This window comes from Streptomyces sp. NBC_00996 (assembly GCF_045162675.1).
Taxonomy (GTDB): Bacteria; Actinomycetota; Actinomycetes; order Streptomycetales; family Streptomycetaceae; genus Streptomyces.
The window spans coordinates 7,902,085-7,959,755 of the sequence record NZ_CP108723.1 but is presented as its reverse complement, the minus strand read 5'-3'; the positions used below and the strand labels follow the sequence as shown (position 1 = coordinate 7,959,755).

The following is a 57,671-nucleotide window of genomic DNA, read 5'->3' as shown; positions in this document are numbered from 1 at the left end:
ACCGACTGGCCTTACGGGCAGCCGAAGGTTGCCAACGCCTCTTCCTTCACGGACATCGAGTCGGCGCAGAAGTTGACGCAGTACAACATCGACCAGAATTCTGACCAAATCACCACGTGGATAGCAAGTAAGCCAAAAGACGGCGATCGAATGGACATCAAAGTTTCCGAGACGCCCTACGGCGATAGCGGGCGGAGCATCGACAAGGCTGCGATCCAGAATGATCCATTCCCGGCGGAAGCGTCGGAGGACGTGAAGGGAGTCGAGACACGCCTCCTGTACAGAGAGGACCTCGACCCGCCTTTCACGGTCATGACCTCGATGCCAAAGGACGTTCCGACGGGAGGCAACTAGGATGGCCCGCATGACGCACCAGGAATCCGTCGACTACTCGCACCTCGCAGGCGCCCGTATGCTCCTGCAGTCTTACGACGGCTGGAGCCTGAGGATTCCCGACGATCCCGGGCAGTGGCAGAAGCAGCTCTTTCCCCTCCTGCGAGGGATCCGGAACGCGGAGGCGGAGGGGGGCGCAACCTTCACGAGATCGCAGCGGAACTACGTTTGGCGGCAGACCTCTTCGAGCGGTCTCCCGATGGTTCCCACAAGGCGCTGAACAGGATTCCGCGGGCGGCGACCGAGGAGCGTACGCCCGAGACACTGCGGCAGATCGCCCGCCATCTCGAGGAGTGGAACGTCGATTGGCGGACGTACAGCGAAACGCCCATGGACGTCAGGGAATTAAGCCTACGCTTCCCCCGCTTCAGCCAGATCCTGCCCATCTACTTCGGCCAGGACGGCGTGGCGATCAGCGACGACATGCACGATGCCACGTCGGAAGAAGGTATCCGTATGTACATCGACGAGACGCACCCGCGCTGCCCGTGGCACCTGCCGAGCGTGGTCGCCGAGTGCTATCAGGCGATGGCACTGTTCCATACCGAGAACCAGATGGACCGCTTCTTCAGCGCGGCGGCGATGAGCGGAGGATCGGGGACGGAGGACTTTCTCGACTTCTTCCCCCTCTTCGCCCGCCTCTGCATCGAGCACCTGAAGGAATCCCACTCACCGTTGTGGGAGCCGAAGCGGAAGTAGAGCACGAGAGAATCGGCCCACCATGCGCACCCGCACCGCCACCTACCCCGACCGCGAAACCGCCCAGTGGGCCACCCAGCAGGTCGTCACCGCCAACGAGCAGCTCATCCACCGCTGGCTCGCCCAATCCGCTCGCCCCCGGCTGGCCATCGAGGCGTCCTGGCCGTCCCGCCCCGATCCCGTGGGTCGGGTCCTGCTCCAGGCGATGATGCTGGCCGGACGCGAGCCCGTCGACGTGCGGGCGGCTCGTGTGATCCTCAAGCGGGACGCCTCCCGTCCGCACGGCTTCGTCGTCCAGGCCACGTTCCCCGTCTACCTGTAGAGGCCGATCATCATGCCCCTGAGCCCTCTCGAACACGACCGCCATTACGGCGAGTTGGACCAGGTGATCCGTGCCTACGTCGGGCAGTCGGCGGACGACACCCCGGAGAAGCCCAGCCGGGCTCTGATCGCCTACCTTCGCCACACCTGGCACACCCGTCCCTGGGCCCTGGCCGCCGCCGAGACTCAACTGCGCGAGTACGCCCGCAACCCGCCCGGCCGACTCCGGCTGCGCCTGGGCGAGTTCTATGCGATCCCCGATGTGGGCCTGCCGGAGGCCGACATCCAGGAGTGGCTGTCCTGCCTGGCCGAGCACATCAAGCACAGCATCGAGACGGGCGAGGCCCCGCCCCCGGCCGCCCCGGCGACCCACTGGGAATGGCACGCCCGCTTCCCGGAACTCGCCCAGTTCCTCGGCGGCTGGTTCTCCCAGGACATGCCGGACGAGTTCGACGACCACGAGGCAGCCGTGGACGACTACGTCACTGGCTCCCATCCGCAGCTCGTCGCCCGCCTCGTCGGCGAGGTGCGCGAACTACTTGCCCTGGACCTGGACGAGTCCGACTACGCCCTCGCCCTCGCCGAGTTGGGCATGGAGGTCGACCCTCCGGCTCCGTACACGCCCAGCGGCTGGCTCGCGTTGACCGCCGATCGGCTCGAAGGGCCCCGCCCGGATTACGGACCTCCGCCGCAGACGGACACGAAGTGATCCTCCCGGAGATCCTGGTGGTGGCGGGCATGCCAATGCACCGTGCCGCAGGGCAATACCGGTGCCCGAAAGTCACTGCCCGGTGCTCACTCGGCGGCCGCGGCGTCGAGCATCCCGCACCGCCACAGCCGCCCCGCCCAGCCCCGCCACCAACACCGCCGCCCCCACAGCCACATACGTAGCCAGTCGGGCGTTCCGCTCGTCCGCCGTTTCGCCCAGCTGGAGCTTTGCAGGAGTCGGAGCCTCCGCCTTGGTGAGGCCCTCCTGGGGGTTGGGCGATTCGATGGGGTGGTCGTCGTCCGTCAGCGCGCGGACCGGGTCCACCACGCCCCAGCCGACCAGGCGGTCGTGGCCGGCGATTGAGCGTTCCGCCGTCTGCTCGATCTGGGCGACGATCTCGCGGGCGGTCCAGGTGGGGTGCTTCGCCTTGATCAGGGCGGCGACTCCGGCCACGTACGGGGCCGAGAAACTGGTGCCGTTGTCCGAGCAGTTGCCGCCCTTCGGGACGGTGGAGATCATGTCGACGCCGGGGGCGGCCACGTCGACGAACTCGCCGGACTGGGAGAAGGAGGCGCGTTCGTTGTTGCGGTCCGAGGCGGCAACGGCGAGGACACCGTCGTACGACGCGGGGTAGGTCTTCTTGACGTTGCCGCCGAGGCCGTCGTTGCCCGCCGAGGCCACCACCACGATGTTGTGGGCCAACGCCGTGTCGACCGCCTGCTTCAGGACCGGGTCGGGCTCCACCGCGTTCGACGTGTCCTGGGAGATGTTGATGACGCCCGCGCCCACGTCGACTGCGTGGAGGATGGCGGTGGCGAGTGTTGCCGCCGTGCCGTGGCCCTCCGCGTCGTTCTGTTTGATGGGGATGATCGTCGCCCTGGGGGCCAGGCCCACGAAACCGGTCCCCTTGGCGGGGCGGGCCGCGATGATGCCCGCCACGCGCGTGCCGTGGCCGACCGTGTCCGTCGTGCCGTCGGACTTACCGCGCTCAATCGGGTCGCCGTTGTCGTCCTTGAGATTCTTGGGGAGGTAGTTGGCGCCCCTCGACATGTCCACCGCGTGGGTGAGTTGGGAGTTCTTCACGTCTACGCCCGTGTCGATCACCGCCACCCGCACGCCCTTGCCCTTGGACTGGCTCCACAGTTCGTCCAGCTGGACGCGCTGAAGGGCCCAAGGGCGGCCCGTGTACTTCTTGTTGGGGAACGTGCACTGGTCGGTCGACGAGTCCGCGGCTGCGGGCGTGGCGACGGCGAGAGTGGAGACGATCAGCGTTGCGGCGGTCGCGGCCATCACGCGCAGAGGGGCGGGGGAAGGTGCGTGCGTCATGAACACCCCCTCCTACGAGCCCTGCGGCTGGCGTGCCGCCGACGTCGAAAGCCGCGGGCCCGTGGACAGGAACGACGACCACTCGGCGGGGACAGGAGCCGGATCCACGTCGGAATAACCCAGGCGGATCTGAGCCAGTTTCGCCTCGTTCTGGAGCTCCTTGCGTTCCTTGGCCGTGGTGCCGATGCCCGCGTCGTCGGTGGCGCTGTCGGCGTTGGACTGCATCGCGTACCGCAGGCCGGTGTCGGTGACCAGGAAGACGTTGCCCGCGCTGGTCTCCTCGCCGGTGAACTGGCGGTACAGCTGGCCCGAGCCGGGAGTGACGTACGCGCTGGAGGAGCCGGTGGGGAGGACGGCCGGGAAGTCGGTGCCCGCCCAGGTGCTCAGCGTGGTCGTGCCCCTGCCGTCCGTGTCGACGTCGCGCAGGACGTTGCAGATGGTGTTGCGGCTGCCGGAGGAGGCGTCCGCGTCGTTGACGGCCTTGGGCGCGTGGCTCGGCCAGTTCTTGTCCGCGGCGAACTCGGCCGTGGCCGGGACGAAGTTTCCCGCGCTGACGTCGAGGGCTTGCCCGGCCTGACCCAGTCTCGCCAAGTCCCTGCTGCTGAGGAGGAGTTGAGCCGTGAAGTCCGAGACGGGGGCCACCTTGCCCTGCTCGACGACGTAGTACTGCTCGCCTGTGCCGTTGCGAGCCTTGAGGACCATGCCGACCTTGTTCGCCTTCGTAGGCAGGCTGCCCGCGACGTCGGCGTTCGCACCGACCTGGCCCTCGGCCTTCGGGAAGTCGATGGCGTCACCCTTGTGAAGGGTCCCCACCCACTCCTGGGACACCTTCTCGGGTTGGCGTCCGGCACCGACGATGGTGCGCAGCAGCAGTTCGTCGCTGCTGTCGACCTGGTACGCGGTGCCGTGTGCGTCCACGATGTAGCGGTTCTTGTCCGGGGCCACGACGTACATCAGCTCGCCGCCGGTCAGCCGCTCGGTGCCCTCCGTCTTGCTCATGTCATGGGACGCGAGGACGAAGGCCGCTTTCTGGATGGACCCGCCACCCGCGGTGGGACGCTCGCAGACGGCCCAGCGCTTCTTCGAGCCCGCTTCGGAGGCGGACGGCAGGCGGTCGGGGGCATAGGGGATTCCGATGGTGACGCCGTGCGGGATGTTCCCCTTGTCGAGGATGGACTCGTCGACCGTCACGACTTCGCCCTTGCCCGATTTGAGGAGGAGTTTCGCGGACGCCATGTTGAGGACCGGGTGCAGCTGGACCTTGCCGTCGGTCTTGAGGACGACGTAGCGGGTGGTGGACTTGCTGGCGATGATCACCTTCTCGCCGGGGGTGTTCCAGCCCTGCGGCGCAGTCGGTTTGAACATCCCCCACGCCCCGAAGGCGGCCATGATGATCACCCCGACGATGGTGCCGGGCAGCACAGCGCGCAGCGGTCGCGGCGCCCCCTCCTCCGAGCCGTCGGGAGACGATTGGACGAAGGACGCGAGCATGCGGCGCTTCGCGAAGGTGTAGGCGTTGAGCTGGTCCCGCCGAGATGCCATGTGTGCCTGCTTCTCCCCGTGTCTCGCCTGGTCGGCGCTCAGGGGTCCACCGTCCCCCGCCCTCCGATGTCAGACCGGCCCCCTACTATGCCTGGTGATGGAAGGGCCGCGTGGAGCGGGTAGGGTGCCTGGACCTTCAAGGGCCCTATGCGGTGCTGGAATTCCAGCGAGTTGCGAGCAAAACGGGGGGATGGAGTGATGGCTTCCGGAACGCGGGCCCGGTCGCGCGACCGGTCGCAGGTGCGCGGCTCTTCGGCGCCCCGGCCGCAGTCTGCGCTGCAGCTGTCCGCGCCGGGCGCGAGGCCTCAGGGGGCGGACCCGCTTCACCTCAAGGGGCGTCCCGGACAGTCCGGTTCGTTTCGGCTGCAACGGATCGTTCTGCTGGAAATCGCGGTCGCCGTGCTGCTCACGGGATGGGTCATCGGCCCGTTGGCGCTGGTGCCGGCGGTTGTCGTCGCAGCCGTGCTCGTGCTCCTCGCGTTCGTACGCCGCCGGGGGCGCTCCCTGCCCGAATGGCTAGGCACCGCACGGGCGTTGCGGGCGCGGCAGCGGCGGGCCGCGAGTACGCCGATAGAGCCGGGCACGGAGCCCGGCCTTGCGCCTGCCGTGGAGTGCGACCCGAGCTTGCGGACGTATGTGTACGGCAGCCTGGACCGTAGACCCGTGGGACTGATCGGGGACGGCACGTTCGTCACCGCCGTCCTTCAGGTGGAGGCCGACGCGACCGCTCTGCGCGCTGAGCGGAGTCGGCAGCCGCTGCCGCTCGGGCTGGTGCGGGACGCGCTCGAAGTGGACGGAATCCGGCTGGAGTCGGCGCAGATCGTGCTGCACACGCAGCCCGCTCCCGCGCTGCACCTGCCGCAGCAGTCCGTGGCGGTCAGCAACTACGCACCTTTGCAGGCGCAGACAGGAGCACCGGCGGTGCGTATCACCTGGATCGCGCTGAAGCTCGATCCGGAGCTGTGCCCAGAGGCGGTTGCCGCGCGCGGGGGCGGACTTGTGGGAGCGCAGAAATGCGCGGTGCGCATCGCGGACCACCTCGCGAGTCGGCTCACCGGGGCGGGGTTCCGTACGACCGTGCTGAGCGAGGAGGAGTTGACCGCCGCTGTCGCGACGTCGGCGTGCGCCAATCCTCTGGTGACGGCGGAGGCCGGGCGGACCGATACGCCGGCGCGGCGGACCGAGGAGTCCAGCCGCAGCTGGCGCTGCGACAATCGCAGGCATACGACGTACTGGGTGCGGCGCTGGCCCCAGTTGGGCGGCAGGGGACCGTCGCTGCCGCAGCTCGTGGCCCTGCTCACCGCCGTTCCCGCGCTGGCCACCACCTTCAGTCTCACTCTGGGGCGCGGGGAGCGGCAGGAGGTCTCGCTGTCCGGGCATCTGCGGGTGACCGGGCGCAGCGACGACGAACTGGTCGCGGCCCGGCGGGCCCTGGAGCACGCCGCGCGGCAGGCCGGAGCGGGCCTTGCCCGGCTCGACCGTGAACAGTTGCCCGGCATGCTCGCCACGCTGCCCCTCGGAGGTGTTCGGTGACGGCCATGACCACACACACGGCCACCGCTTCGGGGGGGCACGGATCTCCCGACGGTGCGCAGCCCTCGGCCGCGGAGCGAGTTCGCGGTCGGCTGCGGAGCGGCTTCGGTCTGATCGGCCCCCGGCACGGACGGCATGCGCTGTCCATGGAGCAGGTGGACTCGCTCGCGCTGCCCATCGGGGACGACGGAGTCGTCATCGGCGTGGATGCCGAGGGGCAGCCCGCGGTGCTCGGGCTCAACCGGCCGACGCCGTACGACGTCGTCCTGATCGGTGGGCTGTGGACCGCGCACGTGCTGGCCCTGCGGGCGGCCGCGACCGGTGCGCGCGTCGCCGTGGAGACCGGGCGGGCAGAGGCCTGGATGCAGATGGTGCATGCCATGGGCGGCGGGCAGAACGGCATGGCCGTGTACGACGTGGGGCGCGTGCCGCCCCAGGGCGCGTCGGCGGGGAATCCAGTGCTGGTGGTGCGCGACTGTGGCATGCGGCCGCCCCGCGGGCGGGTCGTCTCTGGACCCTGGCAGGCGGTGCTGACGCTCTTGCCGTACGTCAGCCCGGTGGCCCCCCGACTGGTACGGCAGGCACGGCTCGTCGGCGTCCAGCGGGTCTCGCCGGACGAGGCCGCGGAACTGGGCCGCACGATGGCGCTGCCCCGGGGAGATGTGGACTCGCTGCCCGCGCTCGCCGATGGCGTCACTCTCTGGTGCGCCGATCGCGACCGGCAGTATGTGATGACGCAGCCCACGGACGCCGAGATCGGATTGTTGGGTACGCCACGAAGGATGGACTGACCGGGCAAACCCCCGGATCGACATGGGATGTTTGAGACCGATTCACCCCGCCTCACGTTCGGCTCGTGCATCGCTATTGCCCGGTTTGTTCACCGCGATGGTGCGTGCGTACGTCATTCACGGGCAGGGTGTGACGTGTTGGGCCCACGCGGAGGGGTGGACAGGCCTGCCGTGTCGGCGCTTGTGGTGATTAGGCTGGGACCGGGCGCCGTATCGGACTCCTTGGATGGGCCGTCGGCGTCCCAGGGGGGAGCCGGGCGGATCCGACGCTTCGGACGACCGACCGATTTCGAACGACCGGCCCTGCACAACGAGAACGGTCGCCCCAGCATGGCTTGAGGGTGCTCGACCACATCAGGAGGAATTGTGAACAGCGATCGGGACGGGATCCGCGGGGGCTGGGCCACACCCGGCGATGACCAGTCCGACGCGGAGTCCGCCGTCGAGACGACGGGCGAGTTCACCATCGACTACGCGCCGCCCGCCTGGTACACGCAGAACGCGTCGGGGAGTTCGGGCGAGGCGGACTCGGATTCCGAGGCGGCTTCGGGGACTTCGCGGACCTCGACGACTTCGGAGCCGTCCGAAGCCTCCGAGCCTTCGGGAGCTTCGGCTTCGGAGCCGTCTCCTGCGCCTCCGGCGGGGAGTCCTGTTGCGGTGCCCAAACTGCCGGTCGGCAGCGGGTTCGAGCCGGAGGTCGCGAAGCCGGAGGCTCCGGACGCGCCTGTCGCGGACGCCGGAAGCCCGACGGCTGTGCCGAACTTTCCCGTGGGTGGGTTTCAGGCCCAGTGGACTCCTCCCGCTCCTCCGCCCGCGCCGGTCACTCCGGCCGCGCCCGTCGCGCCCGTCGCCGCCGCTGACGAGGCGGAGCCGGGGAACGGGGACTTGGAGAGCGGCGCGACCATGCGGATCTCCTCTGTCGCGCTGAAGCGTGAGATCGCGGAGCGGGCGGCTGCGTCCTCGGAGGAGGCGAAGGCGGTCGCGGAGACATCAGCGGAGGTCGAAACCGAAGCCGAGTCCGCGCGCGGGGCCGAAGCCAAGGCGGAACCCGGAACCCCGGTCGAGCCCCAGGCCGTGGCCGCGCCTGATCCCGTGGTCGCGCCTGATCCCGTGGCCCTGTACCAGTCCCTGGAGGCTTCTTCGCAGGGCGACGACGTGGACGTCGAGGAAGAAACGGCTGTGGCCGAGGCCGAAGTGGCCTCCCCCGGTGCGGATTTTGCTGATGAGCCGAGTGATGCCTCCGACGAGGAACGCGTCGCCGATGTCGTGGAGTTGCGGCGCGCGGACGACGGCGGTGCTGCGGATGCGGCGGATGCCGTGGATGCGACGGATGCCGTGGATGCGACGGATGCCGTGGATGCGGCGGATGCCGTGGATGCGGCGGATGCCGTGGATGCGGCGGATGCGGCGGATGCGGCGGATGCGGGCGACGAGCTCGGCGAGGTCGGCGACTCCGAGCCGCAGGGCGAGTACGTCAGCGATGCCGTGCCGCCGCAGGCCGAATCCAGCCATGCGGTGGCTTCGCCGACCGCCGAGCCGGAGGATGCCGAACTCGGGGGCAGCGAGCCTCAGGACGCGGTGCCCCAGGAGGGCGAGCCCCAGGACGCCGTGCCCGTGGCCGGTCCGGACGCACCGGAGGCCATACAGGACACGCCCCCGGCCTGGGCTCCGCCGCCGCTGCCGCAGGGTGGACTGCCGCCGTTGCCGCCCGCGTATCAGCCCGCGGCGCCCGCTCCCGCGGCCCAGTGGCCCGCGTCCACGGAGCCGGTGGCGGCCGAGCCCGCACAGGCGCAGGTGCCGGCGCAGGCTCAGCCGCCCGCACCGGCACCGTTCCAGCCGGCGGCACCGCAGCCCGGCCAGCCGTTCCAGCCGCCCGCACCCCAGCCCGGCCGGCCCTTCCAACCGCCCGCACCCCAGCCCGGCCGGCCCTTCCAACCGGCCGCACCCCCGCCGGCGGCTCAGCCTCCCGCTCCGGCGTGGCCCGCCTCTCCCAGCGCGCCCGTCTCCGCGGGTCCGGCTCAGGGGCCCGTGCCGGTCCCGCCCGCCGCCGAGAACCCCGTTCCGGCCCCGCCGCAGGCTCCGCACGCGGCACCTCCGGCGCCTGCGCAGCAGGGGAGTTACGGGTTCCCGCAATCAGGCACCCCGACGCCCAACCCCGCCCCGCAAGGCAGCTACGGCTTCCCCCAGCCCAGCACCCCTGCCCCCGCTCCGACGCCCGCCCCCGCCCCGGCCGCCCCGGCTCCGGCCCCCGCACCACAAGGCAGCTACGGCTTCCCCCAGCCCAGCACCCCGACGTCCAACCCCACGCCGCAAGGCAGTCACGGCTTCCCCCAGACCGGCGCCCCGGCTCCGGCCAACCCGCCCGCCCAGGGCCCGGGTTACGGATTCCCCCAGCCGACGACGCCCCCGGCGAACCCCATGGCTCCGCAGGCTCCCTCCCCGCAGCAGGGGTACGGGTTCCCGTCTCCGGCGCCGCAGGCGCCCAACGCCCCCGTGCCACAGCCTGGTTACGACCTCCCCCAGCCGCCCCCGGCTCCCACGCAGTCGGCCGCGCCCACCCCGACGCAGCCGCCGCCTCCCTCGGCGCAGGTGGCCCCGCCGTACCCGCAGCAGCCGCAGCCCGGGCAGCAGCCGCCCGCGCCCGTCGACCCCCGCGCGGGCGCCGCCTGGCCGCAGCCCGTGCAGCACGACCAGCGGCAGCCCACCAACCCCGGTGCCGCCCCGCTCGGCTACACCGCCGCGGTGGAGCTCTCCTCCGACCGGCTGCTCAACAACAAGAGGCAGAAGGCCAAGAGCGGTCGCCCGGCAGCCGCGTCGTCGCGGTTCAAGCTCGGCGGGAAGAAGGAGGAGGCCGAGCGGCAGCGGAAGCTGGAGCTGATCCGGACGCCGGTGCTGTCGTGCTACCGGATCGCCGTGATCAGCCTCAAGGGCGGCGTGGGCAAGACGACCACGACCACCGCGCTCGGCGCGACGCTCGCCAGTGAGCGGCAGGACAAGATCCTCGCGATCGACGCCAACCCGGACGCGGGCACGCTCGGTCGCCGGGTGCGCCGCGAGACCGGGGCCACCATCCGTGACCTCGTCCAGGCGATCCCGTACCTCAACTCGTACATGGACATCAGGCGGTTCACCTCCCAGGCCCCGTCCGGGCTGGAGATCATCGCCAACGACGTCGACCCGGCGGTGTCCACGACCTTCAACGACGAGGACTACCGGCGCGCGATCGACGTCCTGGGCAACCAGTACCCGATCATCCTGACCGACTCGGGTACGGGTCTGCTGTACAGCGCGATGCGCGGAGTGCTCGACCTCGCCGACCAGCTCATCATCATCTCGACACCGTCGGTCGACGGTGCGAGCAGCGCCAGTACGACGCTGGACTGGCTGTCGGCGCACGGGTACGCGGATCTGGTCTCGCGCTCCATCACCGTCATCTCCGGGGTGCGCGAGACCGGCAAGATGATCAAGGTGGAGGACATCGTCAGCCACTTCGAGACGCGCTGCCGCGGCGTTGTGGTCGTGCCGTTCGACGAGCATCTGGCGGCCGGCGCCGAGGTCGACCTCGACATGATGCGGCCCAAGGTGCGGGAGGCATACTTCAACCTCTCCGCGATGGTGGCCGAGGACATCGCACGGCACCAGCAGTCGCACGGGCTCTGGACGAACGACGGCAACCCGCCGCCGGTGGCCGCCCCGCCGATGCCGGGTCAGTACGTTCCCGGACAGCCGGTCCCCGGGCAGCCCGTTCCGGGGCAGGCCCCGCAGCAGCCGCAGCCCGGGCAGCCGTACGCCCAGCCCGGACAGCCCTACCCCCAGCCGGGCCGGCCCCACCCGCAGCCCGGGCAGGCATACCCCCAGCAGCCGCAGGCGCAGCCCCAGCCCGGACAGCCGTTCCAGCCGGCACCGGGGCAGCCCTATCAGCCGAACCACGGCCAGACCCCGCCCCCGCCGGCGCCCCCTCAGCAGTAACCCGATCGGCCCCTTCCGGAGGGCCGATTACCGCCCGGGCCCGCACCGTCTCCGTACGGTGCGGGCCCTTGGCGTATCCATGGGCGTTTCGAGCCGTCAGGCCATTACCTGGGGGGCTTCACCGGTCTGAACCAATGAGCGAAAAATCCGCGTCAACTCGTTATTTCCGCAGGCCACATGGGGTTCACGCGCCGTTGACGCGTGCAGACCGCCGCTGATAGACACACAGATCAATCCCGCCGGCGTCACCAGTCACCCGATCAAGTAGTTCAACAAGCCATCCCCGTGCGAGCGATGACGCGAGGTCACCGACCATGAACACACAAGATCAACACGCCAGAAGGCGCCCGCGCCCCCGTCTCAGGACCGGGACCCGGCTCCCCCGGCTGATTGCCGCCGCCGGCGCCGCCGCGCTCACCCTCACCGCCGGTCTCGCGACCCCGCTCAACCCGGCGCCGCAGCAGGCGCAGGCCAAGGAGGGCAAGAAGGTCCTCACCGTCGCGGTCGCGCAGAGTGTCGACTCGCTGAGTCCGTTCCTGGCGTCACGGCTGGTCAGTACGAGCATTCACCGGCTCATGTACGAGTACCTGACCAACTACGACCCGGCGGACAACCACGCGATCCCGGGCCTCGCCACCAAGTGGGAGCCCTCCGCCGACAAGCTGACCTGGACCTACACGATCCGCTCCAACTCCAAGTGGTCGGACGGCCGGCAGGCCACCGCCGAGGACGCGGCGTGGACGTTCAACAAGATGATGACCGACGAGGGTGCCGCCACCGCCAACGGCAGCTTCGTCACCAACTTCAAGAAGGTCACGGCCCCCAGCGCCACCAAGCTCGTCATCGAGCTGAAGAAGCCGCAGGCCACCATGGCCGCGCTCGACGTGCCGATCGTGCCCAAGCACGTCTGGGAGAAGGTCGGGGACTTCTCGAAGTTCAACAACGACAAGAACTTCCCCATCGTCGGCAACGGTCCGTTCATCCTGACCGACTACAAGGCCGACAGCTACGTACGCCTGAAGCCCAACAAGAGCTTCTGGCGGGGTGCTCCCAAGTTCGACGAGCTGGTCTTCAAGTACTACAAGGACGGTGACGCGGCGGTCGCGGCCCTGCAGAAGGGCGAAGTGTCCTTCGTCTCCGGCCTGACGCCCGCTCAGTCGGCCGCTCTCAAGAGCCAGCAGAACATCAAGGTCAACGACGCCCCCGGCCGCCGCTTCTACGCTCTGGCCACCAACCCCGGTGCCCAGGCCAAGGACGGCAAGCACTTCGGGGACGGAGCCGAGTCGCTGCTCGACCAGAAGGTGCGCCAGGCACTCTTCATGGCGATCGACCGCGGGACCCTGATCGACAAGGTCTTCCAGGGGCACGCCGTCGAGGGCGAGGGCTACATCCCGCCGCGCTTCTCGACGTACTTCTGGAAGCCGTCGGCGAGCCAGCAGCTGTCGTACGACCCTGCCAAGGCCGCTCAACTCCTCGACCAGGCGGGCTACAAGAAGAACGGCGACGGCAAGCGCGTCGAGAAGAACGGCAAGCCGATCAACTACCGGATCCTGTGCCACGCCACCGACCCGAACGACAAGGCGGTCGGACAGTACCTGAAGGAGTGGTTCGGCAAGCTCGGTATCGGTGTCACCCTCAACTGCCTGGACAACGTGACCGACCCGTGGCTGGCGGGCAAGTACGACCTCGCGTTCGACGGCTGGTCCGTCAACCCGGACCCCGACTTCGTCCTGTCCATCCACACCTGCGCGGCGCTGCCCGCCACCGCCGAGGACACCGGGGCGACCGACAACTTCATCTGCGACAAGAAGTACGACGAGCTGTACGACCAGCAGCTGGCCGAGTACGACACCGCCAAGCGTGCGGACATCGTCAAGCAGATGGAGTCGCGGCTGTACGACAGCGGGTACATGAACGTCATGGCGTACCCGAACGCGGTCGAGGCCTATCGCACCGACCAGATCAAGTCGATCGAGACGATGCCGAAGGCCGCGGGCAACATCTACGGCCAGGACGGGTACTGGAGCTGGTGGTCGGCGGTTCCGGCGGGGTCCTCCGGTGAGTCCTCCGACAGTTCGAGCTCGACGGGCGTCATCATCGGCATCGTCGCGGGCGTCGTCGTCCTCGCGGGCGTCGGGGTGTTCTTCGCGATGCGCCGCCGCTCGACGGCCGAGGACCGTGAGTAGCGCACGCATCGGCCCCGAGCCCGAAGACCAGGGGCACCCCATGGACGTACGAGCGAATGAGTAGTTCATGACCGCTGAGGCAACACCCTCGCTGGTCGAGGCGACCGGCGGTCCGGCTCAGGCCGGGCCGTCGGTCCGCGGGCCACGGGCGCGCACCCGGACCGCGTATCTGCGGTACGTGGCGGGCAAGCTGGGCGGCGCTGCCGTCTCCCTGCTCGCCGTCCTCGTCACCAGCTTCTTCCTCTTCCGTCTCATCCCCGGCGACCCGGTCAAGTACATGACGGGCGGCCGTCAGGTGTCTGCCGAACAACTCGCCAACTACCGCAAGGAGTTCGGGCTGGACCTGCCGATGTGGGAGCAGTTCACGGACTACTGCGGCAAGGCGCTCACCGGCGACCTCGGCACCTCGTACCAGTTCCGCGCCCCGGTCATCGACAAGATCACCGAGGCCCTGCCGAACACGCTTCTCCTCACCGGCACGGCGTTCGTCCTCTACACCGCGCTCGGCATCTTCATCGGCACACGCTCCGCGTGGCGCAACGGCGGGCTGAGCGACCGGCTCAACACCGGTCTGGCGCTGACCCTTTACTCGATTCCGTCGTTCTGGCTCGGGCTGCTGCTCATCATCGTCTTCTCGGTGGGCATGGGGCCGATCCCCGGGCTCTTCCCGACCGGCGGCATGGAGTCGGGGGGCAAGGAGGGCTTCGCCTACGTCGTCGATGTCGCCCACCATCTCGTCCTGCCGGTGGTCACACTGGTCGCGGTCGAGTACGGGCAGACACTGCTCGTCACGCGCTCGGCGCTGCTCGACGAGATGGGCAGCGACTATCTGACGACGGCCCGGGCGAAGGGCCTGCGGGACGATCTCGTACGCCGTCGGCATGCCGTGCCGAACGCGCTGCTGCCGACGGTCACGCTGATCTTCATCAACCTCGGCCGGACGGTCGCCGGGGTGATCCTCGTCGAGACCGTCTTCTCCTGGCCGGGCCTCGGCGGGCTCTTCTACCAGGCGCTGAGCGTGCCCGATCTGCCGCTGGTGCAGGGGCTGTTCTTCGTCTTCGCGGCGGCGGTGATCGTGATGAACACGCTGGCCGATCTGATCTATCCGCTGCTGGACCCCCGGGTGGGCCGATGACCACGACCGAGTCGGACGGGCCGATGACAACCGAATCCACGGCGGCCGAGCAGGCCGCACCGGCGACGGCGAAGAGCCCCCGCGCTCTCGCCCGGCAGCGCCGCCGCCACTCCGCCGCCCGCTTCTGGAAGCAGTACCGCACCCACCGGGCCGGCGTCTTCGGGCTCGCCGCCCTCGGCCTCTTCGCGCTCATCGCGCTGACCGCGCCACTGACCGTCGGCTCCGACGTACAGAGCGTGACCAATGCGCCGGGTGATCCCATGGAGAGCCCGAGTACCGCATTCCCGTTGGGCACCGACCAGTTCGGGCGCAATCTGCTCGGACTCGTGGTGTGGGGTGCTCGGGTCTCGCTGCTGGTCGGACTGCTGGCGGCCGTGCTCTCCGTCGCGATCGGCGCGCTCATCGGGATCACCGCCGGTCACTTCCGCGGCTGGTACGCGACCGTGATGATGCGGATCACGGACTGGTTCCTGGTCATGCCGACCCTGGTCCTCGCGATCGCGCTGGCGACCGTGATGACCCGCTCGCTCGGCACGATCATCCTGGCGATCGGCGTCACGACCTGGCCGACGACGGCCCGGCTGGTGCGGGCGCAGACCCTCGCGGTCGAGTCGCGGCCCTACATCGAGCGGGCCAAGGCGCTCGGCGGCGGGCACTGGCACATCATGTCCCGCCACGTCCTGCCCAACGTCATGCCGCTGGTGCTGGCCCAGACGACCCTGATCATCTCCTCCGCGATCCTCGCCGAGGCGACGCTCGCGTTCCTCGGGCTCGGCGACCCGACGGTGGTGTCATGGGGCGGGCTGCTCCAGGACGCGCGGGAGGCGGGCGCGGTCAGCGCGGGCAAGTGGTGGTATCTGGTGCCGCCCGGAGTCGCGATCGCGGTGGTCGCGCTGGCGTTCACACTGTGCGGGCGCGCGGTCGAGTCGGTTCTCAACCCGAAGCTGGGGGTGGAACGTTGACGCTCCTGGAGGTCAGGAACCTCGAAGTGACATACGCGGGCGGGGCGGCCGCCGTTCGCGGTGTGGACCTCTCGCTGGACGCGGGCCAGAAGCTCGGCATCGCCGGCGAGTCCGGCTGCGGCAAGTCCACGCTGGCGCTCGCGCTGCTGCGACTGCTGCCCTCGGGCGCGCGCACGAGCGGGGAGATCCTGCTCGACGGCGAGGACGTGCTCACGATGAAGTGGGGACGCGTCCGGGCGGTGCGCTGGGCCGGCGCCTCGATCGTCTTCCAGGGCGCGATGCACTCACTGAACGCCGTACACCGTATCGGCGACCAGATCGCCGAGCCGATCCTGCTGCACCGGAAGGCGACCCCGGCGGGCGCCAAGAAGAAGACCGGCGAGCTCCTCGAACACGTCGGCCTGCCCGCCGCCCGCGCGAACGCCTACCCGCACGAGCTCTCCGGCGGGCAGCGTCAACGCGTCATGATCGCCATGGCGCTGGCGTGCGACCCGCGGCTGGTCATCGCCGACGAGCCGACCACGGCGCTCGACGTGATGATCCAGGCGCAGATCCTCCGGCTGATCGAACAGCTCGTCACCGAGCAGGAGCTGGGCCTGGTCATGATCAGCCACGATCTCGCGGTGCTGGCCGACACCTGCGACCGGCTCGCCGTGATGTACGCGGGCCGCGTCGTCGAGGAGGGTCCCGCCCAGCAGGTGTACGAGGATGCCCAACACCCGTACGGCAAGGCCCTGTCGGCCGCCTTCCCGCGCATCGGCGACACGGCGTCGCGGTTCGCGCCGCGCGGGCTGCCGGGCGACCCGCCGGATCCGTCGGCGCTGCCGTCCGGCTGTACGTTCCACCCCCGGTGTGCGGTGGCGCTGGAGTCGTGTGTGACCGAGGACCAGTCGCTGCGGGACGCGGGAGCGCAGCGGTGGGCGGCCTGTGTGCACGTAGGGGCCCCGGTCCCGGACGCGAGGAGCACCGTATGACGACACCACCGCTCCTCGGCGCCGAGGGGACACCGCCGCTCCTGAGCGCCGAGGGACTGCACATCACCTTCCCCGGACGCCACGGCGCCGCCCGGGCCCGTGCCGTCGACGGTGTCGACCTCGACATCCGGCCCGGCGAGATCGTCGCGCTGGTCGGCGAGTCGGGCTGCGGCAAGACGACGCTCGCCCGCTCCCTCCTCGGACTCGTCCCGCCGACCGGCGGCCGTGTCACCTTCGACGGCAAGCCGCTCGACTACTCCTCACGCGCACTGAAGGCGTACCGCAAGCGCGTCCAGCTGGTCCTGCAGGACCCCAGTGGCTCGCTCAACCCCCGGCACACGGTGTACGACGCGGTCGCCGAGGGCCTGCGCATCCACCGGTACGGCGGCGACGAGCGGGCGGCGGTGGCGGAGGCCTTGTCCCGGGCCGGCCTGCGCCCTCCGGAGCGTTTCTTCCTCCGTTATCCGCATGAGCTGTCCGGAGGCCAGCGCCAGCGCGTCGTCATCGCGGGCGCCCTGGTCCTGGAGCCCGAACTCATCGTCGCCGACGAGCCGGTGGCCTCCCTCGACGCCTCGGTACGCGGCGAGATCCTCGCCCTGCTCCTGAGGCTGCGCACCGAACTCGGCCTGTCCGCCTTGGTGGTGACCCACGACCTGGGGCTGGCCTGGAACATCGCCGACCGTGTCGCGGTGATGTACCTCGGCCGGATCGTGGAGACGGGCGAGGTGGAACAGGTCCTGACGGCGCCCCGACACCCGTACACCCAGGCCCTGTTGTCCGTCCTCCCCGAGGCCCCGGGCGATCCCGTCGTCCTGACCGGCGAGCCCCCGGACCCGTCCCGCATCCCGGCCGGTTGCCGCTTCCATGCCCGCTGCCAGATCCTCACGAGCGGGGAGGCGGAGCGAGCGGGCGTCGCGGACGCGTGCCGGAGCCAGGACCTGGAGGTGCTCGGCGGGGGCGGCGGGACGCAGGTGGCGTGCCACTGGGCGCGGGCGCGGGTCACGATGTGAGAGAGGCGCCCGATGCTGTCACCAGCACCGGGCGCCCCCGTCCGCGTACCGAGGACTACTCCCCGTCGTACGCCTCGATCAGCTCGCGCGACCGCTTCACGTCGTCCGCGATGGCCTCCAGCAGCGCCTCGATGGACTCGAACTTGGCCATGCCCCGGACGTAGGCGAGGAAGTCGACAGCGACGTGCAGGCCGTACAGGTCGAGGCCGACACGGTCGATGGCGTACGCCTCGACGGTGCGCTCGGTGCCGTCGAACTGCGGGTTCGTGCCGACGGAGATCGCGGCGGGCATGGCCTCGCCCTCGACGTGCAGCCAGCCGGCGTAGACGCCGTCCGCGGGGATGGCAGTGTGCGGGAGGGTCTCGACGTTCGCCGTCGGGAAGCCGAGTTCGCGGCCGCGCTGGGCGCCGCGCACCACGATGCCCTCGACGCGGTGGGGGCGCCCGAGGATCTCGCGCGCGCCCTCGACGTCGCCCTCGGCGACGAGCCGCCGGGTGAGGGTCGAGGAGAAGGGCTCGCCGCCACCCGCCGCACCCGTCACATACAGATCGACGACCTCGACCTCGAAGTCGTACGTCTCGCCCTGCTCGCGCAGGAAGTCGACATTGCCCGCGGCCTTGTGACCGAAGCGGAAGTTGGGGCCCTCGACCACGGCCTTGGCGTGCAGCTTGTCGACGAGGACCTTGACCACGAAGTCGGCGGGCGACAGCTTCGAGAACTCGGTGGTGAAGGGGAGGATGAGCAGCGCGTCCACGCCCAGTTCGGCCATCAGTTCGGCGCGGCGGTGGTGCGGGGCGAGCAGCGGGGGGTGACTGCCGGGGCGCACGACCTCGCTGGGGTGCGGGTCGAAGGTGACGACCACGGAGGGCACGCCCAGCTCGCGGGCGCGATCCACGGCATGCCGGATGATCAGCTGGTGCCCGCGGTGCACCCCGTCGTAGGAACCGATGGTGACGACGCTGCGCCCCCAGTCCTCGGGGATGTCCTCCAAGCCACGCCAGCGCTGCACTGTGACCGCTCCTTGTCGAACCCGTGTCCGTGATTGCCTCATTCGCAGCTCTAAGGGTGCCATGCCGCGTGCGCTCGGCTTGCATCGGCATCGAGCTGTGACGCATCCCGCAGAGGCCGAGGGCCGGAGTCAGGCGGGCACCCGCACCCCGGCCAGGTTCTCGATCATGCGCCGGGTGCTCGGACCCACCATTGAGGCCCACTCCTCGGGAGCGCCGGTCAGCCAGCGGGCCACCAGGGTGGCGAAGCCGGGGACATGGCGGGCCAGCTCGACGAGACCGCGGTCGAAGCCGCTGGCCCCGGCCGGGGTGCGGACGAGCAGGAGGCCCGTGCGGTGCACCAGCTCGCGGGTCGGCTCCTCACCCCTGCGAACCGCGCCGTCCGCGGCGGCCCTGAGGAGTGAGTCCAGGACGGCCGGGTCCCGCTCGTGCGCGAGCAGCAGATCCAGCAGCTCGCGCCGCGGCGGACGTGACGCGCGGCTGCCCGGCGCCGCCAGGACGGCCGCGAGCGCCGCCCGCACCGGTGCGGGGCAGCCCTCCAGCAGTCCGCTGACCAACGGAAAGAGCACCGCGCGTGCGGTGGGGCCATATTCGAGGCGGCGATCCACATACGCGGCCACGTGCGCGGCGGCCTCGGGGCGTAGCTCCACGACTTCTCTCACCATCGCGGCGACGTGGCGGGCGAGAGCGGGCGTGGTGACATCCGCGAGGGTGCGCAGCACCTGGCTCGTGTCGGGGCCGGGCTGCCGCAGCCGGGTCCGGAAGGCGGCCAGCACCGGGTCCGGGTGAGTGGTGAGCGCGGCGACGAGAGCGCTCGGAGGCAGCTGCGGGTCACCGGACGTGAAGCGTTCCAGAGCCTGCGGCAGGTAGCGGTCTCGCGTCCACGGATCCCGTACGAGCAGACCGAGCGCTCCGCCGTGCAGCGTGCAGTCGGCGGGGCGGGCCAGCAGGGCGAGCGCCGCGTAACGCAGCAGCTCGCGGTCGGCCCCGGTCCGCACGAACGGTGCCGCCCGCAACCCGTACGCCACCGCCGCCACCCGCCGCGCGGGCCGCTCGTCGTGCGCCCATCGGTCGACCGCCCGGCACACGGCCGACGGCTCCTCCTCGGCGAGTACGGCGAGCAGCTCGTCGCCGCGCCGATGCGCACTGCCGACCAGCGCCTCGGCCAGGTCGTCGAGCGCCCGGCGCCGATGCGCGTACAGCAACGCCTGCGCGGCCGTCGCCACGGTCGCGTGCGGGGTCGCGGGGAGGGGACGCTCATCGTCGAACCAGCGGGTGAGGTGGAGCTGTACGGCCGCGGGGTCGGCGATGAGAAGACGGGCCACGGCGGGCGTCCGGCAGCGCGGCCCGCACCTCGCAGAGCAGCCGCAGGGTCAGGGGGTGCCGCGCGTCGGCCGCCACCAGCACGTCCTCGGGGATCCCGGCGCGCGACCGCGCCCGCCGCGCATCCTCCTCGGTGAGGTCCCCGAGCCACACGCAGGGCGGAGTCAGCGGGTCCCGGTCGGCCGCGGCCCGGTGCAGCATGTCCCCCGGAAACCCGGCGCCCGCCTGCTCCCAGTACTCGGCCCGGCACCCGACGACGAGCCGCGCCCCGGTCTCTCGCAGCCATGCGGCCGTCCCGGCGGTCCACTCGGGCAGCCGGTGGGCAAGGGCCGGCGGCATCTCCTCGGGTCCGTCGAGGAGCAGCAGCAACGGCCGTCCCGCGTCGCGTGCCGACCGGGCCAGGCGCTCAGGCCCGATATCGCCCAGTTCACCGTCGTACCTGCCCGGCGGCAGCACATCGCAGGGCACGGCCCCTGCGGCCCGTCCCTCCCGCACGGCGGCGCCCGAATCCCGTGAGGCCGCCACGATCCGTCCCGCCCGCTCCAGCGCCCGCGTCGCCGCGTCCGCCACCGAGGTGTCCGTGGCGAGGAGGTCGGCGCCGCGCAGCCACAGGGTGGGTGCCGGTTCCGCGCCCCGGGTGCGGCGGGCGGCGAGGGCCGCCAGTTCCGTCGTACGGCCGCTGCCTGGCGGTCCGACCAGCGCGAGGACGGCGGCCGGGCCCTCCTCGAAGGCGGCGAACTCCCGGACGCAGTCGGCCCGTTCGACCGGTCCGCAGGGCGCGCCGCCGGCCCCTGGTGACGTCGCCTCCCCCGGCCCGTCCGACCCCACCGAGGTCGCGGTGAGCTCCAGTACGCCCGCCGGGTTGAGATCGGCCCCGTACGCGGGCACGGTCGCCGCGTTGCGGGCCAGCAGCTCGGCGAGTGGCCCCGGCACGCCTCTCAGGGAGACGGCAAACCCCGCTGCCCGGTGTCGAACGAGGGGCTCCCCCGCTCGGTCGCGGCCGAGAGCCTGAGGGAGCAGCGCGGTGCCGAGGACCCCGAGCACCGCCCCGGTGGAGGCGTCGAGGACCGGCCCCCCGGCCGCGCCGCCGCCCAGCCGGAGCGCATCCGCGCCCACGGTGCCGATCGCCAACTCCAGGGCGTCGCCCAGGAGATGGATGCGGTCGGTGGCGGTGTACGTCACGGCGGACGTGCCGAGCACGCGCGCCTCGCGCCAGCCGCCCGCGGCGATCCGGACGTACGTACCGGTCGCGATACGGTCCCGCACGGTGACGGGGAGCGGGTCGAGACCGAGACCTTCGGTACGTACGAGAGCCAGATCGGCGTCGGGCAGCGGCGTGACGGCGTCGGCGGTCACCACACAGGTGCGGTCGCCGGGAGCATGCAGGACCAGACGGGCCAGACCGTCGACGGCCTCGTGGCTGGTGATCACCGTGCCGTGGTGGTCGGCGACGAAACCCGTGCCGCGCGGGCGCCCCGCCAGGTCGCCAATGCGTACCAGGGCCTCGTCCCGTGTGTCCCGGGTATCGTCGGTCGCCTGTCGGCCCCCGGTCCGCGGGCCCCGTCCCGCCATACTCGAACCTCCCCGCCGTACTCCTGCTCTCGACGGTAGGCGCGAGGTGATCAGCGGGACAGATCGCGTCGCGAACGCGCCCCCTTCCGCTCCCTCGGTTCACTCCGAGCGCCTGCCCGAAGGGGTGAACAGGCGAGGGCGGATGGATACACCCTTGGGTGGGGGAACCGAGGGGGGACCGTGGAGCGGCGGGCACGAGACCCCGTGATCGCCGCTCCACGGGCGGCACGCTGCGAAATCGGAGGCGGTCGGCGTCAGCCGAACACCGCCAGACTCTTCGCCTTGCCCTTCTGCTCCTCCACCAGCGCCAGGAACCGCCCCTCGGCGTCGAAGACCGCCACGGCACCCTTGCCCGCGTACTCCTCGGGCATCTCCAGGCGTACACCGTTGAGCAGCAACCGGGCGCGCCTGGCCTCCACGTCCCAGCGCGGGAACGCGGCCGCGGCGGCCTCCGCGATCGGCATCACGGTCAGCTCCTCCTGGAGCTGGTCGAGCGTGCGCGCGGAGTCGAGCTTGTACGGGCCGACGCGGGTACGGCGCAGCGCGGTGAGATGACCACCGACGCCGAGGTCCGCGCCCAGGTCCCGGGCGAGCGCCCGGATGTACGTCCCGGAGGAACAGACCACGGAGACGACCAGGTCGAGCACCGGTGTGCCGTCCTCGGCCACGGCGTCGCGGATGTCGTACACCGCGAACGACGAGATGGTCACCGGACGGGCCGGGATCTCGAAGTCCTCGCCCTCGCGCGCCCGCTTGTACGAGCGCACGCCGTCGATCTTGATGGCGCTGACCTTGGACGGCACCTGCATGATGGTGCCGGTCAGCTTGGCGATCCCGGCGTCGATGGCGTCGCGCTTGACGCCGGACGCGTCCGTGGACGACGTGGTGTCGCCCTCGGCATCGTCGGTCAGCGTGTTCTGCCCGAGCCTGATGGTCCCCAGGTACTCCTTCTCGGTGAGCGCGAGGTGCCCGAGGAGCTTGGTCGCCTTCTCGACGCCGAGGACGAGCACGCCCGTCGCCATGGGGTCGAGGGTGCCGGCGTGTCCGACACGGCGGGTCCTGGCGATCCCGCGCATCTTGGCGACCACGTCATGCGAAGTGAAGCCCGACGGCTTGTCGACAATGACAAGCCCGTCGGGCGTCGTGTGCTTCTGGGTCATTCCGCGGCGTCGTCCTCGTCGTCCTCGCCCGGCTTCTTGTACGGGTCCGCGTCACCGGCGAAGGTGGCGCCCGCCGAGACCTCGCGCACCTTGGCGTCGGAGGCCCGCGCCTTGTCGAGCAGGTCCTCGATGGTCTTGGCGGTGTCCGGCAGGGCATCCGCGACGAAGGTCAGCGTCGGCGTGAACTTCACGCCCGCCGCCGCGCCGACCGCCGAGCGGAGCACGCCCTTGGCGCTCTCCAGGCCCGCCGCGGCCGCCGCACGCTCCTCATCGTCCCCGTACACGGTGTAGAAGACGGTCGCCTCCCGGAGGTCCCCGGTGACCCGGGTGTCCGTGATGGTGACGTGCGTGCCGAGCCGCGGGTCCTTGATCCCGCGCTGCAGCTTCTGGGCCACCACCTCTCGGATGAGGTCCGCCAGCCTCTTAGCCCGCGCGTTGTCGGCCACTGGTCCGTCTCCTTCTTCGCCTTGCTTGTTTCGTCAATCTTCGTCTGTGTGGAGCCTGCGCCGTACCGAGAGCAGCTCCACCTCCGGTCGCGCCGCGACGAGCCGCTCGCACCGGTCCAGTACGTCGGTGAGGTGCTCGGTGTCTCCGGAGACCACCGCGAGGCCGATCTCGACCCTGCGGTGAAGATCCTGGTTGCCCGTCTCCGCCACGCTCACCGCGTACTTCCGCTGAAGTTCGGCGACGATCGGCCGGACGAGAGAGCGTTTCTCCTTGAGCGAGCGAACGTCGCCGAGGAGCAGGTCGAAGGACAGTGTCCCCACATACATGTGTAACCGGATGTCCCGCCGGTACGGGATAGACGGCCTGCCAATGCACTTGGCAGGGACATCAGAACCGTACAACGAACGGGTAGGGGCGCTCGACGGATATTCGCCGCTCCGGTTGAGCGCCCGGTCAGGGGAGCGGAGAGCGCGACCGGCCCCCACCCAGCCGCGGCCACGGAACCTCCCGGGGCAGACGGCAAGCTGGCCGGCGGGGAGAAGTCCCCGCCGGCCAGCTCAAGCCACTGCGTTACGCCCGCGGCTTCTCGCGCATCTCGTACGTCGCGATGACGTCGTCGACCTTGATGTCGTTGAAGTTTCCGAGGTTGATACCACCCTCGAAGCCTTCACGGATCTCGGTGACGTCGTCCTTGAAGCGACGCAGACCGGAGATGGTGAGGTTCTCCGCGATGACCTTGCCGTCGCGGACGAGGCGCGCCTTGGTGTTGCGCTTGACCTCGCCCGAGCGGACCAGGACACCGGCGATGTTGCCCAGCTTGGACGACTTGAAGACCTCGCGGATCTCCGCCGTGCCGAGCTCGACCTCCTCGTACTCCGGCTTGAGCATGCCCTTGAGGGCCGCCTCGATCTCCTCGATGGCCTGGTAGATCACCGAGTAGTACCGGACGTCGACGCCCTCGCGCTCCGCCATCTGCGCCGCGCGGCCCGCAGCGCGGACGTTGAAGCCGATGACGATCGCGTCGGAGCCGGTCGCCAGGTCGATGTCCGACTCGGTGACCGCACCCACGCCGCGGTGCAGGACGCGGATGTCGACCTCGTCGCCGACGTCGAGCTGGAGCAGCGAGGACTCGAGAGCCTCCACCGAACCGGACGCGTCGCCCTTGATGATGAGGTTGAGTTCCTGCACCAGACCAGCCTTGAGGGCCTCGTCCAGGTTCTCCAGGGAGAACCGGACACCCCGGCGGGCGAAGTTGGCGTTGCGCTCGCGCGCCGCGCGCTTCTCGGCGATCTGACGCGCCGTGCGGTCCTCGTCGACAACCAGGAAGTTGTCGCCGGCGCCCGGGACGTTGGTGAGACCGAGGACGAGGACCGGGGTCGAGGGACCCGCCTCTTCCACGTTCTCGCCCTTGTCGTCGAGCATCGCGCGGACACGGCCGTACGCGTCGCCGACCACCATGGTGTCGCCGACCCGCAGGGTGCCTCGCTGGACCAGGACGGTCGCGACGGCGCCGCGGCCACGGTCGAGGTGGGACTCGATCGCAATACCCTGCGCGTCCTGCTCCGGGTTGGCCCGCAGGTCGAGCGAGGCGTCCGCGGTCAGGACCACGGCCTCGAGCAGCTGCTCGATGTTCAGACCCTGCTTGGCGGAGATGTCGACGAACATCGTGTCGCCGCCGTACTCCTCGGCCACCAGACCGAACTCGGTGAGCTGACCGCGCACCTTCGTCGGGTCGGCGCCCTCGACGTCGATCTTGTTGACCGCGACCACGATCGGCACGTCGGCCGCCTTGGCGTGGTTCAGCGCCTCGATCGTCTGGGGCATCACACCGTCGTTGGCCGCCACCACGAGGATCGCGATGTCGGTCGACTTCGCACCACGGGCACGCATGGCGGTGAACGCCTCGTGACCCGGGGTGTCGATGAAGGTGATGCGACGCTCTTCGTCGTTGACCTCGGTCGCGACCTGGTACGCACCGATGTGCTGCGTAATACCGCCGGCCTCGCCCGCGACGACGTTCGTCTTGCGGATGGTGTCAAGGAGGCGGGTCTTACCGTGGTCGACGTGACCCATGACGGTCACGACCGGCGGACGCGCGACGAGGAACTCCTCGCCACCCTCGTCCTCGCCGAACTCGATGTCGAAGGACTCGAGCAGCTCGCGGTCCTCCTCCTCCGGGCTGACGATCTCGACGACGTAGTTCATCTCGCCGGCGAGCAGCTGGAGGGTCTCGTCCGAGACGGACTGCGTGGCAGTGACCATCTCGCCGAGGTTCATCATCACGGCGACGAGCGACGCCGGGTTGGCGTTGATCTTCTCCGCGAAGTCGGTGAGGGACGCACCGCGCGACAGGCGGACGCTCTGTCCGTTGCCGCGAGGCAGCATCACGCCGCCGACCGACGGGGCCTGCATGGCCTCGTACTCCTGGCGCCTCTGCCGCTTCGACTTGCGACCACGACGCGCGGGACCGCCGGGACGACCGAAGGCGCCCTGCGTGCCACCACGGCCACCGGGACCACCCGGACGACCACCGAAGCCGGGACGGCCACCGCCGCCACCCGGACCACCCGGACGACCGGCGAAACCGCCGCCACCGCCACCGGGACCACCGGGACGACCGGCGAAACCGCCACCGCCGCCGCCACCGGGACGACCGGCGAAGCCGCCGCCGCCACCCGGACGACCGCCGCCACCGGGACCACCGGGACGACCGCCGCCACCGGGACCGCGGCCACCGGGGCCACCGCCGCCGGGACGCGGGCCGGCAGCGGGACGCTGCGGCATCATGCCCGGGTTCGGACGGTTACCGCCGGGGGCGCCGCCAGGGCCACCGGCAGAACGGGGCGCCTGCGGACGGGGCATGCCGCCCGGAGTGGGACGGGCACCGCCCGGACCGCCCTGGGGACGCGGAGCGCCGCCGGGACCGCCCTGCGGACGGGGACCACCCTGACCCGCGCCCTGCGGACGCGGACCGCCCGGGGCGCCTGCGCCACCGTGGCCGCCGGGGCCAGGACGTGCGCCGCCCGGACGGGGCGCCTGCGGGCGCGCCATGCCGGTGGAGCCACCAGAGGTGAACGGGTTGTTGCCCGGACGCGGGCCGGCCGGACGAGCGCCGGGACGCGGGGCCTGGCCACCGGGACGCGGGGCGCCCTGACGGTCGCCGCGCTCGGGACGGTCGCCACGGCCCTGGCCGGGACCGGCCGGACGGGAACCGGGACGCGGGGCCTGGCCACCGGGACGCGGGGCGCCCGGACGGGGACCTGCGGCGGGAGCCGCGGGAGCCGACGGGGGCGCGGTGAACTCGGCCGCGACCGGAGCCGGAGCCGCCGGAGCGGGCTTCGGGGCGGGCTTGGGACCCGGGGTCGGGCGCGGGCCCGGAGCAGCCGGGGTGACCGGCGCAGCCGCGGGCTTCTCGGCCGCGGCCGGCTTCGGGGCCGGCGGGCGCGGGGCAGCCGGACGGGCGGCCTGCGCGGGAGACGGGGCTGCCGGCTTGGCCGGGGCAGCCTTGCGACCGGGGGCGGGCTTGCCGCCTCCGTTGCCCTGCTGGAGGGCATCAGTCAGTTTGCGGACAACGGGCGCCTCGATCGTCGAGGACGCCGAACGGACGAATTCACCGAGCTCTTGGAGCTTGGCCATGACGACCTTGCTCTCAACCCCGAACTCCTTGGCGAGTTCGTATACCCGGACCTTAGCCACTTCGCTCCTTTTAGGTCCGGGTTGCGTCCGGACCGTCGCTACTTCATGGGCGTACTCATCGCGTGCTCATCGAGTGCTCATCGCAATCTCGACCTACTTCCAACTCGCGGGGTACCAGGGCCGCACGGGGGTTCCGTACGACGCGTCTTACGGTGTTGCCTGCTCGACGTAGTGGCGCAACGCCTTTGTGTCGAGCGTCCTTGGGGCACGCAGCGCCCGCAAGAACGCCCGGCGGCGGACCGCCAGGTCGAGACAGACCAGGGCGGGGTGCACATACGCGCCCCGGCCGGGCAGCGTACCGCGATGATCGGGGACACATTCACCCTCGACCGCCACGATGCGCAGCAGATCCTTCTTGGCCGCTCGCTCCCGGCACCCCACACAGGTGCGTTCAGGGCATGCGCGGGCTCGCGTCCGGCCAGACACTCTTCAGTCTACCTCCCCGTACCGACCTCACCCCTTTGGGGCATGAATCGAACGGTTGTTGTCGTGATCTAAGCCACCTGCGGCTTGGATCTATTCCTCGGCCTACTCGGCAGGCTGTTCGGTGTCCGGACGGATGTCGATCCGCCAGCCGGTCAGCCGGGCCGCGAGACGGGCGTTCTGCCCTTCTTTCCCGATCGCCAGCGACAGCTGGTAGTCGGGGACCGTCACCCGCGCGGAGCGGGCCGAGAGGTCGACCACCTCGACCTTGGAGACACGGGCCGGGGAAAGCGCGTTCGCCACCATCTCCGCCGGGTCGTCCGACCAGTCGACGATGTCGATCTTCTCGCCGTTCAGTTCGGCCATCACGTTGCGCACGCGGCCACCCATGGGGCCGATGCAGGCGCCCTTGGCGTTCAGGCCGGAGCGCGTGGACCGGACAGCGATCTTCGTGCGGTGACCGGCCTCGCGGGCGATGGCGGCGATCTCGACGGACCCGTCGGCGATCTCCGGCACTTCGAGCGCGAAGAGCTTCTTCACCAGATTGGGGTGCGTACGGGAGAGCGTCACGGACGGACCGCGGACACCCTTCGCCACCCGAACGACGTACGAACGCAGTCGCAGACCGTGCTCGTAGTTCTCACCGGGGACCTGCTCCTGCACCGGCAGGATGGCCTCCAGCTTGCCGATGTCGACCAGCACGTTCTTCGGGTCGCGGCCCTGCTGGACCACACCGGTGACGATGTCGCCCTCGCGCCCGGCGTACTCGCCGAGCGTCGCGTCGTCCTCGGCGTCCCGCAGACGCTGCAGGATCACCTGCTTGGCGGTGGTCGCGGCGATGCGGCCGAACCCGGACGGGGTGTCGTCGAACTCGCGCGCCTCCTGCCCTTCCTCCAGGTCCTCGGGATCCTCCTTCGCCCACACGGTCACATGGCCGGTCTCCCGGTTGAGCTCCACGCGCGCGTGACGGCGGCTTCCCTCGGTGCGGTGGTAGGCGATGAGGAGGGCCGACTCGATCGCCTCGACCAGCAGGTCGAAGGAGATCTCCTTCTCCCGTACCAAGCCCCGCAGGGCACTCATGTCGATGTCCACGGCTACGCCTCCTCTGCGTTCTCTTCGTTCTTGTTCTTACGGTTGAACTCGACCTGGACCCGCGCCTTGGCGATGTGCTCGAAGGCGAGCCGCTTGGCGGTGGGCTTGCGCCCCTTCACGCCCGGCACTTCGACGTCGATGCCGTCGTCTTCGACCGCCAGGATGCGGGCCACGAGCTCGCCGCCCTCCGCCAGTTGGAACTTCACCAGGCGGTCGGTCGCGCGTACGTAGTGACGGTGCTCCTTGAGCTCACGCTCGGCACCGGGGGTTCCGACCTCGAGGGTGTACTCGCCCTCGCCCATCGCGTCCGTCTCGTCGAGCTTCGCCGAGAGCGCGCGGCTCACATCGGCGATCGCGTCCAGATCGGCACCTTCGTCGGAGTCGACGACCACGCGGAGCACACGCTTGCGTCCGACCGAGTCCACTTCGACCTCTTCGAGGTCGAGTCCCTGAGAGCTGACGAGCGGTTCCAGCAGTTCTCGCAGCCTCTCGCTCTGGGTGGTGCTCATCCGGGTGACTCCTCGGCCGCGTGTGCTGTTGTGGGTAGGTCGCGTGTCAGGTCAAAGGGTATCCGGTCGTGGGGGGTGTTGCCGTCCATCGGAGCGGGGTGGGGGTGGGGAGGGTTTCTCGCCCCCTCCACCCCTACCCGTCCCAACCCCCCTTTCGACTGCGGGCCGGTGGGGGCTTGTCGCGCAGTTCCCCGCGCTCCTTCGGGGGCGCGGCCTCCAGGCACGGGACGGGTAGGGGCGGAGGGGGCGAAAAGACTCGGCTGACGCCCTCGTGAGAGAGCCGCTGGTGAGTGATCGGCCGGTGCGCGGGTACCGTGATCACGGGCGTCTGGCCCTCCCTTTCGTACGAGCCCTACGAGGACGTCTGTCGTGCCGTTCACCCTGCCGTCGCGCACCCCGTCGGGACCGCGCAGAAGGACCCTGCTCGCCTCGGCCGCGGGCACCCTCGTGCTCGCGGGCTGCTCCACCCCCGAGTCGTCCGGAGACACGACGGGCGGCAGCCCCTCGGCCGCGGACCGGGCACGCGCGCGTGCGGCCCGCGACAGCGAGACACTGGCCGGCCACTACGCCGCCGTGATCGCCGCGCATCCGGCACTGGCGGAGCGGCTGCGCCCGCTGCGCGCGGAGGTCGTACGGCACGCACAGGCATTCGGGAGTGCCGACGGGCGACCCGGGGTGTCCTCCTCGGCCTCGCCCTCCGTCTCGGCTTCCGCGTCCGCGTCGGCGCTCCCGAGCGCCTCCCCCGGCGTACCGGCGAAGCCGAAGGACGCCCTCGGTGACCTCGCCTCCGCCGAGCGCACCCTCGCGGACGAGCGCACGAAGGCCCTGCTGGAGGTCCCGGGAGAGCTGGCCAGGCTGCTGGCCTCGGTGGCGGCGGCCGGTGCCGCACACGCGTTTTTGCTGACGGAGGGGGCGAAGTGAGCGGGATCGAAGACACCAAGGGCACCAAGCACACAAAGCGGTCCGACGACGCCACGGCGGCCAAGGCAGCCGAGCTGGAGGCGCTGCAGGCCGCGCTGGGGGCCGAACACGCCGTCGTCTACGGGTACGGCGTCGTCGGCGGCAAGATCGGCGACAGCCGGCGGAGCGAGGCGCGTGCGGCGTACGACGCCCACCGTGCACGCCGCGACGAGCTGGTGCGCGCCGTACGGGACCTGGGCGGCAAGCCCGAGGCCTCGGCGGCTGCGTACGCGCTGCCGTTCACCGTGAAGGACTCCGCCACGGCCGTGCGGCTCGCGGCCGAGCTGGAGGAACGGGTGGCCGGGGTGTACTCCGACCTCGTGCGCGCCTCCACGGGCGATCAGCGGCGCACGGCCGCCCAGGCGCTGCGGGAGGCGGCGGTGCGGGCGGTGCGCTGGCGTGGCGAGAGCGTAGCCTTCCCTGGGCTCGCCGAGCGGGCGGCCACCCCGTCCGCGTCGGCACCCTCGCCGACGTAACGCGACTTGGAAGGGAACAACTCGCGCATGGCTTTCGAACCGCCGCCGCGCCTCGTGCGGGCGCTCGGCGAGACGCAGCACAACGGGGACGGCGGAGCCGGTGACTGGCTGGACAAGCTGCCCGAGCTGGCTCAACAGGCCGTGGTTCTACGCGAGTTGACGGTGGAGCGGGTGCAGGCGCCGGGTGGGCGCAGCAGCCTGGTGGTGCTGGTGCGGCAGATCGACGGGACGCCCGCCGTGCTGAAGCTGGCGCCCGAGCGGGCCCGTCCGGAGAGCGAGAGGGCCGCGCTCGCCCACTGGGACGGACGCGGCGCGGTCCGGCTCCTCAATCCCGGCGACACGCACGGCGTACTGCTGCTGGAGCGGTTGCATCCGGACATGTCCGTGCGGTCGCTGCCCGAGGCCAAGGCCATCCTGGAGGCGGCGGGAACGCTGCGAAGGCTGTGGGTCGAGCCGCCCGCCGCCCATGTCTTCGAGACCGTGGCCGAGCGGACCGGTCGGCAGGCCGAGGCGATGCGGGCGACGGCGAGCGCCGACGCGGAGATCGGCCCTTTGGTCGATGCTGCGCTCGCGGCCCGCGAGGAGCTGCTCGCCGAGCCGTCGGCGGAGCGGCTGCTGCACGGCACCTTCCGGCAGAGCAAGGTGCTCGCCGGTGAGCGCATGCCCTGGCTGGCCGTGGGTCCCGACCCGGTGGTCGGCGAGTGCGCCTTCGACCTTGCCCGGCTGGTCCGCGACCGGGTGGAGGACCTGATCGCGTCTCCTTCGGGGGCGTCGATCACCCGCCGACGCGTCAAGCGGCTCGCCGAGTCCCTGGACGTGGACCAGGAGCGGCTGCGGGGCTGGACCCTGTTCCGGGCGGTGGAGTCGGGTGTCCGGGCGCGCCGGGTCGGGCGTCCGCGGGACGCGGAGCTGCTGTTGGAGTTCGCGGGCTGGCTCTGACTCCCGCGCGCCATGGTGAGTTCAAGGGCCGGGACCGGGCAGTCGGCTGCCGCTCCGGGCGGCGCAGCGCCCTCCAGGCGTTCGACGGCAGCTTCCGCCCGCCCGCGTCCTCACCGGAAGCCAGTACGTCCGCATCGGTGGTGTTCCAGTGCCTGCCCAACAGGTCGGCGGCCATGCCGGACACCGGATCCACGGCCCAGCCAACCCGCTCCGCCGGCACAGCGGCGGGCGGGACTTCGCCCGTCTTTCTCCTCCACGCCCGTACGCAGCAGGCCACGAGCACAGGCGGTGCGGGCAGTCTCGCCTTCGCCGAGCGGAAGTTTCCGGCTCACCTGTGCCCCCTTGTGCCCGTGATGCCGCTGTCTGATCGACGACACGCCCCGCGGAAGGGGTCACGCATTCGATGCTCGCACTCGCGTACGGCGTCGGCAGCGGCCACAGGGCGTGACGCCGAGAGACAGCGAATCACTGCGGATACCCGATGAAGTCCATCAGCCTGAGCAATGCCCGTGAGGCGCCCATGCTCCCGAGATGAACTTCTTGAGCGCCTCCTGGCTGTCGTGCGGTTATGCCGTCAGGCGGGCGATCGCCTCGTCGACGGTCAGCTCCTCACGCTCGCCGGTCCGGCGGTCCTTGAGCTCCAGGACGCCCTCGGCCGAGCGGCGGCCGGCGACCAGGATCTTCGGTACGCCGATGAGCTCGGCGTCGGTGAACTTCACACCCGGGGAGACGCCGGCGCGATCGTCCACCAGGACACGTACGCCCACGGCGCCCAGCTTCTGCGACACGTCGAGCGCCAGCTCGGTCTGCAGGGCCTTGCCCGCGGCGACCACGTGGACGTCGGCGGGGGCGATCTCCTTGGGCCAGCACAGGCCCTGCTCGTCCGCCGACTGCTCGGCCAGCGCCGCCACCGCGCGGGAGACGCCGATGCCGTACGACCCCATGGTCACGCGGACCGGCTTGCCCTGCTGGCCGAGGACGTCGAGCTGGAAGGTGTCGGCGTACTTGCGGCCGAGCTGGAAGATGTGGCCGATCTCAATGGCGCGGTCCAGCTTGAGGCCGGTGCCGCACCGGGGGCAGGGGTCGCCCTCTTGCACCACGACGACGTCCAGGTAGTCGTCGACCTCGAAGTCGCGGCCGGCGACGACGTTCTTCGCGTGCGTGTTGATCTTGTTGGCGCCGGTGATCCAGGCCGTGCCGGGGGCCACCCGCGGGTCGGCGATGTAGCGGACCTTCTCCAGGCCCTGCGGGCCCACATAGCCGCGTACGAGGTCGTCGCGGCCCTCGAAGTCCTCGGCGGTGACGAGTTCGACGACGGCCGGGGCGAGGTGCTCGCCCAGCTTGCCGAGGTCGACCTCGCGGTCGCCGGGGACGCCGACGGCGACGATCTCGCCGTCGACCTTGACGAGGAGGTTCTTGAGGGTGGCGGAGGCCGGGACGCCGAGGTGCTCGGCGAGGGTCTCGATGGTCGGGGTGTCGGGGGTGTCGAGCTCCTCGACGGGGCCGTGCTCCGCTTCCACAGGCGTGAGCTTGAAGGTGACGGCCTCCGTGTTGGCCGCGTAGTCGCAGGCCGGGCAGTCCACGAAGGTGTCCTCACCGGCGGCGGCGGGGGCGAGGAACTCCTCGGAGGCCGAGCCGCCCATCGCGCCGGAGACCGCCGACACGATGCGGTAGTCCAGACCCAGGCGGGCGAAGATCTTCTGGTAGGCCTCGCGGTGCAGACGGTAGGACTCGGCGAGGCCCTCGTCCGTGGTGTCGAAGGAGTACGAGTCCTTCATCTGGAACTCGCGGCCGCGCAGCACGCCGGAGCGCGGGCGGGCCTCGTCGCGGTACTTGGTCTGGATCTGGTAGAGCATGACCGGCAGGTCCTTGTAGGACGCGACCTGGTCCTTCACGACGAGCGTGAAGATCTCCTCGTGGGTGGGGCCGAGCAGGTACTCGCCGCCCCTGCGGTCCTTGAGGCGGAAGAGGAGGTCGCCGTACTCCTCCCAGCGGGCCGACGCCTCGTACGGCTCCTTGGGCAGCAGGGCCGGGAGCAGGACTTCCTGCGCCCCGATGGCGTCCATCTCCTCGCGTACGACCCGGGAGATGTTGTCGAGGACCTTCTTGCCCAGCGGCAGCCAGGTCCAGATGCCCGCGGAGTTCCGGCGCACGTAGCCGGCACGGACGAGCAGCTTGTGGCTGAGCGTCTCGGCGTCTGCCGGGTCGTCACGCAGTGTCTTGACCATCAAACGGGACATGCGCTGGACCTGGGCCATGATTCTCGACTCCTGCTGCGTAAGGGTGATGGAAGCGAGGTTAGCCGGGCGGTCCATCCCGGTGGAAATCGGTTAACGCCTGCGGAGGGGCAGCGGGGCACCCATCACGGCGTACGGCTTGGGCGCGCTGGGGAAGAGAACCTGCCGTGCGAGGTCCTCGTAGCCCAGCGAGCGGTACAGGCCGCGGGCCGGGCTGTCGGTGTCGATCGCGGAGAGGATCGAGCGGGGTTCGGCGGCGCTGTCCGTGATGCCGGTGATCAGGCGGCGGCCGATGCCGTGGTTCTGGTAGCGCGGATGGACGTGCAGTTCTGTGATCACGAAGGAGTTGTCGAGCCAGTCGTCGCGGCCGTGGCCGCGCAGATAGGGCTCGACGACGGTGGACCACCAGTGCGTACGGTCGTTGGGCATGCCGTAGACGAACCCGACGAGCCGTCCGTCGAGCGTCGTCGCGCCGAGCGCGCGGGCTCCCGGGTACGTGAGGTGGCGCAGCACGATCTGACGTCGTACGGCGATCTCCTCGGCGCCCAGCCCGAAGGCGAGGGCCTGTACGGCGAGCGCCTCGTCGACGCGCGCGGCGAGATCCAGCGGGCCGATGACCACGTCGTCGGGGTTGCGGTGGCCCTGACCGGGAAAGCGCAGCATGCGGGGAGACTACAGGTCACGTACGAGCGTCAGAACGGCACTTGGAAGGGGGGCTAGAACAGCACGCTCATGAACGCGCCGACCTCCTGGAAGCCCACGCGTCGGTACGTGGCCCGGGCGGCCGTGTTGAAGTCGTTGACGTACAGGCTGACGACCGGGGCGACATCGGTGAGGGCGTACCGCATCACGGCGGCCATGCCGGGGGCCGCCAGGCCCTGCCCTCGGTACCCGGGCGCGACCCAGACCCCCTGGATCTGGCAGGCCTGCCCGGTCGCGGCGCCGATCTCCGCCTTGAAGACGACCTTGCCGTTCTGGTCGAGGCGGGCGAACGACCGCCCGGAGCCGACGAGTTCGGCGACGCGTGCCTGGTAGAGCAGCCCGCCGTCACCGGCGAGCGGCGAGACGCCGACCTCCTCGGTGAACATCGCCACGCACGCCGGCATGATCGTCTCCATTTCGTCCTTGCGGATGCGGCGGACGTACGGATCCGGAGCGATGTCGGTGGGGAGCCGGTCGGCGACCATCAGGGGCTGGTGGGCGCGAACGTCGCGGGCGGGCCCCCAGCTCGGTTCGAGCAGCCGCCACAGCTGGGCGGTCGGCTCGGCGGGGCCGACGATCGAGGAGCAGCGGCGGCCGGCCCTTCTCGCGCGGTCGGCGAAGCCACGGACGGCTCGTGGGGTGGCGCCGATCGGTACCAGGTTGGCGCCCGCGTAGCACAGGGACTGCAGCATGCCGTCCTCGTACCAGCCCCACATCTCGCCGCCGAGCCGCCATGGGTCGAGGCCTGCGACCTGCACCCGGGAGGCGACGAAAGCGTTCGCGACCGGCTCGCGGTCGAGGACGGCGAGCGCGGCGTCCAGGTCACTCGGTTCGAGGACCCTGGTGGTGGTCTGGGTCAACAACGGGGCGGCTCCATCACTCCTTGCGGGCAACGACAGCCCATCGAACACCCTGCTGGCGTCGGCGTGTGCTCATTCGCGAGCACCGGTCAGGGCTTGACTGTCGCGTCACTGCGAGAAGCCCCTCGGGGTGGAGTCACACGGTCTGCTGATCTCCGTACTCTAACCGGAGATGCCGAGCGGCACCGCACGCAAGGGAGTCGGGCGCCACCTCCGGAGAGGCACCCTGTTCCCTTGCGTCACAAGGCGGGTCAGCCGGCGACCGACACCGACGGCTCACCGGAGGCGATGCCTTCCGCCTCCATCAGCTCGGCGAGCTTCATGGCCTCTTCGATGAGGGTCTCCACGATCTTCGATTCGGGCACGGTCTTGATGACCTCGCCCTTGACGAAGATCTGCCCCTTCCCGTTGCCGGAGGCGACACCGAGGTCGGCCTCGCGGGCCTCGCCGGGCCCGTTCACCACGCAGCCCATGACGGCGACGCGCAGCGGCACCTCCATACCGGTCAGCCCTGCGGTGACTTCCTCGGCCAGTTTGTAGACGTCGACCTGGGCGCGCCCGCAGGACGGGCAGGACACGATCTCCAGACCGCGCTGCTTGAGGTTGAGGGACTCCAGGATCTGGAGGCCGACCTTGACCTCCTCGGCGGGGGGCGCCGACAGCGAGACCCGGATCGTGTCGCCGATGCCCTCGGAGAGCAGCGCACCGAAGGCCACCGCCGACTTGATCGTGCCCTGGAAGGCGGGCCCCGCCTCGGTGACACCGAGGTGCAGCGGGTAGTCGCACGCGGCCGCCAGCTGCCGGTACGCGTTGACCATGACCACCGGGTCGTTGTGCTTCACGGAGATCTTGATGTCCCGGAAGTCGTGCTCCTCGAAGAGGGACGCCTCCCACAGCGCGGATTCGACCAGCGCCTCGGGCGTCGCCTTGCCGTACTTCTGGAGCAGCCGCTTGTCGAGGGAGCCCGCGTTGACACCGATCCGGATCGGGGTCCCCGTGTCCTTCGCGGCCCGCGCGATCTCCTTGACCTGGTCGTCGAACTGCTTGATGTTGCCGGGGTTGACGCGGACGGCGGCGCAACCGGCCTTGATTGCCGCGAAGACGTACTTCGGCTGGAAGTGGATGTCCGCGATGACGGGGATCTGGGACTTGCGGGCGATCGTCGCGAGCGCGTCCGCGTCGTCCTGCGTGGGGCAGGCGACCCGCACGATCTGGCAGCCGGACGCGGTCAACTCGGCGATCTGCTGGAGCGTGGCGCCGATGTCCGACGTACGCGTCGTCGTCATCGACTGCACCGACACCGGTGCGTCTCCACCCACGGCCACGGTTCCGACCTGGATCTGGCGGCTCTTGCGGCGCTCGGCCAGCTTGGTCGGAACGGACGGCATGCCGAGAGAAATCGCAGTCATCTGCTGTGCAACCCCAAGTTGTGGATCAAGGTCCCGGAATCGTGGGCTCCAGGCTTCGAGATTACGGCACGGGCTCACGCCCGAGCACATCACGCTCCTGAACCCACCCAATGGAGGGCGGCCGGACACCCATGGTGTCCGGCCGCCCCAAACAGCGCCTTACTAGGAGATTTTCACCGGGTTAACCACGTCTGCGACGAGCACCAGAATCGTGAAGCAGACGAAGATTCCGGCCACCACGTACGCGACGGGCATCAGCTTCGCCACGTCGAACGGGCCCGGGTCGGGCCGCTTCAGGACCTTGGCCGTGTTGCGCCGCAACGACTCCCACAGCGCACCCGCGATGTGCCCGCCGTCGAGCGGGAGCAGCGGGAGCATGTTGAACAGGAAGAGGGAGAGGTTGAAGCCGGCGACCAGCAGCAGCATCATCGCGACCTGTTGCGACGGCGGGATGTCGAGGGTGAAGACCTCGCCGCCGACCCGGGCCGCGCCGACCACGCCCATCGGGGAGTCGGCCTTGCGCGGGCCGTCACCGAACGCCGCGTTCCACAGGTCGGGGATCTTGCCGGGCAGCGAGACCAGTGACTCGACGCCGTTCTGCATCATGTCGCCCATGCGGTTCACGGACTGCCCGAAGGACTGCTGGACGATGCCGGAGGCGGGCGTGAAGCCGAGGAAGCCGGCGTACACGTACTTGCCCTCGACATAGCCGCCGTTGCCGTCGGTCTTGCTGACCTGGTTCTTGATCAGGTGGGCGGTGAGGTCGACCTGCTGCCCCTTGCGCACCACCGTGATCGTGACGTCCTTGCCGGGGTTGGCGCGGATGTCTGACTGGAGGGTGGACCAGTCGTCGACCGCCTTGCCGTTGAAGGCGACGATCTTGTCGCCGCCCTTGAGCCCAGCGGCCTTGGCGGGCGCGGACTGGTCGCCGCCCTCGCACTTGGTCCGGTTCTCGCTCTGCTGGATGACGCAGTCCGAGACCTTGCCGACGGTGGTGGTCTGGGTCTGCACGCCGAACGTCATCATCACGCCGAGGAAGATCACCACAGCCAGGATGAGGTTCATGAAAGGGCCCGCGAACATCACGATCACGCGCTTCCACGGCTTGCGCGTATAGAAGAGGCGGGTCTCGTCGCCGGGCTTGAGCTCCTCGAAGGCAGCCGACCTGGCGTCCTCGATCATGCCCCGGAAGGGGGAGGTCGAGCGTGCCTCGATCTTGCCGTCCGGACCCGGCGGGAACATCCCGATCATGCGGATGTAGCCGCCGAGCGGGACCGCCTTCACCCCGTACTCGGTGTCGCCCTTCTTCCGCGACCAGATGGTCGGGCCGAAGCCGACCATGTACTGCGGCACGCGGATGCCGAAGAGCTTGGCCGTCGACAGATGTCCCAGCTCGTGCCACGCGATCGAGATGAGCAGGCCGACCACGAAGACGACTATGCCGAGGATCATCATCAGGGTCGTCATGCACGAGCCTCCGCGGTTGTCGTCTGTGCCGTCAGTTCACGGGCCCGGGCGCGCGCCCAGGTCTCCGCTTCGAGGACGTCCGCGACGGTCAGAGAAGTTCCCGTATCCGGCGTGCCGTGTTCCTCGACCACCCGTGTGACAGTCTCCATGATCCCGTTGAACGGCAAGGCGCCCTTCAGAAACGCGTCCACGCACTCCTCGTTGGCCGCATTGAACACCGCCGGGGCCGTACCCGCGAGCTGCCCGACATGCCGGGCGAGTCCGACCGAGGGGAAGGCGTCGGTGTCGAGCGGGAAGAACTCCCAGCTCGACGCCTTGGTCCAGTCGAAAGCGGGCGCGGCGTCCGGCACCCGCTCGGGCCAGCCGAGCCCGATGGCGATCGGCCCGCGCATGTCGGGGGGTGTCGCCTGGGCGATCGTCGATCCGTCCGTGAATTCCACCATCGAGTGGACATACGACTGAGGGTGCACCACCACCTCAATGCGATCGAAGGGAATGTCGTAGAGGAGGTGCGCCTCGATGACTTCGAGTCCCTTGTTGACCAGGGTCGCGGAGTTGATGGTGATGACCGGGCCCATGGCCCAGGTGGGGTGGGCCAGGGCGTCCTCGGGGGTGACGTCCGCCAGCTCGGCCTTCGTACGTCCCCGGAAGGGGCCTCCTGAAGCGGTCACGACGAGCTTGCGTACGTCGGCACGGGTGCCCGAGGCGAGGGACTGGAACAGCGCCGCGTGCTCGGAGTCGACCGGGATGATCTGGCCCGGCTTGGCCAGCGCCTTCACCAGCGGGCCGCCGACGATGAGCGACTCCTTGTTGGCGAGCGCGAGGGTGCGGCCCGCCTCCAGGGCGGCGAGGGTGGGCGCGAGGCCGATGGAGCCGGTGATGCCGTTGAGCACGGTGTGGCAGTCGGCTGCGGCGACTTGGGTAGCGGCGTCCGCGCCCGCGAGGATCTCGGGGAGCGACTCCCCCGCTCCGTACTGCGCCGTGAGCGCTTCACGCAGCGCCGGTACGACGTCCTCGCGTGCGACGGCGACCGTCCGCACGCGCAGCCGGTGGGCCTGCTCCGCGAGCAGTCCGACCCTCCCGCCGGCGGCGGAGAGCGCGGTGACCCGGAACCGGTCGGGGTTGCGCAGCACGAGGTCGATGGCCTGGGTGCCGATCGATCCGGTGGAGCCGAGGATCACGACATCCCGGACTCCGTCCACGGGGTCGAAGACAAGATGCGGATCAGCGAGGGGGGCTGGACTGTCGCTCATCCCTCCATTGTGGCCGCAACGCGTCCCCGGCAGGACAGGGCGCCCCTTTTCTCGTCGCTTTACCACCCCGAGGTGTCTGCGGAGGCAACATGCCCTTTTGCGAATCCGGCGTGAAGATCATGTGATGACACCTCGCCCCTGGCCGGTGGACAACCAGCCGGTGGACGACACCCTGGGGGGCTCATGCGGATACGCGCTGTCCGGCCCGCGCTCGCGGCGCCGTGGCGCTGACGGGCACGTTTCCTCTCGGCACTCCGGCTCAGGCGGCCGGCGGTGTGACCATCCACCACGTCTGGTTCGACAGATCGGGCTCGGACAACCGCTCCCACACGAGCCTCGTGGGCGAGTGGGTGCAGATCAAGAACACCAGCTCCTCGGCGATCTCGCTCAAGGGCTGGATCCTGAAGAACGCCTCGAACCACAGATACGCCTTCCCCGCTAACGCCCGCGCCGACGCTGTTTGCGGGTCCTGGTGCGGGCGCGAGGTGGAACGGGAGCGTCGCGCGGCTCCGGCCCGGGCCGGTCCGGAGGCGACACGGCCGGGGTGGCATCGGTCGGGGCGAACTCGCCCTCGACCACGCCCTCCGCCGTGTCCAGCGTCGGCGCGGTGAAGTGCAGGCCGTCGGTGGGCCCGCGCCCGGTACCGGCGCCCGGAGCCGCGGCGTCGAGGTTGAAGACGTATCCGACGGACTCCTCCTTGATGGCGTCGGTCATCGCGCCGTACATGTCGAAGCCCTCGCGCTCGTACTCGACGATCGGCTCCCGGCCCAGGGTCCAGCGCAGGCCGATGCCATCGCGGAGGTAGTCCATCTCGTAGAGGTGCTCGCGCCATTTGCGGTCGAGGACGGAGAGGACGACGAGGCGTTCCAGGTCGCGCAGCGCCTCGGCGCCGAGCTCGGCCTCGCGCTCCTCGTACCGGGCGTGGATGTCGCCCGTCACCGCGTCGATCAGCTCGCCCGCGGTGAGGTTCGCGCGGTCACCGACCTCCTCCTCCAGCTCCTCGATCGTGATCCCCACGGGGTACAGCTGCTCGAGCGCGCCCCACAGCCGCTCCAGGTCCCACTCCTCGGCGAAACCCTCGCCGGTCTCCTGCTCGATGTACGCGCCGACGGTGTCGTCCATGAAGTGCAGGATCTGTTCGCGCAGGTCCTCGCCCGCGAGGACGCGGCGGCGTTCGGCGTAGATGAGGGTGCGCTGCCGGTTGAGGACCTCGTCGAACTTCAGGACGTCCTTGCGGGACTCGAAGTGCTGTTGCTCCAGCTGAGCCTGGGCGGAGGCGATGGCGCGGGTGACCATCTTGTTCTCTATGGGGACGTGGTCGGGGACGTTCGCCATGGACATCACCCGGTCGACCACGTTGGCGCGAAACAGTCGCATCAGGTCGTCCTGGAGCGAGAGGTAGAAGCGGGAGGCGCCGGGGTCGCCCTGGCGGCCGGAGCGGCCGCGCAGCTGGTTGTCGATGCGGCGTGACTCGTGACGCTCGGTGCCAAGGACGTAGAGGCCGCCGAGCTCCTTGACCGCGTCGTGCTCGGCCGCGACCGCGGAGGTGACGCGGTCGAGCACCTCCTGACGCGCCTCGGGATCAGCGTCCTCTCCGGCCTCGGCGAGTGCCATCGCCTCCGGGTTGCCGCCGAGCATGATGTCGGTGCCGCGGCCCGCCATGTTCGTGGCCACGGTGACCGCGCCCTTGCGCCCTGCCTGGGCGACGATCTGGGCCTCGCGCTGGTGGTTCTTGGCGTTGAGGACCTCGTGCCGGATGCCCCGCTTGCGCAGCCGCGCGGAGAGCACCTCGGACTTCTCGACGGAGGTGGTGCCCACCAGGATCGGCTGGCCCTGCTCGTGCTTCTCGGCGATGTCGGCGAGGATCGCGGCGTACTTCGCCTCCTCGGTGCGGTAGATCTGGTCGGGGTCGTCGCGGCGGACCATCGGCCGGTTGGTGGGGATCGGGACGACGTGCAGCTTGTAGATCTGGTGGAACTCGGCCGCCTCGGTCATGGCGGTGCCGGTCATGCCGGCGAGCTTCTCGTAGAGGCGGAAGAAGTTCTGCAGGGTGATCGTGGCGAGCGTCTGGTTCTCGTCCTTGATCGTCACGCCTTCCTTGGCCTCGATCGCCTGGTGCAGACCCTCGTTGTAGCGGCGGCCCGCGAGGATGCGGCCGGTGTGCTCGTCGACGATGAGCACCTCACCGTCCACGACGACGTAGTCCTTGTCCAGTTTGAAGTGCTCCTTGGCCTTCAGCGCGTTGTTCAGGTGACCGATGAGCGGGGTGTGGTCGGACTCGTAGAGGCTGTCGATGCCGAGCTGGTCCTGGAGGAACTCCACTCCGGAGTCCAGGATCGCCACCGTGCGCTTCTTGGGGTCGTACTCGTAGTCGTACTGGGTCCGCAGCTCGGCGAGGCGGTCCTTGTCCGCCTGCGTGGTGAACTGCTCCTCCTGCACGAGGACACCCTTCATCCGCAGCGCGAACGCGGCGAAGGCCTCGTACCAGTGCGTGGGCTGATCGGCCGGACCGGAGATGATCAGCGGGGTGCGCGCCTCGTCGATGAGGATCGAGTCGGCCTCGTCGACGATCGCGAAGTGGTGGCCGCGCTGCACCAGTTCGCCCTGGGACCACGCCATGTTGTCGCGCAGATAGTCGAAGCCGAACTCGGTGTTGGTGCCGTAGGTGATGTCGCAGGCGTACTGCGCGCGCCGCTCGGCAGGGGTCGACTGCGTCTTGATCACGCCGACGGTGGCGTCGAACGAGGCCACGGGCGGCCGCGGCACCTCGTCGACCAAGGCCAGCGCGCAGTCGTTCAGGAGGACCGCGAGCGCGTCACGGTGCCCGTCGAAGGTCTCCGGCGCGGCTTCGCGCAGCTTCTGCGCCAACGGCTGCACCTCATTGCGCACGGTGCGCAGCGCCCGTACGAGATCCATCTCGTTCAGCCGCCACCATGCCTCCCCGCGGGCATGCGTCAGCTGTACGGAAATGCCGTGACTGTATTCTTCCCCGACTCCTTGGCGCATCTGCCGTCCCCGTTCGCCATTCCTTTCATTGTTGACGCACAACTTCGGTGCGGCAAGCAGCGGAATGGCGAACGGGGCTGGTGTGCATTCCTGTGGAAAAGGTTGCCGAACGGGTGGGTCGAGTTCAGCGAATGGGGCGGTGGACGTTCTCCTTCTTCGACGGCCCCGGTGTCGCGTCCGCGATCCAGGGACCTTCACCGGAGGGGTCGACGATGCCCTGCTCCAGCCACTCGTACGTGCCCGACAGGACGCCCTTGACCACCTTGCGGTCGAGGTCGTCGGTGTTGGTCCACAGGCGGGCGAAGAGTTCCTCGACGCGGATGCGGGACTGGCGGCAGAAGGCGTCCGCGAGTTGGTAGGCCTCGCGGCCGTGCTCCCCGGTGGTGCGCAGGAGTTCGGCGCGCACGCAGGCCGCGCTCATCGCGAAGAGTTCGGCGCCGATGTCGACGATCCGACCCAGGAAGCCCTGCTTGGTCTCCATGCGGCCCTGCCAGCGGGACATGGCGTAGAAGGTGGAGCGGGCGAGCTTGCGCGCGCTGCGTTCCACGTACCGCAGGTGCGGGGACAGATCCACCTGCTGGTTGAACTCGTGGTACGAGCGGGGCAGTTGGCCGGGACCCGCCACCAGCTTCGGCAGCCACTTGGCGTAGAAGACACCGGCGTTCGCGCCCGCCTTCGCCTTGTCCGAGAGGGACTTGTCGGGGTCGATGAGGTCGCCCGCGACGGACAGGTGGGCGTCGACGGCCTCACGGGCGATCAGCAGATGCATGATCTCCGTGGAGCCCTCGAAGATGCGGTTGATGCGCAGGTCGCGCAGGATCTGCTCGGCGGGAACCGCCCGCTCCCCGCGGGCGGCGAGCGACTCGGCGGTCTCGAAGCCGCGGCCGCCGCGGATCTGGACCAGTTCGTCGGCCATCAAGCAGGCCATCTCGGAGCCGTACAGCTTGGCGAGAGCGGCCTCGATGCGGATGTCGTTGCGGTCCTCGTCGGCCATCTGCGAGGACAGGTCGAGGACGGCCTCCAGCGCGAACGTCGTCGCCGCGATGAAGGAGATCTTCGCGCCGACCGCCTCGTGGAAGGCCACCGGCTTGCCCCACTGCTCGCGCGCCGCCGACCACTCGCGGGCGATCTTCAGACACCACTTGCCCGCGCCCACGCACATGGCGGGCAGGGAGAGACGGCCGGTGTTGAGGGTGGTCAGGGCGATCTTGAGGCCCGCACCCTCGGGGCCGATCCGGTTCGCGGCCGGGACGCGGACCTGGTGGAAGCGGGTGACGCCGTTCTCCAGGCCGCGCAGGCCCATGAAGGCGTTGCGGTTCTCGACGGTGACGCCCTCGGAGCCGGCCTCCACCACGAACGCCGTGATGCCGCCCTTGTGGCCCTCGGACTTCGGTACGCGTGCCATGACGACCAGGAGATCCGCGACGACGCCGTTGGTCGTCCAGAGTTTCACTCCGTCGAGGACGTAGTCCGCGCCGTCCGGTACGGCCGACGTCGCGAGGCGCGCCGGGTCGGAGCCGACGTCCGGTTCGGTCAGCAGGAAGGCCGTGATGTCGGTACGGGCGCAGCGCGGCAGGAAGGTGTCCTTCTGCTCCTGGGTGCCGAAAAGTTTCAGCGGCTGCGGTACTCCGATCGACTGATGCGCGGAGAGCAGGGCGCCGATCGCGGGGCTCGCGGAGCCCACCAGGGCGAGCGCCTTGTTGTAGTACACCTGGGTGAGGCCGAGGCCGCCGTACTTGGTGTCGATCTTCATGCCGAGGGCGCCGATCTCCTTGAGGCCGTCGATCACCTCGTCGGGGATCTGCGCCTCGCGCTCGATGCGGGCCGAGTCGATCTTCGTCTCGCAGAAGTCGCGCAGCTTGGCGAGGAACTCCTCGCCGCGCTGCGCCTGCTCGTCGGCGGGCAGGGGGTGCGGGTGGATCAGGTCGAGCCGGAAGCGGCCGAGGAACAGCTCCTTGGCGAAGCTGGGCTTGCGCCAGTCCTGTTCGCGCGCGGCCTCGGCGACCTGTCGGGCCTCACGTTCGGTGACTGTGGGCTGGTGGGGCTGGGGTGTTGCGGACATGAGGCTCACCTCGCCGCGAATAGGGATCTTGGGCTCGTACAGCGTTGTTCGGCACGATCGTTACCGACCGGTGCTATTCGATCGTATGTACCCGATTCGGGGTGTGCCCACCAGTCCTCGCGCAGTGTTCGGTCCAATGCGCGCCCCCCGGGTGTCAGCCGATGTCAACCGAGTACGACTTCGTGTCGAGCCGCCCGGAGCCGCGGAAGACCTCGCTGCCCGACTCGATGCCGGAGAGGTATTTGTTGTTGCTCAACAGTTTGCGACGGACCAGCGCCTGGGTGAAGTCGTCCAGATCGAGGTCGGCCCCGATGATGTTCGTACGGAGGACGAAGGAGTACACCTTCCAGCCGATGTCGCCCTGGTAGATGTCCCACATGGCGCCGCCGAGGCTGACGCTGCCGTACATGGTGCCGAGGGGCCCCGCGCCGCCCTGCCGGTTGAGCCAGACCATGACTTCGTCGGTGGGCCGGTCCTGCCGGTCCGCGTCGTTCTTGGCGTGCAGCCACAGGTCGTACGCGACGTTCATGGTGCCGGGGCTGGAGCTGACCGAGAACTGCCAAGTGGTCCTGATCGGCTTGCGGTCGCCGACCCGGACGGGCAGCTCCGCGGCCGCCCTGTCCACCTTCCAGTCCCAGTGCCAGCCGAGCACGGTGCCGGCGTACGACTTCACGGCGTTTCCCTTGCCCGCCTTGCCGGCCCAGGTGTAGCTCGTGCCCCAGCCGATGGTGTCGCCGCTGCGCGAGGTGTCCCAGACGCACTGGGTACCCGTTCCGTCGTCCTGCCCCCAGAGATTTTTGTTGACGTAGTACTTGCCCATCGTGACGGTGTCGAAGGCGCCGCACTTCTTGCTGTCCTCGCCCGCCTGGGCGACAGTGACGCCGACGGCGGCCGCGCGCGCCACCGAGCTCGCCAGGAGCGTCTTCGCCTTCTTGGGCAGGCGCGGTCGACGGTGTTGCATCGGGGGGGCCATCCGGGGGACGGTCTGTGTACGTCCCTCAGTGGCCGCCGCGTGGTCAAAGGGTTGCCGTGGCGTAGGCGATGGCCATGTCGCACTCAAGAATTTAGTTGTCGAAGCGCTTCGACAACCTATTCGACACGTCTTCTTCACCGAGCTACTGTCGAGCCACCCTCACTCGCCCTATCCGCAATACGCGCACTGTCGAAGCGCTTCACAAAGCTTGGAGAGCTGGATGGTCACCCTCGCCGAGGTCGCCCAGCACGCCGGAGTCTCGGCGAGCACGGTGAGCTATGTCCTCAGCGGCAAGCGGTCCATCTCCGCGAGCACCCGGCAGCGGGTCGAGCGGAGCATCCAGGAGCTCGGCTACCACCCGAACGCGGGCGCCCGGGCCCTGGCGAGCAGCCGGTCCAACATCATCGCGCTGATGATTCCGCTCCGTACCGACATGTACGTACCCGTGATGATGGAGATCGCCATCGCGGTGGCGACCAACGCCCGCACCCATGGGTACGACGTGCTGCTGCTCACCGGCGAGGAGGGTCCCGACGCGGTACGCCGGGTCACCGGCAGCGGGCTCGCCGACGCGATGATCCTGATGGACGTCGAACTCGACGACGAGCGGCTGCCGTTGCTGCGCGAGACGGATCAGCCGTCCGTGCTCATCGGGCTGCCCGCCGACACCTCCGGACTGACCTGCGTGGACCTCGACTTCGGCGCGACGGGGGCACTGTGTGCCGAGCATCTGGCGATCCTCGGCCACCGTGACATCGCTGTCATCGGCGAGGCGCCCGCGGTCTACGAACGGCACACCGGCTTCGCCGAGCGCACCCTCGACGGACTCCGGTCCCGTTCCCGGGAGTTGGGCCTGCGCGTGCTGCACCGCCCCTGCCAGGGCGGGTACGACGCGATGGCCGTGACCCTCGCCCGGATCCTCGACGAGCGCCCGGGGACCACGGGCTTCGTCGTGCAGAACGAGTCCGCGGTCGACCCGCTGCTCGCGCTGCTGCGCCAGCAGGGCCGCGCCGTGCCCGAGGACGTGTCGGTGATCGCGATCTGCCCGGACCAGGTCGCCACGCAGGCCTCGGTGCGGCTGACCTCGGTCGCCATCCCCGCGCAGGAGATGGGCCGGTACGCCGTGGAGCATCTGATCGCCAAGCTCGAAGAGCACGGCAAGGACGAAGTCGTGCTGATCGCGCCCGCGTTGACGGTACGGGCGAGCACGGGCCCGGCGCCGACCGCCTGACACACCGCGCCCTGACCGGGCCCTGCCGCGATGCCTGCCGGGGCATCGCACACCGACCGTACGCCCCGCCGTGAGGCGCCGTACACCGAGCCGTACGCCCTCCCGGGCGCCCGGCGCGGACCAGTCACGCCCTCGTGTGAGGGCACCGCCCCGTCCCGGCCCGCCAGAGCCGCGCCGGGTCACTTCGCCACTCCTTCTCCCAGGAGCACCCCACGTGAATCAGCCTGCCGAAAACCAGCCCCCGCAAGGCACCGTCAGCCTCGCGCAGTCCTCCCCGACCGTCGGCACGTTCCGTGAGCGGGACGGCGCGCTGGAGTGGAGCGGCCGCACGGAGACCGTACGCATCGAACCCTGGGGTCCGGACGCGGTCCGCGTCCGGGCCCGGCTCGGCGGCCCGGTCCTGGAGAACCTCCCGGGCGCGCTGCTCGACGAGCCGCCGGCCACCGAGAGCACCGTCAAGATCGAGGGCGGAGAAGGCCGGCTGACGGTCGGCGCGCTGACCGTTGCGGTGACCGCCGAGGGGCTCGTGCGCTTCGTCCGCACCGCCGACGGCGGCGAACTCCTCGCCGAGGAGCGCGCCCACTTCTGGTGGCCCGGCCCGCGCCTGTACACCCCGACCGGCAACGGGCACCACCGCCTGGAGCAGCGGTTCGCCGCGTACGAGGGCGAGAAGCTGTACGGCCTCGGGCAGCACCAGCACGGGCTGCTCGACCAGAAGGGGGCGGTCCTGGACCTGATCCAGCGCAACGCCGAGGTGACCGTCCCGGTGCTCGTCTCCAGCCGCGGCTACACCCTCCTGTGGAACAACCCGGCCATCGGCCGTGTGGAACTCGCGGGCAACGGCACCCGCTGGGTCGCCGACTCGGCCCGCCAGATCGACTACTGGATCACCGCGGGCGCCCCGGCCGACGCCCAGCGCCGCTACAGCGCCGCCACCGGCCGTACGCCGATGCTGCCCGAGTGGGCGGCCGGCTTCTGGCAGTGCAAGCTGCGCTATCGCACCCAGGACGAACTCCTGGCAGTGGCCCGTGAGTACAAGCGCCGGGGCCTGCCCCTGTCCGTCATCGTCTGCGACTTCTTCCACTGGACCCATCTGGGCGAGTGGAAGTTCGACCCGGCTAAGTGGCCGGACCCGGCGGCGATGCAGCGGGAGCTCAGCGAACTCGGCGTCAAGCTGATCGTGTCCGTCTGGCCGTCGGTCTCGCCGCTCTCCGAGAACCATCAGCTCATGGAGCAGCGCGGCTACTTCATCGGCACCGAGTACGGTCCGACGGCGCACGCCGACTGGCCCGACAAGGAGGTCGCGTCCACGGTCCAGGTGGCTTTCTACGACGCGACGAACCCCGAGGCGCGCGACTTCCTCTGGTCGCGTGTGAAGGACAACTACCTGGATCCGTACGGGATCGACGCCTTCTGGCTGGACGCCTGCGAGCCCGAGCTGAAGCCGGGCTTCTCGGAGAACCTGCGCTATTGCACGGGTCCGGGCCTGGAGGTGGGCAATCTCTACCCCCGCGAGAACGCCCGCACCTTCTACGAGGGCATGCTGGCCGCCGGTGAGACCGAGGTCGTCACCCTCAACCGTTCGGCGTGGGCGGGCAGCCAGCGCTACGGCGCCGCCCTGTGGTCCGGCGACATCGGCACCGACTTCGCGACCCTGCGCCGCCAGATCGCCGCCGGCCTCAACACGGCGCTCTCCGGCATCCCTTGGTGGAACACCGACATCGGCGGCTTCCACGGCGGCGATCCGGACGACCCGGCGTACCGCGAGGTCATGGTCCGCTGGTTCCAGTTCGGAGCGCTGTCCCCGCTGATGCGCCTGCACGGCTTCCGCGACCCGGGCATGCCGCTCGGCCCCGACATGACGGGCGGCCCGAACGAGGTCTGGTCGTACGGCGAGGAGGCCGGCGCCGTCCTGGAGAAGTACCTGCGGCTGCGCGAGCGCCTGAAGCCGTACGTGCTGAAGGTGATGCGGGAGGCCCACGAGGAGGGTCTGCCGGTGATGCGCCCGCTGTTCCTGGAGTTCCCGGACGACCTGGCGACCTGGTCCGTGGACGACTCGTATCTCTTCGGCCCCGACCTGCTGGTCGCACCGGTGCTCACGGCGGGCGCGACGGCCCGTACGGCGTACCTCCCGGCGGGCGCGTACTGGACGGACGCGTGGACCGGTGAGAGGTACGAAGGGGGCGCGGCCGTGACCGTCGACGCCCCGCTGGACCGCATCCCGCTGTTCCTGCGGGACGGGGCACGGCTGCCCGTGACCGAATAGCGCAGTGCGGCCGGTCCCCGCGGGGGACCGGCCGCACGCTCATCCGGGGATCAACTGCTGCTGACCGTCGGGTTGTTGGTGGTGAAGTCGAGGCCGCCCGAGGACGAGGTGATCTCGAAGCCGAACTGCGCGTCGCCGATGGTCTCGTTGCCGAACCAGCCCTTGGTGTCCTTGATCCACTTCAGGATCGGCAGCACGTTCACCGTGCCGGAGCTGGAGTTCGAGGTGCGCACGAACGAGAAGACGTCGTTCGCTCCGTTGTTGCCCTTGTAGACGGTCCAGGTGTGACCGCCCAGCGTCACGTTGCCCTGCGAGGTGCCGAGGGGTCCGACGGCTCCGGTCTTGTTGACCCAGAGCATGATCTCGTAGTCGTAGTCGGTGTCCCAGATGTCCTACGACGTGTTGTACGCGCCGGACGACGGGACCGTGACGTTGTAGCTGCTGGAGAGCGAGCCGAGCGAGGTGATCGACCTGTTGATCTCCTTCTTGGAGTTGGGGTAGGACTTGATGCCCCCGGTGTTCGGGTGGTTCGCCCACACACCCCAGCTGGTACCGGAGTTGGCCCAGACGCACTGGCTGCCGGCGCCCGAGCCCCAGATGTTGTTGTGGAGCGTGTAGCCGTTCAGGGTGGTGTTGCCCCATTGGTCGCAGGAGTTCCAGACGGCGGCCCGGGCGGGGGCGGAGGCGAGACCGACGGTGGCGCCCAGCGCGAGGGCGGGGGCCAGCATCGTCTCGGCGATCCTGCTCAGCGCGCGTGTTGCCATGGTGTCCCTTCCATGGGTGGGGGGAGTTGCGGGGGTTACCACGCCCGCAGGGTGAGGACGTGGTCTTCTCCGACGACGAGGTCGAGCGGTTCGGCGCCGAGGGAAGTCCGGGCTTCGGTGCGGCGGGTACGGGTGGGGCGGATGACCGCGATGGCTTCTTCCGGCTCCAGGTGAGGTCGAGCTCCGCCCCGAACCGCGTGCGGATGCCGCGTAGTCGACCCGTCGGGTACGCCGCCGCGGGCGCGGGCAGCAGGACCAGCCGGTCGGGCGTCGACTGGACGAGCGTCTCGATCAGCACGGCGGGCAGCGTGTGGGCGCCGTCCGCGTTGTAGACGTGCCGGTGCGGGTAGTGCCCGCTCGGCGAGAGCGGGCGGACGCGCGCGCTCGCTGCCGTTCGGCCGGACCAGGCTGTGATGGTTGACGATGACCCGGCCGCTGTTCGGATCACCGAACACCATGACGCCGTGCGTGCCGTTCCCGCTTCCGTGTCGCCGATTCCTCACAAGCCGACGGCCGGAGCCCCCGCACAGCGGGCTCCGGCCGTCGGCTTGTTGCGGGGTCCGGTCAGAGGGCGAGGCCCGTCAGCACCAGCACCCGCTCGTAGGTGTAGTCGTCCATCGCGAACTTCACGCCCTCGCGGCCGGCACCGGACTGCTTCACACCGCCGTACGGCATCTGGTCGGCGCGGTAGGACGGCACGTCGCCGACCACGACACCGCCGACCTCCAGCGCACGGTGGGCGCGGAAGGCGGTCTGCAGGTCGTGCGTGAACACGCCGGCCTGGAGCCCGTACTTGGAGTCGTTGGCGGCGGCGAAGGCCGCGGCCTCCCCCTCCACCTTCTGCACGGTGAGGACGGGTCCGAAGACCTCCTCGCAGGAGATGGTCACGTCGGCCGGTACGTCGGCGAGGACGGTCGGCGCATAGGAGGCGCCGTCGCGCTTGCCACCGGCAAGGAGCGTGGCACCGGCCTGCACGGCCTCGTCGACCCAGGACTCCACGCGCTTGGCGGCGTCCTCGCTGACCAGCGGGCCGACGTCCGTCTTGTCGTCGGACGGGTCACCGGTGACCTGGGCCTCGACGGCGGCGACGACACGGGGCAGCAGTCGCTCGTACACGGACGCGTCGGCGATCACGCGCTGCACGGAGATGCAGGACTGACCACCCTGGTAGTTGGAGAAGGTCGCGATGCGGGTGGCGGCCCAGTCCAGGTCCTCGTCACTCGCCCAGTCGGCGAGCACGACGGCCGCGCCGTTGCCGCCCAGCTCCAGGGTGCAGTGCTTGCGCGGCACCGAGTCCATGATCGCGTAACCGACCTTCTCGGACCCCGTGAAGGAGATGACGGGCAGGCGCTCGTCCTGCACCAGGGCGGGCATCCGCTCGTTGGAGACGGGCAGGATGCTCCACGAACCGGCGGGCAGCACGGTCTCGGCGAGCAGGTCGCCGATGATGAGGCCGGACAGCGGGGTCGCCGGCGCGGGCTTCAGGATGATCGGCGCGCCGGCGGCGATGGCCGGGGCGATCTTGTGGGCGCACAGGTTCAGCGGGAAGTTGAACGGCGCGATGCCCAGGACGACACCCTTGGGGAACCGACGGGTGACGGCGAGCCGCCCCTGACCACCCAGGTCGGTGTCCAGGCGCTGCGCCTCGCCCCCGTTGAAGCGGCGGGCTTCCTCGGCGGCGAACCGGAACACGGACACCGCACGGCCGACCTCGCCGCGGGCCCACTTGATCGGCTTGCCGTTCTCGGCGGAGATGAGCTGCGCGATCTCCTCGGTGCGCTCGACGAGGCGGCGCGACACGTGGTCGAGGGCGGCGGCACGTACGTGGGCCGGGGTGGCGGCGAACTCGTCCCGCACGGCGTACGCGGCGGCCACGGCCTCCTCGACCTGCGCCTCGGTCGGGACACTGACCTTGCCGACGACCCGACCGTCCCACGGGGAGGTGACGTCGAAGGTGGTCTCACCGGTGGCCTGGCGGCCGGCGAGCCAGAAAGCGTGGGTGGAAGTCATGTGCGAGTCCCGGCCCTTCCGCGTTGGGGGTGTTGTTCTGGGATTTCCTGTTCCACGGTAGGGCCGGGACGGCGAAGGGTCGTTTGTCCGAGTCGTAGCAGTCGGGGTGCAGGGTGCGCCGCTTTGGCAGGGACGCCGGAGGCGAGGAGCCGCAGCCCCGCAAGGGGCGCGGGGAACGGCGCGACCAGCCCCCACCCACCAGCAGCCAAAGAGCGACCCGGGGGTCTGGGGGCGCAGCCCCCAGGTACGGGACGGGTAGGGGCGGAGGGGGCGAAACCCCCTACTCCCCCGTCCCCGCCGTCGCCTTCAACGCCAGCCAGAGCTCCATCCGCACATCCGGATCGTCCAGCGATCGCCCGAGGATCTCCTCGACCCGCCGCATGCGGTACCGCAACGTGTGCCGGTGCACACCCAAATCCGCAGCTGCCGCGTCCCACTGCCCATGCCGCGACAACCACGCCCGCAGCGAGGCCACCAGATCACCCCGTCCGGTCGCGTCGTGCTCGCGCAACGCCCGCAGCAACCCGTCCGCGAACGCCCGCACCGCGTCATCGGCCAGCAGCGGCAGTACCGAGCCGGCCGCAAGCTCCTCGTGCTCCACGAGGAAACGCCCGCGCCGCCGCGCGACGGACAACGCCTGCTCGGCCTGCTTGTAGGCGGCGCCCGCGGCGATCGGCCCCGCGGGCGCCGACAGACCGACCACCAGTTCGTCCTCTTCACCGACGGGCTGCTCCCGTACGGCAGCCCGCGCGGCCTCCAGGGCCACCGCGTACTCCCCGCACGCGGCGACCGCCGCGCCGCCGTCCACCGCGAGCACGACCAGCCGCTCCCCGTCGGGCACGACCAGCACGGACTCACCGGAGCGGGCGGCCGCGGACTCCACGACCTCGGCCAGCCCGCCGAGCGGGTCGCCGTTGGTGTCGGGCACGGCTGCAGCGGCGGCCGAGGGCGCCGCCGCGGCCACGCGCGCGTGGCCGTCCGCATGTGCCCGCGCGGCCGACGCGGACGCCGACTCGGCGAGGATCAGCCGGAAGGGCGCGTCGAGCAGCGCGCCGTACAGGTCCCCGGCGACGGCCCGGGCATGGTCGGGCTCGCCCGCGAGCAGCATGCGCAGCACGGCCGCGCCGATCCGCTGCTCGGCCGCGTGCAGCGACCGCGACCGTTCGGTGGTGAGCGTCAGCAGGGCGATCGCCGAGTGCACGGCGTACCGCTCGGCGGTCCCGAGCGCGGCCGCCGTCCCCACGGCGAGCGCGGCACGCGGCCGCCGCCCGGTGCCGAGGGAGTGCAGTTCCACGCGGTCTTCCCGGTCCTCGCCACCGACGACGGAGCTGGCCGGCGCGGGCCGCTCCCGCAGCCGCTCCACGTCCGGCGTGAGCCGCGCGGCCCGGCGCCCCGCCCACTCGGGCGCGGAGGCGACAACGTCGCCGGACGCGTCGTACAGCGCCGCCCATCCGTCGACCTGCCCGGCGAGCGCGGCGAGCAGCCCCTCGGGCCCGTCGTTCAGCGCCCGCTTGGTCAGCTCGCGCTGCGCGGCGAAGCCGGCCGTGACCGCCCGGTACTGATCCGCCGCGATGGCGGCGGACACCGCCTTGCTGATGGCGAGGAAGGGCGTACGCCGGGGCACTTCGAGGAGCGGCAGCCCCTCCTCCGCCGCCGCGTCGACGAGCGCCTCGGGGATCTCCTCGTAGTTGACCCCGACCGCGAAACCGAGCCCGACCACCCCGGCTCCCACCAGGCGGTTCACATAGCGCCGCATGACCTCGGGGTCCTCCGCGTCCAGCTGGAGCGCGGTGATCAGCAGCAGCTCCCCACCCTCCATGTACGGCACGGGGTCGGCGAGCTCGCTGGCATGCGCCCAGCGGACGGGCACGTCCAGGCGGTCCTCGCCCGCGCGCACCGTGAGCTTGAGCGCGGAGTGGTGGACGAGCGAGGCGAGCGTGGGGGGCATGAGGCCTTCAGGTCTGTGTGATCTTTGTGATCTTTTGGCCGCCACGTATGAACGGCCTGTGTCGATTCTGCCTCACCGTACGGTCACCATGTGCCCTGATGTCCATACGTCCTGCTCAGCCGCACAGATCCACACATCACCCTCAGCTCCGCAGATCCACCAGCAACGGCGGCGCGTGCTCTCCCTTCACATTGGTCAGCGACAGCACCGCGTGCCCCGGCGGTACCCCGTGTGCCAGTTCGGACGCGGACCAGCGTTCCCGCTCGACCTGCCGCACGGTGACGGCCCGGGCGGTCGGCGCGTGGCCGGTGATCACCCGCCGCAGCATGTGCACCGCCTTGCCCGCCGGAGTCTCGGCGATGATCTGCCGGTCGGTGACGTCCCGCGCCTCGGTCCACTCCTTGCCCCAGACCTCGGCGAAGTCCTGCCCGTCCCAGGGGGTGAGCCCGGACAACGCCATCCGGCAGCCGATCGCGCCCAGCAGCGGGCTGCGCAGCGGTCGCGGCACGTCGTCGAGCGTGCGCAGCGTCAGCACGGCCCCCGCGTTGCCGGACCGCAGCCGCTGAATCCCGCGTACTGCCTCGGGTGTGACCACCCCCGTCGCGTCATCGAGCACCAGACAGGCGAACAGCGACCGGTCCTCGCGCACCGCGACACTCGCCGTGAACTGCGCGAGCACCAGCCGCGCCAGAATCCGCGAGGCGTCGGCATGCCCACGCGCGGGCAGATCGATCCGTACGCGCACGGGGTGGTCGAGCGCGCGCAGCGAGAAGGGCCGCGACTGCCCGGACGTGTCGAAGAACCCCGCGAACGCGGGCCGGTCGAGCAGGGCGACCCGATCCGCGAGCGCTCCCCCGACATCGCCCGGGTGCCCCGACTGCCGCTCGCGCGCGTCCAGTTCCCGCAGCAGCGACTCCTGCCCGGTGTCCTCCAGGGCCTTGCGCAGCGCGCCGAGCGGTCCGGGAGTGCCGTCGAGGAGCCGGCGCAGCTCCGGCACCGACGGGAACCGGCCGTGGACGGCCTGGAAGGGCCCCAGTAGCTGGGCGAGCACGGTGGTCGACCGGCGACTGTCGCCTCCGGGATGCGGGTCGGCGAGATCCCCGACGAGCGCCTCGGCGAGCACGGCCGCGGCCTCGTCGGGGTCGGCCGTCCCGCCGTACAGGTCGAGGTCGTACACGGACTCGGGATTCCCGATGCGTACGACGACGTCATACGCGTCGGCGGGCCCGAGCCCGGCGCCCGCGGCACCCACCACGACGACCGCGGCCCGCCCGGCGAGCGCGTGCAGGCAGAGCGATTCGGCGAGCGGCCAGACGACACCTCCGGTCTTGCCGGTCCCGGCGGGGCCGACGGCGAGCAACGACGTGCCCAGCAGATCGGGACCGAGGGCGAGTCCGGTGCCGCGGTAGGCGTACGGATTGCGTGGGTCATCGGCGGTCGTCCCGAGCCGTACCTGCCCGGTCACGAGGTCGTGCCGCGCGAGCCGACCCGGCAGATCGCGGTCGCCGGAGGGATGCAGACAGGCGGCGGCCCCGTCCTTGAGCACCGCGCCCGTGAACGTGGCGAGACTGTGCCGCCCGCTGCGTACGCCCTGCCAGGCGCGGGCGATCCGGGCGTGGTCGACGTCCCGCATCAGCCCGGCGCGGGCCTCGGCGGCGAGCCGTTCGGCGGCGTCACCGGCTCCGGCGGCGCGAAGCTGGTTCCACTGGGCGGGGTCCTCCTCGGGCGCGGGCGGCCGCTCGCTCGCGGGGGCGGCACGCTGCCAGGCGGGCATCCCGTAGCGCCGCCACACCTCACCCCATCGGCCGAGCCGGCCGACGCCGATCATGATGACGAAGGCGATGAGCGTGTAGTAGCCGTACCAGAGGAACGCGTTCCCGACGCGATCGCCGCTGTGCCGCCAGGAGTCGGGGGTGAACAACTCCAGCGGCAGGACCCACCAGCCGCCCAGATATCCGTTCCAGAGCAGCGACCAGATCAGCCACCCCACCAAGAAGGCGATCACGGCCCCGCTCAGCAGCTGCCGCGCCGGAATCTGCGCCGGCTCCTCCTCCGGTCGCGGCCGGTGCCCGAACCGCCACACCCCGGGTGCCGCCTCGGGCCGGGGTGCCCGCACCCACGCGAGGAAGGCGGAGCCGTCCGGCAACGGCGGCATCCCGGGGGCCCGCGCGGGCCGTGGCGGCGGAGCAGGCACCCCCGGCGGTGTCACCGGCGCGTCCGGCGGCCCCGCCGGACGCGGCACAGAATCGGCATGCGTGCCCCGCGCGTCCTGCGTCCCGTCGCTGTCCATCGCCCTTGCCCCCTGACCAGCCGCTCCGTGCGTCGTCCGCAAGTCAATCTAGTGCCCCGGCGGGGCGAGTTCACCGTTTACCCGGCCGGGCCTGTGCCGATGCGCCGGCGCTTGATCTCCCCAAAGCGAACGGACCGGCGCACTCCGGATACTGCCTTCCGGTCCTACGTCATGGTGATCTGACGCACCGTAGGGAGCAGGAGACTCCGGTGACCGGCCAACGGGCCTTCGACCACGGGGATTCGGCGAACCCGACGCGCCGCGAGACCGCGTGGCGTGGGACGACCCGGCGACACGCCGGGCCTGGCGGCGGGAGCCTGCCGGATGCGCGCTCACACCGATCGGCCGGGTCGGGGCCTGGTTCCCGCTGTCGTCACCGACCACCGCGACAGGGTCGGACTGATCGTCACGGGCGTGATCCTCGAAGTGATCCTCCTGCCCGCCCACCTCTACGTGGTCATCGCCACCCGCCGGACGACCCGCACGCTCTCCGTGAACCGGTGGCGGCTCGTCGACTGCGAGATCCGCAACCGCGGCAGGACACCGCTGCTGACCGTCGAGGGCCGGGTCCTCACGCCGAGCCCGTTCCGGTCGTACGTCAAGGGGAGCAACACCTGGCTGTGGATGGCCGGGCACCAGCACCAGCGCTGCGTCGTCTCCGACCCCGGCGGCGCCCGGCCCGTGGCCGTCGCTATGTCCACCACGGACAACCGAAGTGCCTGACAACGCCCACATGGAGCATGCCCACCCCCCATCCCCGGCCCTAGCCTGCGAAGAAAGAAGAAAGCGTCCGAAAAACACCCGCCCGGAACACCCCGGTCGGCCGGAACAACCGGCTCGCCGGAACCCTCCGGTTCGCAAGATCATCAGGGAGCCCCTCATGACCGCACTTCCGCAGGAGCGCCGCGTCGTCACCGCCATCCCCGGCCCGAAGTCGCAGGAGCTGCAGGCCCGCCGTACCGCCGCGGTCGCGGCCGGTGTGGGCTCGGTGCTCCCTGTCTTCACCACGCGCGCCGGCGGCGGCATCATCGAGGACGTCGACGGGAACCGCCTGATCGACTTCGGCTCCGGCATCGCCGTGACCAGCGTCGGCGCGAGCGCCGAGGCCGTCGTGCGCCGGGCCTCCGCCCAGCTGCAGGACTTCACCCACACCTGTTTCATGGTCACGCCGTACGAGGGCTACGTGGCCGTCGCCGAGGCGCTGGCCGAGCTCACGCCGGGTGACCACGCCAAGAAGTCCGCGCTCTTCAACTCCGGCGCCGAGGCCGTCGAGAACGCCGTCAAGATCGCGCGTGCGTACACCAAGCGCCAGGCCGTCGTCGTCTTCGACCACGGCTACCACGGCCGTACGAACCTGACGATGGCGCTGACCTCCAAGAACATGCCGTACAAGAACGGCTTCGGTCCGTTCGCGCCCGAGGTCTACCGCGTACCGGTGGCGTACGGCTACCGCTGGCTGACCGGCCCGGAGAACGCCGGTGCCGAGGCGTCCGCCCAGGCCATCGACATGATCAACAAGCAGATCGGCGCCGACAACGTCGCCGCGATCATCATCGAGCCGGTGCTCGGCGAGGGCGGCTTCATCGAGCCCGCGAAGGGCTTCCTTCCGGCCATCAGCAAGTTCGCCAAGGACAACGGCATCGTCTTCGTCGCGGACGAGATCCAGTCCGGCTTCTGCCGCACCGGCCAGTGGTTCGCCTGCGAGGACGAGGGCATCGTCCCGGACCTGATCACCACCGCCAAGGGCATCGCGGGCGGTCTGCCGCTCGCCGCCGTCACCGGCCGCGCCGAGATCATGGACGCCGCGCACGCGGGCGGCCTGGGCGGCACCTACGGCGGCAACCCGGTGGCCTGCGCCGGTGCGCTCGGTGCGATCGAGACCATGAAGGAGCTCGACCTCAACGCCAAGGCGAAGAACATCGAGGCGACCATGAAGGCCCGACTGGGCGCGATGGCCGAGAAGTTCGACATCGTCGGTGACGTCCGCGGCCGTGGTGCCATGATCGCCATCGAGCTGGTCAAGGACCGCGCATCCAAGG

At 70.5% G+C, this 57,671-nt stretch carries 40 protein-coding genes and 5 pseudogenes (2 of these 45 only partly in view); 20 read left to right on the top strand and 25 right to left on the bottom strand.

Translation table 11 applies throughout. From position 1 onward, the window contains the following. The 4 genes from OG390_RS37290 to OG390_RS37275 form a co-directional block, all read left to right on the top strand. Positions 1 to 354, top strand: partial view of an RNase A-like domain-containing protein gene (locus OG390_RS37290; protein ID WP_406174069.1) — the 3' portion only. The gene continues 117 nt to the left of window position 1, outside the view; the window shows 354 of its 471 coding nt (coding positions 118–471); the start codon falls outside the window, past its left edge; its stop codon occupies positions 352 to 354. Positions 355 to 561: 207 nt separating this feature from the next. Then, entirely contained in the window at positions 562 to 1,092 is a 531-nt protein-coding gene (locus OG390_RS37285; protein ID WP_406174067.1) for a hypothetical protein, read from the top strand. A gap of 22 nt (positions 1,093 to 1,114) precedes the next feature. Further along, on the top strand, positions 1,115 to 1,414 hold the full coding sequence (locus tag OG390_RS37280; RefSeq protein WP_406174065.1) for an RNase A-like domain-containing protein: 300 nt from the start codon (positions 1,115 to 1,117) through the stop codon (positions 1,412 to 1,414). Positions 1,415 to 1,426: 12 nt separating this feature from the next. Further along, on the top strand, positions 1,427 to 2,122 hold the full coding sequence (locus OG390_RS37275; RefSeq protein ID WP_406174063.1) for a contact-dependent growth inhibition system immunity protein: 696 nt from the start codon (positions 1,427 to 1,429) through the stop codon (positions 2,120 to 2,122). Positions 2,123 to 2,194: 72 nt separating this feature from the next. Here the strand turns inward: OG390_RS37275 and mycP are convergent, their stop codons facing one another. Both mycP and eccB read right to left on the bottom strand, forming a co-directional pair. Continuing rightward, complete coding sequence (gene mycP / locus OG390_RS37270; RefSeq protein WP_406174061.1) at positions 2,195 to 3,448, bottom strand: type VII secretion-associated serine protease mycosin; 1,254 nt, start codon at positions 3,446 to 3,448, stop codon at positions 2,195 to 2,197. A 12-nt stretch (positions 3,449 to 3,460) separates the two neighbouring features. Next, positions 3,461 to 4,990 (bottom strand): type VII secretion protein EccB, encoded by a 1,530-nt coding sequence (eccB, locus tag OG390_RS37265; RefSeq protein WP_406174059.1) that lies wholly within the window; start codon positions 4,988 to 4,990, stop codon positions 3,461 to 3,463. A 198-nt stretch (positions 4,991 to 5,188) separates the two neighbouring features. Between eccB and eccE the strand changes: the two genes are divergently transcribed. The 8 genes from eccE (at position 5,189) to OG390_RS37225 (ending at position 17,550) form a co-directional block, all read left to right on the top strand. Then, entirely contained in the window at positions 5,189 to 6,523 is a 1,335-nt protein-coding gene (gene eccE, locus OG390_RS37260; protein WP_406174057.1) for a type VII secretion protein EccE, read from the top strand. Further along, complete coding sequence (locus OG390_RS37255) at positions 6,520 to 7,314, top strand: hypothetical protein (protein ID WP_406174055.1); 795 nt, start codon at positions 6,520 to 6,522, stop codon at positions 7,312 to 7,314. Before eccE ends, OG390_RS37255 begins: the two co-directional genes overlap by 4 nt. Before the next feature lie 366 nt (positions 7,315 to 7,680). Continuing rightward, the gene (locus OG390_RS37250; RefSeq protein WP_406174053.1) at positions 7,681 to 11,283 is read left to right on the top strand and encodes an SCO5717 family growth-regulating ATPase; all 3,603 of its coding nucleotides are present in this window, start codon (positions 7,681 to 7,683) and stop codon (positions 11,281 to 11,283) included. 314 nt (positions 11,284 to 11,597) lie between these two features. After that, positions 11,598 to 13,469: an ABC transporter substrate-binding protein gene (locus OG390_RS37245; RefSeq protein ID WP_406174051.1), complete on the top strand. Its 1,872-nt coding sequence runs from the start codon at positions 11,598 to 11,600 to the stop codon at positions 13,467 to 13,469. A 67-nt stretch (positions 13,470 to 13,536) separates the two neighbouring features. Then, a complete protein-coding gene (locus OG390_RS37240; RefSeq protein WP_406174049.1) occupies positions 13,537 to 14,604 on the top strand; it encodes an ABC transporter permease in 1,068 nt (355 codons plus the stop codon). A gap of 23 nt (positions 14,605 to 14,627) precedes the next feature. Further along, positions 14,628 to 15,566: an ABC transporter permease gene (locus OG390_RS37235; protein ID WP_399091453.1), complete on the top strand. Its 939-nt coding sequence runs from the start codon at positions 14,628 to 14,630 to the stop codon at positions 15,564 to 15,566. Beyond that, positions 15,563 to 16,540 carry an ABC transporter ATP-binding protein gene (locus tag OG390_RS37230; RefSeq protein ID WP_406174047.1) on the top strand — a complete coding sequence of 326 codons (978 nt, stop codon included), beginning with the start codon at positions 15,563 to 15,565 and terminating at the stop codon, positions 16,538 to 16,540. The genes OG390_RS37235 and OG390_RS37230 overlap by 4 nt, the downstream gene beginning before the upstream one ends. Continuing rightward, positions 16,537 to 17,550 carry an ABC transporter ATP-binding protein gene (locus OG390_RS37225; RefSeq protein WP_406174045.1) on the top strand — a complete coding sequence of 338 codons (1,014 nt, stop codon included), beginning with the start codon at positions 16,537 to 16,539 and terminating at the stop codon, positions 17,548 to 17,550. Before OG390_RS37230 ends, OG390_RS37225 begins: the two co-directional genes overlap by 4 nt. Positions 17,551 to 17,605: 55 nt before the next feature. On the opposite strand, the gene OG390_RS37220 is transcribed toward OG390_RS37225, so the two are convergent. The 9 genes and pseudogenes from OG390_RS37220 to rimP form a co-directional block, all read right to left on the bottom strand. Then, positions 17,606 to 18,559, bottom strand: coding sequence for a bifunctional riboflavin kinase/FAD synthetase (locus tag OG390_RS37220; RefSeq protein ID WP_399091265.1), 954 nt, complete (start codon positions 18,557 to 18,559; stop codon positions 17,606 to 17,608). Positions 18,560 to 18,688: 129 nt separating this feature from the next. Then, a pseudogene (locus tag OG390_RS37215) lies at positions 18,689 to 21,452 on the bottom strand (trypsin-like peptidase domain-containing protein). Between the two features lie 254 nt (positions 21,453 to 21,706). Beyond that, entirely contained in the window at positions 21,707 to 22,612 is a 906-nt protein-coding gene (gene truB, locus OG390_RS37210) for a tRNA pseudouridine(55) synthase TruB (RefSeq protein ID WP_406174043.1), read from the bottom strand. Continuing rightward, a complete protein-coding gene (gene rbfA / locus OG390_RS37205; RefSeq protein ID WP_406174041.1) occupies positions 22,609 to 23,058 on the bottom strand; it encodes a 30S ribosome-binding factor RbfA in 450 nt (149 codons plus the stop codon). Before rbfA ends, truB begins: the two co-directional genes overlap by 4 nt. Before the next feature lie 33 nt (positions 23,059 to 23,091). After that, positions 23,092 to 23,385 (bottom strand): DUF503 domain-containing protein, encoded by a 294-nt coding sequence (locus tag OG390_RS37200; protein ID WP_189189075.1) that lies wholly within the window; start codon positions 23,383 to 23,385, stop codon positions 23,092 to 23,094. A gap of 244 nt (positions 23,386 to 23,629) precedes the next feature. Continuing rightward, complete coding sequence (gene infB / locus OG390_RS37195) at positions 23,630 to 26,755, bottom strand: translation initiation factor IF-2 (RefSeq protein WP_406174038.1); 3,126 nt, start codon at positions 26,753 to 26,755, stop codon at positions 23,630 to 23,632. A 147-nt stretch (positions 26,756 to 26,902) separates the two neighbouring features. Further along, positions 26,903 to 27,181, bottom strand: coding sequence for a YlxR family protein (locus OG390_RS37190; RefSeq protein WP_406174037.1), 279 nt, complete (start codon positions 27,179 to 27,181; stop codon positions 26,903 to 26,905). A 102-nt stretch (positions 27,182 to 27,283) separates the two neighbouring features. After that, positions 27,284 to 28,270, bottom strand: coding sequence for a transcription termination factor NusA (gene nusA / locus OG390_RS37185; RefSeq protein ID WP_399091284.1), 987 nt, complete (start codon positions 28,268 to 28,270; stop codon positions 27,284 to 27,286). A 2-nt stretch (positions 28,271 to 28,272) separates the two neighbouring features. After that, complete coding sequence (rimP, locus tag OG390_RS37180) at positions 28,273 to 28,779, bottom strand: ribosome maturation factor RimP (RefSeq protein ID WP_406174035.1); 507 nt, start codon at positions 28,777 to 28,779, stop codon at positions 28,273 to 28,275. A gap of 369 nt (positions 28,780 to 29,148) precedes the next feature. Between rimP and OG390_RS37175 the strand changes: the two genes are divergently transcribed. The 3 genes from OG390_RS37175 (at position 29,149) to OG390_RS37165 (ending at position 31,154) form a co-directional block, all read left to right on the top strand. Continuing rightward, a complete protein-coding gene (locus tag OG390_RS37175) occupies positions 29,149 to 29,700 on the top strand; it encodes a hypothetical protein (protein WP_406174033.1) in 552 nt (183 codons plus the stop codon). Between the two features lie 74 nt (positions 29,701 to 29,774). After that, complete coding sequence (locus tag OG390_RS37170) at positions 29,775 to 30,215, top strand: ferritin-like domain-containing protein (RefSeq protein WP_406178079.1); 441 nt, start codon at positions 29,775 to 29,777, stop codon at positions 30,213 to 30,215. 27 nt (positions 30,216 to 30,242) lie between these two features. After that, positions 30,243 to 31,154 carry an aminoglycoside phosphotransferase family protein gene (locus OG390_RS37165; protein WP_406174031.1) on the top strand — a complete coding sequence of 304 codons (912 nt, stop codon included), beginning with the start codon at positions 30,243 to 30,245 and terminating at the stop codon, positions 31,152 to 31,154. Positions 31,155 to 31,720: 566 nt separating this feature from the next. Here OG390_RS37165 and OG390_RS37160 read toward each other — a convergent pair. The 6 genes from OG390_RS37160 to dxr form a co-directional block, all read right to left on the bottom strand. Then, entirely contained in the window at positions 31,721 to 33,412 is a 1,692-nt protein-coding gene (locus tag OG390_RS37160) for a proline--tRNA ligase (RefSeq protein WP_406174029.1), read from the bottom strand. Between the two features lie 72 nt (positions 33,413 to 33,484). Continuing rightward, entirely contained in the window at positions 33,485 to 34,054 is a 570-nt protein-coding gene (locus OG390_RS37155) for a GNAT family N-acetyltransferase (RefSeq protein ID WP_406174027.1), read from the bottom strand. Positions 34,055 to 34,107: 53 nt separating this feature from the next. Beyond that, complete coding sequence (locus OG390_RS37150) at positions 34,108 to 34,956, bottom strand: GNAT family N-acetyltransferase (RefSeq protein WP_406174025.1); 849 nt, start codon at positions 34,954 to 34,956, stop codon at positions 34,108 to 34,110. Positions 34,957 to 35,204: 248 nt separating this feature from the next. Further along, positions 35,205 to 36,362, bottom strand: a complete 1,158-nt coding sequence (gene ispG, locus OG390_RS37145) for a flavodoxin-dependent (E)-4-hydroxy-3-methylbut-2-enyl-diphosphate synthase (protein WP_406174024.1) — start codon at positions 36,360 to 36,362, stop codon at positions 35,205 to 35,207. Positions 36,363 to 36,524: 162 nt separating this feature from the next. Beyond that, positions 36,525 to 37,829 (bottom strand): M50 family metallopeptidase, encoded by a 1,305-nt coding sequence (locus tag OG390_RS37140; protein WP_406174022.1) that lies wholly within the window; start codon positions 37,827 to 37,829, stop codon positions 36,525 to 36,527. Continuing rightward, positions 37,826 to 39,082: a 1-deoxy-D-xylulose-5-phosphate reductoisomerase gene (gene dxr / locus OG390_RS37135; protein ID WP_406174020.1), complete on the bottom strand. Its 1,257-nt coding sequence runs from the start codon at positions 39,080 to 39,082 to the stop codon at positions 37,826 to 37,828. The genes OG390_RS37140 and dxr overlap by 4 nt, the downstream gene beginning before the upstream one ends. Positions 39,083 to 39,303: 221 nt before the next feature. Between dxr and OG390_RS37130 the strand changes: the two are divergent. After that, positions 39,304 to 39,468 (top strand): annotated as a pseudogene (locus OG390_RS37130) (lamin tail domain-containing protein); the annotation flags it as partial. 52 nt (positions 39,469 to 39,520) lie between these two features. Here OG390_RS37130 and secA read toward each other — a convergent pair. The 3 genes and pseudogenes from secA to OG390_RS37115 all read right to left on the bottom strand — a co-directional run. Next, positions 39,521 to 41,815 (bottom strand): annotated as a pseudogene (gene secA / locus OG390_RS37125) (preprotein translocase subunit SecA); the annotation flags it as partial. A gap of 397 nt (positions 41,816 to 42,212) precedes the next feature. Further along, a complete protein-coding gene (locus tag OG390_RS37120; protein WP_406174018.1) occupies positions 42,213 to 44,150 on the bottom strand; it encodes an acyl-CoA dehydrogenase family protein in 1,938 nt (645 codons plus the stop codon). A gap of 154 nt (positions 44,151 to 44,304) precedes the next feature. Next, positions 44,305 to 45,123 (bottom strand): GH12 family glycosyl hydrolase domain-containing protein, encoded by an 819-nt coding sequence (locus OG390_RS37115; protein ID WP_406174016.1) that lies wholly within the window; start codon positions 45,121 to 45,123, stop codon positions 44,305 to 44,307. A 220-nt stretch (positions 45,124 to 45,343) separates the two neighbouring features. Between OG390_RS37115 and OG390_RS37110 the strand changes: the two genes are divergently transcribed. Both OG390_RS37110 and OG390_RS37105 read left to right on the top strand, forming a co-directional pair. Continuing rightward, entirely contained in the window at positions 45,344 to 46,354 is a 1,011-nt protein-coding gene (locus OG390_RS37110) for a LacI family DNA-binding transcriptional regulator (protein WP_406174014.1), read from the top strand. Between the two features lie 214 nt (positions 46,355 to 46,568). Then, positions 46,569 to 48,620: a TIM-barrel domain-containing protein gene (locus tag OG390_RS37105; protein ID WP_406174012.1), complete on the top strand. Its 2,052-nt coding sequence runs from the start codon at positions 46,569 to 46,571 to the stop codon at positions 48,618 to 48,620. 50 nt (positions 48,621 to 48,670) lie between these two features. Here the strand turns inward: OG390_RS37105 and OG390_RS37100 are convergent. From OG390_RS37100 to OG390_RS37080, 5 genes and pseudogenes are all read right to left on the bottom strand, one after another. Further along, a pseudogene (locus OG390_RS37100) lies at positions 48,671 to 49,384 on the bottom strand (glycoside hydrolase family 12 protein). Positions 49,385 to 49,419: 35 nt separating this feature from the next. After that, a pseudogene (locus OG390_RS37095) lies at positions 49,420 to 49,742 on the bottom strand (hypothetical protein); the annotation flags it as partial. A 206-nt stretch (positions 49,743 to 49,948) separates the two neighbouring features. Further along, positions 49,949 to 51,394, bottom strand: coding sequence for an aldehyde dehydrogenase family protein (locus tag OG390_RS37090; RefSeq protein ID WP_406174010.1), 1,446 nt, complete (start codon positions 51,392 to 51,394; stop codon positions 49,949 to 49,951). Positions 51,395 to 51,674: 280 nt separating this feature from the next. Beyond that, positions 51,675 to 53,342: a PucR family transcriptional regulator gene (locus OG390_RS37085; RefSeq protein ID WP_406174008.1), complete on the bottom strand. Its 1,668-nt coding sequence runs from the start codon at positions 53,340 to 53,342 to the stop codon at positions 51,675 to 51,677. Positions 53,343 to 53,484: 142 nt separating this feature from the next. Beyond that, positions 53,485 to 55,632: an ATP-binding protein gene (locus tag OG390_RS37080; protein WP_406174007.1), complete on the bottom strand. Its 2,148-nt coding sequence runs from the start codon at positions 55,630 to 55,632 to the stop codon at positions 53,485 to 53,487. Positions 55,633 to 55,956: 324 nt separating this feature from the next. Here OG390_RS37080 and OG390_RS37075 point away from each other — a divergent pair, with 324 nt between their 5' ends. Next, complete coding sequence (locus OG390_RS37075) at positions 55,957 to 56,355, top strand: hypothetical protein (protein WP_406174005.1); 399 nt, start codon at positions 55,957 to 55,959, stop codon at positions 56,353 to 56,355. A 157-nt stretch (positions 56,356 to 56,512) separates the two neighbouring features. Continuing rightward, positions 56,513 to 57,671 carry the 5' portion of a 4-aminobutyrate--2-oxoglutarate transaminase gene (gene gabT, locus OG390_RS37070; protein WP_406174003.1) on the top strand. Its footprint extends 176 nt past the window's final position, so the window shows 1,159 of its 1,335 coding nt (coding positions 1–1,159); its start codon is at positions 56,513 to 56,515; its stop codon lies beyond the right edge, outside the window.

What these genes read in the sequence shown, in the direction of transcription:
- OG390_RS37280 (WP_406174065.1), top strand. Translation starts at nt 1,115, where the DNA reads ATGCGCACCCGCACCGCCACCTACCCCGACCGCGAAACCGCCCAGTGG.
- OG390_RS37275 (WP_406174063.1), top strand. Translation starts at nt 1,427, where the DNA reads ATGCCCCTGAGCCCTCTCGAACACGACCGCCATTACGGCGAGTTGGAC.
- mycP (WP_406174061.1), bottom strand. Translation starts at nt 3,448, where the DNA reads ATGACGCACGCACCTTCCCCCGCCCCTCTGCGCGTGATGGCCGCGACC.
- eccB (WP_406174059.1), bottom strand. Translation starts at nt 4,990, where the DNA reads ATGGCATCTCGGCGGGACCAGCTCAACGCCTACACCTTCGCGAAGCGC.
- eccE (WP_406174057.1), top strand. Translation starts at nt 5,189, where the DNA reads ATGGCTTCCGGAACGCGGGCCCGGTCGCGCGACCGGTCGCAGGTGCGC.
- OG390_RS37245 (WP_406174051.1), top strand. Translation starts at nt 11,598, where the DNA reads ATGAACACACAAGATCAACACGCCAGAAGGCGCCCGCGCCCCCGTCTC.
- OG390_RS37240 (WP_406174049.1), top strand. Translation starts at nt 13,537, where the DNA reads ATGACCGCTGAGGCAACACCCTCGCTGGTCGAGGCGACCGGCGGTCCG.
- OG390_RS37235 (WP_399091453.1), top strand. Translation starts at nt 14,628, where the DNA reads ATGACAACCGAATCCACGGCGGCCGAGCAGGCCGCACCGGCGACGGCG.
- OG390_RS37225 (WP_406174045.1), top strand. Translation starts at nt 16,537, where the DNA reads ATGACGACACCACCGCTCCTCGGCGCCGAGGGGACACCGCCGCTCCTG.
- truB (WP_406174043.1), bottom strand. Translation starts at nt 22,612, where the DNA reads ATGACCCAGAAGCACACGACGCCCGACGGGCTTGTCATTGTCGACAAG.
- OG390_RS37200 (WP_189189075.1), bottom strand. Translation starts at nt 23,385, where the DNA reads ATGTATGTGGGGACACTGTCCTTCGACCTGCTCCTCGGCGACGTTCGC.
- rimP (WP_406174035.1), bottom strand. Translation starts at nt 28,779, where the DNA reads ATGAGCACCACCCAGAGCGAGAGGCTGCGAGAACTGCTGGAACCGCTC.
- OG390_RS37165 (WP_406174031.1), top strand. Translation starts at nt 30,243, where the DNA reads ATGGCTTTCGAACCGCCGCCGCGCCTCGTGCGGGCGCTCGGCGAGACG.
- OG390_RS37160 (WP_406174029.1), bottom strand. Translation starts at nt 33,412, where the DNA reads ATGGCCCAGGTCCAGCGCATGTCCCGTTTGATGGTCAAGACACTGCGT.
- OG390_RS37155 (WP_406174027.1), bottom strand. Translation starts at nt 34,054, where the DNA reads ATGCTGCGCTTTCCCGGTCAGGGCCACCGCAACCCCGACGACGTGGTC.
- ispG (WP_406174024.1), bottom strand. Translation starts at nt 36,362, where the DNA reads ATGACTGCGATTTCTCTCGGCATGCCGTCCGTTCCGACCAAGCTGGCC.
- OG390_RS37140 (WP_406174022.1), bottom strand. Translation starts at nt 37,829, where the DNA reads ATGACGACCCTGATGATGATCCTCGGCATAGTCGTCTTCGTGGTCGGC.
- dxr (WP_406174020.1), bottom strand. Translation starts at nt 39,082, where the DNA reads ATGAGCGACAGTCCAGCCCCCCTCGCTGATCCGCATCTTGTCTTCGAC.
- OG390_RS37120 (WP_406174018.1), bottom strand. Translation starts at nt 44,150, where the DNA reads ATGTCCGCAACACCCCAGCCCCACCAGCCCACAGTCACCGAACGTGAG.
- OG390_RS37115 (WP_406174016.1), bottom strand. Translation starts at nt 45,123, where the DNA reads ATGGCCCCCCCGATGCAACACCGTCGACCGCGCCTGCCCAAGAAGGCG.
- OG390_RS37110 (WP_406174014.1), top strand. Translation starts at nt 45,344, where the DNA reads ATGGTCACCCTCGCCGAGGTCGCCCAGCACGCCGGAGTCTCGGCGAGC.
- OG390_RS37090 (WP_406174010.1), bottom strand. Translation starts at nt 51,394, where the DNA reads ATGACTTCCACCCACGCTTTCTGGCTCGCCGGCCGCCAGGCCACCGGT.
- OG390_RS37085 (WP_406174008.1), bottom strand. Translation starts at nt 53,342, where the DNA reads ATGCCCCCCACGCTCGCCTCGCTCGTCCACCACTCCGCGCTCAAGCTC.
- OG390_RS37080 (WP_406174007.1), bottom strand. Translation starts at nt 55,632, where the DNA reads ATGGACAGCGACGGGACGCAGGACGCGCGGGGCACGCATGCCGATTCT.
- OG390_RS37075 (WP_406174005.1), top strand. Translation starts at nt 55,957, where the DNA reads ATGCGCGCTCACACCGATCGGCCGGGTCGGGGCCTGGTTCCCGCTGTC.